The organism is Streptomyces sp. NPDC058240 (genome assembly GCF_042882135.1).
In the GTDB taxonomy this organism is placed as follows: Bacteria; Actinomycetota; Actinomycetes; order Streptomycetales; family Streptomycetaceae; genus Streptomyces.
In genome coordinates this window covers 71957-127848 of record NZ_JBHVWT010000002.1, presented here as the reverse complement: position 1 = coordinate 127848, position 55892 = coordinate 71957, and the positions used below count along the sequence as shown (strand labels likewise).

The following is a 55892-nucleotide window of genomic DNA, read 5'->3' as shown; positions in this document are numbered from 1 at the left end:
CCGCGCCTTCCGCCTCGGCGCCCCGCCGCACGGCGGCATCGCCCCGGGCGTCGACCGCATCGTGATGCTGCTGGCCGACGAGCCCAACATCCGCGAGACGATCGCCTTCCCGCTCAACGGCAACGCCCAGGACCTGATGATGGGTGCTCCGACGGAGCTGGACGAGACCCGCCTGCGCGAGCTGAACATCCAGCTCCGCAAGCCGGCCGCGTCGGTGAAGGAAAAGGCGGACGCCAAGGATTCCGTGGCGAGGGACACCGGCGCGAAGTAAGCGTCACCGGTTCCGCTTCGGTTCCACGTGAAACATCCCCCGGCCGCCCCAGGCCGGGGGATGTTTCACGTCCGGGGCCGCCTCATGTCGCGTTCAGGGCCACCGTCGGGTGGAGACGGGAGGCGCGGATCGCCGGGTAGAGGCCCGCGACCACGCCGATCAGGAGTGTGGCGGCCAGGCCGCCCGCCAGGGACCAGGGCGGGACCACCGCCGTCCACCCCTGGACCCGCGCGAAGCCGTACGTCGTCGCCGCGCCCAGCAGCGCGCCGGTCGCCCCGCCCAGCGCCGACAGCAGCAGCGACTCGGTCAGGAACTGGAGCCGGATCGCGCCCCGGGTCGCGCCCAGCGAGCGGCGCAGGCCGATCTCCTGACGGCGCTCCAGGACTGAGATGACCATGGTGTTGGCGACGCCCACCCCGCCGACCAGGAGGGCCACCGCGCCCAGGCCGAGCATCAGGGTCGTCAGGCCCTCGTCGGTGGCGGCCTTGGCGGCCAGCGCGTCCGAGGGCCGGGAGACCTTGATGCCCGTCTCCCTGCCGGGGCTGATGGTGCGGGCCAGGATCGCCCGTACGTCCGCCACCGAGGCGTCCGTGGAGCGCTCGAAGATGGTGGTGGGGTGACCGTCGAAGTGGAAGTAGCGCTCGGCGGCGGGGAATCCGACCATGGCCACCCGGTCCAGGTTGGGGAACAGTTCGAGCGGTTCGAGGATGCCGACGACGGCCACGCGGGTGTCGTTCATCATGATCGTCTCGCCGGTACGGGTGACGCCGAGACGTTCCGCGGCCACCGCGCCGAGGACCGTCGTCGGGAGGCGTTCGCCGGCCGGGTTCAGCCAGGCGCCCTTGTCGACCTCACCGCCGAGCGCGGACAGCAGGTCGGTGCGGACCGCCTGGGCGGTGACGCCCGCGGTGCGCTCCTCGGGGACCACGTCGCTGCGGCGGATGCGGGCGTCGATGTCCGCGGTGGCCGTGGCGTGCTGGACCGGGCCGACGCGCTCGACCATCGCGACCGCGTTCCTGGGGAGCTTGATCTCCTGCCCCATGGCGTCCTTGCCCGCCTCGGCGGTGAGGAGGTTGGTGCCGAGGCGGTCGAGCCGGGCCATCAGGTCCGCGCGGCTCGACTCGGACAGCCCGACGACCGCGACCATGGTCGCGATACCGATGGCGATGCCGAGCGCCGAGAGCACCACACGCGCTCGCCGCGCGCGAAGGCCGACCGCACCGACGCGCAGGACGTCGCGGGGGGAGAGGCGGGCGGGCCTGAGGTCGTTCTTCATGGACCGGCCTCTTCCGTACGCGAGTCGAAGTGCGAGCCGGACCGCGTGCCGGACCGCATGTCCGAGACGATCTCGCCGTCCCTGAAGCGGACCCGGCGCGGCAGCGAGTCCGCGATCTCGTTGTCGTGGGTGATCACGCAGATGGTGGTGCCGGACGCGTTCAGCTCGTGCAGCAGCTCCATGACGAGCTCGCCGGACGCGGTGTCCAGCGCCCCGGTCGGTTCGTCGGCCAGCAGCAGCCTGGGGTTGCCCACCAGGGCGCGGGCGATGGCCACGCGCTGCTTCTCGCCGCCGGACAGCTCGTTCGGCGTGTGCGAGCGGCGGTGGTCCAGCCGCACCTCGGCGAGCGCTTCGCGCGCACGCGTACGCCGTTCCTTCAGCGGGACGCCCGCGTACAGCAGCCCGTCGGCGACGTTGTCCACCGCGTCGCGGCCCGCCGCCAGGTGGAAGTGCTGGAACACGAAGCCGATGTGGCGGGCGCGCAGTGCGGAGAGCCGGGAGTCGGAGAGCTCGGACACGTCGTATCCGGCGATCCGGACGGTGCCCGTGGTGGGCTTGTCGAGGGTGCCCATGATGTTGAGCATCGTGGACTTGCCGGAGCCGGACGGGCCGACGACGGCGATCAGTTCGCCCTCCTCGACGGTGAGATCCACTCCGCGCAGGGCGTGGACGCCGCCGGGGTACGACTTGGTGGCGTCCCGCAGTTCGATCACCGGGGGCGGCGTCATGACTTCGCCACTCCGACCTTCAGGCCCTCGCGCACGTCCGGGCCGCTGACCTCGATCTGCCCGTCGGCGGTCATGCCCGTCTCCACCCGCACCATCCTCGACGTGGTGCCCTCGACGACCTGGAGGCCGTAGCCGCCGTTCTCGCCGCGCAGGGCGACGACCGCCTCGACGGGGACCGCGAGGACCCCCTTGTGCGCCTCGCTGACGAACTTCACGCTCGCCGACGTCCTGGTGTCCTCGCCGGACGCGGCGCCCGCCCCGCCGTCCAGGACGACCTCGACGGTGATGCCGTCCTCGGCGACCGCGTCGCCCCCGGACGCGGACGTCTCGGGGCGCACCGTCCCGGCGACCTTGCCGGCCACGGTCTTCCCGCTCGGCAGGGTGACCTCGACCCTGGTGCCCCGCGAGGTGAGCGCGCCGTCGGTCTGGTCGAGCTGCGCCCGTACGACGGGCTTGGTGGAGGCGACCGTCAGGACCGGCCCGTCCGGGCCGACCTGGTCGGCGAGCGCCGCGTCGGCGGAGACCACCTTGACCGGGCCGGGCTGGAAGACGACGTCGCCCCTGCCGACCCTGCCGGTGGCTTCGCGGTTCAGGGACTTCTGCCACTGCTCGACGGCGGCCTCGGTGTCCTTGTCGTACCGGACGTCGACGTACAGCCGCGACCCGTACCCCAGGTCACGCAGATTGCGCTCCAGCTGGAGCACGTCGCTGCCCCGGTCGCCGGCCTTCATCTCGCGGAACATCGGGACCGGCCCGTAGAGGAGGGTGACGGGCTTGTCGTTCAGTTCGTACAGCGCCTGCCCCATGGTCAGCGTCCTCCCCTCGGAGGCGGCCACCGTGACGGTGCCCTCGACGGCGGACTTGACGGCTCGGCGCTGCGCGAAGTCGAGCCTGCCGTCGACCGTCTTGGACTGCACGAGATCGGTGCGTACGACGGCCGCGGTGGCGGGCGGCAGGTCGCCGCCCTTCCCGGAGGCGCCCGCGTCGCCGTCGTCACCGAGGAACAGGACGCCCCCGGCGACGGCGGCGACGGTCACCGCGCCGAGCGCGAGGAGTGCGGTGCGGTGCTTCACTGCATGCCGTCCAGACCGTCGAGCAGCTTCGACCCGCACGCCTCGCGGGCCTTCTTGTACGTCGGCGAGGCCGTGTCGATGACCGGGGACGCCGGGTTCGGGTCGCCGCCCGGCTGGGCGTTGCCGCCGCTCATGGTCGGGTTGGTGAACCGGGAGACGCCGTTGTCCCGCATGCACTTGGCGTGCGCGAGCATCGACTCGTAGGCCTTCTGCTCGTCGCGCTCGGGCTCGGCCGCCATGGCGGCCTGCAGCTCGGCCACGCAGACACCGTTCCTGCCGCCCTTGATGCCCGCGTTGCGGTCCGGCTGGGAGCCGATCTCATTGACCTTGTCCCAGTCGAGGTAGCCGCTGAGCTTGGGGTCGGGGAAGTCCTTGTAGCCGCCCTTGACGCGCATGCACTGGACGTACTTCATCTGGGCGTCGTAGAAGTCGCTCTTGCCCGCGGGCGGGGCGCTCGGCTCGCTCGCGTCCTTCGTGGCGCCGGCCGTCGGCGTCCGCGGCACGTCGGCGATGGCGTCGTCCTTCTTCGCCGCGCCCGTGCCGTCGTCCCCGCCGCCGCAGCCGACGGAGAGGGCGAGTACGGGCAGGGCCACGAGGGCTGCCATGCGCAGCCGGGCGGTGGCGCGGGGGTTCGTGCGCGGGTTCGTCCTGAGGAAGGTCATGCGCCGCACGCTCGCCGCCGCAGATGATGGCCCGTCCATGGCCACATGATGGGAACGTAACAATGGCCCCGGCCTGCACCTTCGCCCCCGTGCACAGCAGACGGAAATGGTCCGGGCGTGCCCATAATCGGCTCCATGCCGCATGTGTTGCTCATCGAGGACGACGCGTCCGTACGGGACGGGATGGAGCTCGTGCTGCGCCGGCACGGGTACGGCGTGGACACCGCCGCCACCGGCGAGCAGGCCCTCGCCCTGCTCGCCGGGGAGCGGGGCGCCCGGATCGAACTGGCCGTGCTGGACCTGATGCTGCCCGGCATGGACGGCTTCGAGGTGTGCCGCCGCATCCGCGCCCGCTCGGCGACCCTGCCGGTCATCATGCTGACCGCGCGCGGCGACGACCAGGACATCGTGACCGGTCTGGAGGCGGGCGCCGACGACTACGTCGTCAAGCCCGTCACCGCCCCCGTCCTGGAGGCCCGGATCCGGGCCGCGCTGCGGCGCGCGGAACCGTCCGGGCAGGCGCAGGGGGCCGACGCCGACCTCGCCGGGCTGGTGATCGACCGCGCCGGACTGACCGTCACCAAGCACGGCGTCCCGGTCCCGCTGCCGCCCACCGAGCTGCGGCTGCTGCTGGAGCTGTCGGCCTCCCCCTGCCGGGTCTTCAGCCGCGAACAGCTCCTCGAATCCGTCTGGGACCACACCTTCCTGGGCGACTCCCGGCTGGTGGACGCCGCGGTCGGCCGGCTGCGGGCCAAGCTGGAGGACGTACCGGCCAAGCCCCGCTACGTCCAGACGGTGCGGGGCTTCGGCTACCGCTTCGGGCCGCTGTGAACCGTAAGGACGCCGCTGTGAACCGTAGGGACGCCGCTGTGAACCGTGCGGACAAGGACCGGCGCGCCGCCGTCCCGCGGAGGCGCTCGTGGCGCCTCGTCGGCGGGCTGCGCACCCGGCTCGTCGTCACCGTCGTCGTCGTCGCCCTCATCAGCGCGGTGACCGCGACCACCCTCGCCTACCGGGACGCCCGCACCGCCGTCCTCCAGCGCACCCAGAACGCGGCCGTGAACGACTTCCGGGAGCGGGTCGGCGCGGTGGCCGCCGACTTCGACGTACCGCCCGACCAGCGGTCGCTGTCCCGGTTCGCGGCGAAGGTGTCGGAGGGCATCGGCGGGAAGATCGTGGTCGCCCGCTACCAGGACCTGTCCGCCGTCTCCGACTCGCTCGCCGACACCACGTCCCGGATCACCGTCGAGCTGCGCACCGCCGTGATGACCGGCGACGACGCCAAGTTCCAGCGGGTGCGGTGGCGGGGCGAGCCCTATCTGGTCGTCGGCATGCCCGTGACGTACGCCGACGGGGACCGCAGCACCTCCGGTCTCGAGGTCTACGCGATCACCGATCTGCGGGCCGAGCGCGACGACACGGCCGCCCTGCTGGACTCCGTGCGGGCGGGCATCGTGCCGGTGGTGCTGCTGGCCGCCGTCCTGGCCCTGCTGGCCGCGGGGACGGTCCTGCGTCCGGTACGGAAGCTGGGCCGGGCCACCCGCGAGCTGGCGGCCGGAGACCTCGGTACCCGGGTCGCCGTCACCGGGCACGACGAACTCGCCGACCTGGCGCGGACGTTCAACGAGACCGCCGACGCGCTCCAGGCCTCCGACACGGATCTGCGCGAGCAGGAGGCGAAGGCGCGCCGCTTCGTGGCGGACGTGTCGCACGAACTGCGCACGCCCCTCGCGGCGATGACGATGGTGGCGACGGTCCTGGAGGAGGACGCCGACCAGCTGCCGCCGGACGCGGCACGGGCGGCCCGCACCGTCGGCGCGGAGACGGCACGGCTGTCCCGGCTGGTCGAGGACCTGATGGAGATCTCCCGCTTCGACGCCAAGGCGGTACGGCTGAACGCGGCCGAGACCGACCTCGCCGGCACCGTACGGGCGTCGCTGGCGCTGCGCGGCTGGACGGACCGGGTACGGACGGACCTCGACGAGGGCGTACGGGCGGTGGTCGACCGGCGCCGGATCGACGTGATCGTCGCGAATCTGGTGGGCAACGCGCTGCGGCACGGCGCCCCGCCGGTCACCGTGACCCTCACGACGGCCCTCGCGGCGGACGGCGAGTGGGTGGTCCTGTCCGTCGCCGACCACGGCCCGGGGCTGCCGCCGGAGGTGGGCGAGCGGGTCTTCGACCGGTTCTACAAGGCGGACACGGCCCGCACGCGCGGCGCGGCCGACGACAGCGGACAGGGCAGCGGCCTCGGCACGGCGATCGCACTGGAGAACGCCCGGCTGCACGGCGGCACGATCGAGGTGGCCGATGCGGCGGATGCCGCCGATGGGACGCGGCGCGGCGCGGTGTTCACACTGCGGCTGCCCCTGCGACGTACCGGAGAGGACACGGAGTGAAGTTCCGACAGGGGATCGCGGTCGCCGCACTGGGGACCGCCCTCATGGGCTGCGGCGTCCAGCCGACCGGGGTGATAGGCGCGGGCGAGCCCGCGTCCGGGCTGACGCGCGGCATGCGGCTGTACTACGCGTCCGCCGACGGGCTGCGCGCGGTGCCCCTGATCGACCAGGAGGTCGACGACCTCAACGGCGTGCTGAAGCTGCTCGGCGCGAGGCTGCCGCCCGCCGAGCAGGGCGGCGGGCTCACCTCCCTCGTCCACCTCGGCGGCTACTCGGCGACCGGTTCGGGCACCCGGGTCACGGTGCGCCTGGAGGGCCTCTACGGGGAGTCGGGACGCGACCAGGCCACGGGCCAGCTGGTGTGCACGCTGGCGCGCGCCCAGTCCGTACTCGAACCGAAGGTCAGGACCGACGACGTCGAGGTCACCCTGCGACCCTCCGAGGGCGCCGCGCTGGGTCCCTACCGGTGCGCGGAGTTCCTCGACGGGTGAGGCGGTCACCGGTTCCGCACGGGACGACGGAGGCGACGAACCGTGAGATCCGGCCGCGCAAGGGTCGGTACGCGACTGCGGCCGGCACCGTCACCGATCCCTGACCCGTGATCAGACCTTCGTTCCCCCACGGAGAGGAAGGGCCCGGAACCTACACGCAAGGAGCGGCTCCGGGCCGCTTCGGCGCGCGTGTCCGGCGGGCAGTACAGCCGTATGGCCCCGTGCGGATTCGCGCTCGCGCGGCGCGGCGTTAACTGGAGGCGGCGGTAAGAGGCGTGACGGGGAGCTCGCCAGTGCTGCCGTCACCCCACCGATGCTGAGGAGTTCCCGTGTCCGTTTCCCGCCCGTCGGCCGTCCGGCGTCCCCCGTACGCCGTCCATGCCGGTGCCTGTGCTGCTGCGCTGCTGACGCTCACCGCCTGCGGCAACACCTCCGGGACCGGCGCCCCCCGGAGCCCCACCGTCCGGGCGAGCGCCACGGTCTCCGCCGGTGTCGCGGGTCCACCGGCCGAGCGGGTAAGGAAACGGGCCGCCCCGGGGCCGTACGCCCCGGTCGTCCGGCCGCGCGAGATCCCCGCGCTGGGACCGAAGACCCGGGCCGCGATTCCGGCGGGCGCCAAACAGGTCTTCGTCGTCACCGGTGACGCCTACAACTCCAGCCTGTCCACCGCGGTCCTCTACACCCGCGACAACCCGGCCCTGGGCTGGCTGCCCGTCACGACCCGCTGGCCGGCCCACAACGCGCTGAACGGCTGGACCGACGAGCACTGGGAGGGCGACCTCCGCACCCCGGTCGGGGTCTACGGGCTGACGTACGCGGGTGGCCTGTTCAAACCTCCCGAAACGGCGTTCCCCTACGACCAGAACCCGATGTTCTCGGTGAGCGGCGAGGGCTTCGACGGGGAGCCGCTCGAAGGGTCCTTCGACTACGTCGTCGCCATCGACTACAACCGGACCCCCGGCGTCACCCCCCTGGACGGGGAACGTCCGCTCGGCCAGGAGCGCGGCGGCGGCATCTGGATCCACGTCGACCACGGCGGCCCGACCCAGGGCTGCATCTCGTTCCCCCTGGACCGGATGCGGGAACTCCTGAGCACCCTCGACCCGGCGAAGAAGCCGGTCGTCGTGATGGGGGACGCGGAGGCACTGGAGCGGTGAACGGGATACGGGCCGGGAGACGGGCCCGTACGCTGGAGGGAGCCCGTTTCCTTACCAGGAGGCAGTGGCGACCGTGACTGACGAGGGTGTGCTGACACAGGAGGTCTTCGAGGACCTTGCCCGTCACGCCATACGTGCGGAAGAAGCGCTGCGTCTGGAATTCGTGAACGGGAAACTGGGGGTCAAGGCTGTGCCGGACGGGGATCACGGGCGGATCATCGCCTGGCTCACACAGATCTGCATGCAGTCGGGTCCGGGCAATTGGCTGTTCGCCGAGACACCGACCGTCGGGACCGGGCCGAGACGCCGCGCGCGTACGCCGAGACCGGGATTCCCGTCTACCTGCTCATCGACCGCGAAACCTGCGAGGTCAAGGTGCATTCGCAGCCCGATGGAGTGCGGTACGAGCAGGTGGTGACGGTGCCGTACGGGAAGACCGTCGAACTGCCCGACCCGGTGGGCATCGAACTGGACACCGAGCCGCTGAAGAACTGGGTCCGCTGACCCGGGGCGGAGCACACGCGGCAGCACGCCGAAGGGCGGGACCGACACGCGGTCCCGTCCTTCGCCGTATGTACGTCAGCGCCGCTTACGCCGGCTTCTCCTCCAGGCGCGGGAAGAGCACCGCGCCCTTCGTCACCGTCGCGCCCGCCGGGAGCCGGCCCCAGGTGCCCGCGTCCTGCACGCGCTGGTCGGCCAGCGCGCCCAGGGACTCCTCGGCGCCCAGCGACTCCCACAGCTTCTGCGAGGTCTCCGGCATCACGGCGTTCAGCAGGACCGCGACGCCGCGCAGCGACTCGGCGGCCGTGTAGAGGATCGTCGCGAGGCGGGCCTGACCCTCGGGGGAAGTGTCCTTGGCGACCTTCCAGGGCTCCTGCTCCGTGATGTAGCCGTTGACCTGCTTCACGAAGTCGAAGATCGCCAGGATGCCGGCCTGGAAGTCCAGCTCCTCGCCGATCTTCTCGTCGGCCGTGGCGACGGCCTTCGCCAGACCCTCCTGGACCGCCGTCTCGGCGTCACCCGACTCGGTGGCCGCCGGGAGCGCTCCGCCGAAGTACTTGCCGACCATGGCCGCGACGCGCGAGGCGAGGTTGCCGTAGTCGTTGGCGAGCTCGGAGGTGTAGCGGGCGGAGAAGTCCTCCCAGGAGAACGAGCCGTCGCTGCCGAACGCGATGGCGCGCAGGAAGTACCAGCGGTACGCGTCCACGCCGAAGTGCGAGGTCAGGTCCTGCGGCTTGATGCCCGTCAGGTTCGACTTCGACATCTTCTCGCCGCCGACCATCAGCCAGCCGTTGGCCGCGACCCGGCCCGGCAGCGGCAGACCCTGCGCCATCAGCATCGCGGGCCAGATCACCGCGTGGAAGCGGAGGATGTCCTTGCCCACCAGGTGAACGTTCGCGGGGAAGGTGCCGTCGAACTTCTCCTGGTTGGCGCCGTAGCCGACCGCCGTGGCGTAGTTCAGCAGGGCGTCGACCCACACGTAGATGACGTGCTTCTCGTCCCACGGCACCGGGACGCCCCAGTCGAAGGTCGAGCGGGAGATGGAGAGGTCCTGGAGTCCCTGCTTGACGAAGTTCACGACCTCGTTGCGGGCGGACTCGGGCTGGATGAAGCCCGGGTTGTTCGCGTAGAACTCCATCAGCTTCGGGCCGTAGGCGCTCAGCTTGAAGAAGTAGTTCTCCTCCTTGAGGATCTCCACCGGCTTCTTGTGGATCGGGCACAGCCTGACGCCGTTCTCGTCCTCGATGAGGTCGCCGGGGAGCTTGTACTCCTCGCAGCCCACGCAGTAGGGGCCCTCGTAGCCGCCCTTGTAGATCTCACCCTTGTCGTACAGGTCCTGCACGAACTCCTGCACCCGGTCGGTGTGTCGCTTCTCCGTCGTACGGATGAAGTCGTCGTTCGCGATGTTCAGGTGCTCCCAGAGGGGCTTCCATGCCTCCTCGACGAGCTTGTCGCACCACTCCTGGGGCGTGACGTCGTTCGCCTCGGCAGTGCGCATGATCTTCTGACCGTGCTCGTCCGTGCCGGTGAGGTACCACACCTTCTCGCCGCGCTGGCGGTGCCAGCGCGTGAGCACGTCGCCTGCGACGGTCGTGTAGGCGTGGCCCAGGTGAGGAGCGTCGTTGACGTAGTAGATGGGGGTCGATACGTAGAAACTCTTCACGCCGTCGCCCCCTTGCTTCTCGGATCCAGTGGCCGCCATGGTCGAAATCCTAACGGCCTGCGGGAGATCAACTCACACCGTTAAACCCGGCCACGGCGGTGGAGACCTTTGCGAAACATTCCTTCCCGTAACAAAGACGCATCCTGGTAGGGAGTGGACACGCGTGTACGAGGCAGGGGACATCACGATGCGGGTACTGGTCGCCGAGGACGAGGAAATCCTGGCGGAGCTGGTCGCCACCGGACTGCGGCGGGCCGGTTTCGCCGTCGACACGGTGTACAGCGGTGACGCCGCCCTCGCCTACCTGGGGCTGCACGACTACGACGTCGTCGTCCTCGACCGCGACCTGCCGCGGGTGCACGGCGACGACGTGGCGCGCGGCCTCGTCGCCTCCGGCTCCCGGACCAGGATCCTGATGCTCACCGCCGCCGGATCCATGGAGGACCGGGTCGCCGGGCTCGACCTCGGCGCCGACGACTACCTGGGCAAACCGTTCGAGTTCCCCGAGCTGGTGTCGCGGGTACGGGCGCTGCGGCGGCGCAGTGCCCGCCCCGTACCGCCACAGCTGGAGCGGCACGGCATCCGGCTCGACACCGTACGGCGCACCGCCTCGCGGGACGGGCGGGAGCTGGACCTCTCGCCGAAGGAGTTCTCGGTGCTCCAGCTGCTGCTGGAGGCCGACGGCGGGACCGTCAGCGCCGAGGAACTGCTGGAGCGGGCCTGGGACGCCAACGCCGATCCTTCCCCGAGCTCTCAGCTTCGTTCGAGCTGGGGGAGACCCCATTCCGGCGCCGTCCGGGTCTGCATGAGCAAGCTCCGCGGGAAGCTCGGGGAACCGGTGCTGATCCGTACGGTGCAGGGCGTGGGGTACGCACTGTGAGGCGCCCGGCCCAGGTGCCGCACTCCAGGATCCGGACCCGGATCGCGCTCGTGTACGGCGGAGTGTTCCTGATCCTCGGCACGGCGCTGCTCGCCACCGTCAACCTGGCCTCCCGCGCCGGTACGGACTCCCAGGCGCGTGACATCGCCCGCACGGCCGCGGTCGTCCAGCCCGGCTACGCGGTGAACGGTCCGCTCGTCACCCGGCGCAGTCTCGGGCCGCCCACCGTCTACGACCTCACCGACCACGTCAGCGACGCGGCCGGGCATCAGATGCTCATCTGGTCCGCGGCCTCGCTGCTCGTCATGACGGCCTGCGCGGTCGCCGTGGGCTGGTGGACCGCGGGGCGGGTGCTGCGGCCCGTCCACGCCATGACCGCGAAGGCGCGCCGGCTCTCCGAGCACAATCTGCACGAGCGGATCGCGTCCAGCGGCCCCGACGACGAGCTGAAGGAGCTCGGCGACACGCTCGACGCGCTGCTGGCCCGGCTGGAGAAGGCGTTCGACAGCCAGCGGCGGTTCATCGCCAACGCCTCCCACGAGCTGCGGACCCCGCTCGCCACCCAGCGGGCCGCGATCCAGATCGGTCTGGACGACCCGACCCCGGAGGATCTCGTACGGACCCGGCAGACGCTTCTGGACAACAACCGGCGCAGCGAGCGGCTCATAGAGGGGCTGCTGGTCCTGGCGCGCAGTGAGCGCGGGCTCGCGGAGGGCGAGCGGGAGACGGTGGATCTCGCGCAGGTGGTGGCGGAGGAGGCGGCCCGGCACCCGGGCGTGCGCGCCGATACGCACTTCTGCACGGTGCGGGGGAACCGGATGCTGCTCGCGCAGCTGGTGGCGAATCTGCTGGCCAACGCCGTCACGTACAACGTGCCGGACGGGACGGTGGACGTGTCACTGGTGACGGCCGGCGGCGGGGCGCTGCTGGAGGTGCGCAACACCGGCCCCGTGGTGGACGCGGCGGACATCCCCGGGCTGTTCGAGCCGTTCCGGCGGGGCGAGGGCAAGGACCGGATGGGGCGCGGGTCGGGGCTCGGCCTCTCGATCGTGCGCTCCATCGCCGTCGCGCACGGCGGTACGGTCACGGCGGTGCCGGGCCCCGGGGGCGGGCTCGCCGTGACCGTACGTCTGCCGGTGGATCAGGCGTCGACCGCGGTGTCACGGGCCGCGATCCACGCGGGGAGCGCGGCGAGGACCTCGCGGTAGAACGTGGTGTCCGCGACCTCCCGGGGCGCGGGGCCCGCGTGGAAGAACCCGGCGTTCGGGGCGTCCAGTTTGCGGAGGAAGTCGAAGCCCTTGGCATCCTCGTCGCCGAACGCGACGAACTGGAAGAACAGCGGCAGCCGCGCCGCGTCGGCCAGCGCCTGCTTGGCGGCCTGCTTGGCGTCCGGCGGGCCGTCCGTCTGGAAGATCACCAGGGCGGGGCCGGTCGCCTCCGACTTCTCGTAGTGCGCGACGACCTCTTCGACGGCGCACTGGTAGTTCGTACGGCCGAGGCGGCCGAGGCCCGCGTTCAGCTCGTCGATCCGGCCCTCGTGGTCGGCGAGGCCGACCGTGCCGGTGCCGTCGATGTCCGTCGAGAAGAAGACGACGGGGACGGTCGCGTTCTCGTCCAGGTGCGCGGCGAGTGCCACGGTGCGGTCGCCCAGGTGCTGGGCGCTGCCGTCCTTGTAGAACGGCCGCATGGAGCCGGAGCGGTCGAGGACCAGGTAGACGGTGGCGCGCAGCCCGGTCAGCCCGTGCGCCTTCAGCCCGGCCTGGGCCGCCTTGTACGAGTCGACGAGCCCCGGGGCGCGCGACTTGACCCGGGCGAGGGTGAGCGCGGGCTTGGGGGCCGGGGCGGTTTCGGCGGGTGCCTCCGGGGAGGGTGCGGGGGTGGTTTCGGCCACCGGTTCGGGGGCGGGCTCCTGGGCGGGCTCCGCGGCGGGAGCGGGCTCCGGCTCGGGGGTGGCCTCGACGTGCGCCTCGGGCTCGGGCTCGGGCTCGGGCTGGGCCTGCGCCTCGGGCTGGGCCTGCGCCTCGGGCTCGGCGGGGGCCTTGACCTCGGCCTTTACCGGCTCCGGCTCCGGCTCGGGAGCGGGTTCGGGCGTGGGCTCGGCCTGCGCCTCCGGTTCGGCGGGGGCCTCGACCTCGGTCTTGACCGGCTCCGGCTCCGGCTCCGCGATGGCCGGCTCGGCCTCGGCGGGAGCCTCCACCTCGGCGGGAGCCTCCACTTCGGCGGGAGCCTCGACGACTTCCGCAGCCTTCGGCTCCGGCTCCGGCTCCGCAGCCTTGGCGGTCTCCGTCGACTCCGGCTTCGGGGCCGAGCCCTGCGACGGGACCGTGGAGAGGGCCGCCTTGTCGAAGGCGGCTGCCACCAGGTCCGAGGCCAGACCGCTGTCGGCGGCGGACCGGGGAGAGGCGGGGGCCGGTACCGAGGCCCTGGTGGCCGGGGCGGTTTCGAGCACTGGGGCCGGCTTGTCCGCCGTCACCGTTTCCGCCGCCGTCACCGTCTCCGCCGCCGTGACCGGCTCCGACTCCGCGGGCGCGGTGCGTTCGGTCTGGGGCGGGACCGTGGCCGTCGGCGCGTCCTGCTCCGCGCGGTCGCGGCCGAACACCTTGCGCAGCAAGCTCCGAATGCCCATGGGCGAGGCCTTTCGCGTGAGTTGGGTGCGAGAAATGTCCGACCTGTGGGAATTGATCCCTGGCCAGGACGGATACGTAAGGTTAGCGGCCGGATCCGGCCCTTCGGTGGCGCGGCCCGCCCGTGTGGGAACTGAGACCACCCGATCCCTGGACGAGTCCTGTGCGCATGCCGTGCGGGCCTGATGCGCGTCGCTCAAGTGTGACCCCTCGGTCCTGAGTTGCCTTGTTGGCGTGGGTGGCCGGATCGGGCATCAACGCGGTTCTGCCGTAGGTGGCGTGAAAGCGCGCAAATGAGGGAGCCGTCCGGTTCGGATGGCGGAGGGGTGGCCAAAGGGACCATCTGGTCACGCCGGTGGTGCGGATATGAATAACTGATGGGCAATATCCGCCAGTTCTGATCTTGCCGTACGTATGGGTGGGCGGTGGTCATCCGGTCGGATGCTTGCAGCTTCGCGGGACGGGTGCGGTACCCGGCGCGACCAGGACCGCAACGCGGGCCAGAACATCAGCGACTTCGTCTGATCCGCGCGACCCGACTCACCGGACCTGACGCACCGGACCTGACCCGGAGCGTGCACCGCACTACAGTCGGATGCATGGTTTCCGGTGAGGCGCCGCAGGCGGAGGGCAGCGTTCGGGTCGATGTCTGGATCTGGTCGGTCCGGCTGACGAAGACTCGTTCGCAGGCCGCTGCCGCCTGCCGCGCGGGTCATGTGAAGGTCGCCGGCGAGCGCGCCAAGCCCGCCCAGGCGTTGCGCGTCGGCGACGAGGTGCGGCTCCGGCACGCCGGCCGCGACCGGATCGTGGTCGTGTCGAAGATCGTCAAGAAGAGGGTCGGCCCTCCGGTGGCGGCGGAGTGCTTCATCGACAACAGTCCGCCGCCACCGCCGCGCGAGGTGGCGATCCAGGTTCCGGTACGGGACCGGGGCGCGGGGCGGCCGACGAAGCGTGACCGGCGCGAGATGGAGCGGCTGCGTGGGGCCGGCCCCACGGAGTGACGGCTACGGCTGGGGTGACGCGATGGCCCTGGCCGCCGCCACCTCCTGGCGCAGCGGGGCCAGTACGCCTTCCTCGTCGCCCGGGAGTTCGGTGCGCACCTCCACCAGGACCTCGCTGGCCCGTATCCCGTCGGCCAGCTCCCGCAGCTGCCGCCGGACCTCCGTGACCTCCGCCGGCGGAGGTTCGGGTGCTCCGTGGTTGACCCGGACCCGGGCCGCCGTCGTCGCGTCCACGATGCGTTCGACCGCGACGACCAGCGGCCACCAGGCGGCGGCCCGGGTGCCGACCGGGGGCGGCTCCGTCAGGGCGCGCTGGAATTCGGAACGTACGACCGACAGATCGCGGTAGATCCGGCGCCGGGCCCGCACCCGTTCCGCGTGGTCGCCGGCGCGGCCCGGCTCGAAGGCGTACGCCACGTAGTCGGCGATGTCCGTCACCGCGTCCGCGAGCCGGTGGCCGATCCGTACGTGCCAGCTCTCCGGCCACAGCAGGTAGCCCGCCACCAGCACGATCGCGCAGCCGATCAGGCTGTCCAGGAAGCGCGGCCAGACCAGATGGAAGCCCTGGTGGTTCAGCAGGTCGGACAGGAGCAGGATCACCGGGGTGATGGCCGCGGTCTGGAAGGCGTAGCCCTTCGCGGTGAGCGCCGGGATCAGCGCGGCGAGCACCACCATCACCGGCACGTCCCACCAGCCGATCGGCACCGCGGCGAGCACCGGTGCGGCGATCACGAGACCGGCCGCGGTGCCCACCGAGCGCAGCACGGCCCGCGAGAACACCGAGCCGAAGTCGGGCTTGAGGACGAACGTGACGGTCAGCGCGACCCAGTAGGAGCGCGGCACCGGGATCAGTGAGGTCAGTGCCTGGGCCAGGCCGATGCAGAGGGCCAGGCGCAGCCCGTACCGCCACGAGGCCCCGGAGAGCAGTACGTCGCGGGTGGCCCGCCGGATCCGTACCCCGAGGACGGCTGGGCGGCCGAGCCGGTCGTCGACGTTGTACGGGTCGGGATCGGCCTTGTGCACGACGACCGCCGCGTGCCGCAGGGCGCTGTCCACCGCCCGGGTGGCGGGCGAGTCCGGTGCGGGCAGGGTGAGTTCGGGGCGGCCGGTGCGGCTCTCCTCGACGGCGGCGGCCAGTTCGCGTACCGCCGCCGGGATCTCGTCCGGGAGCGTGAGCCGGCGCACATGGACGGCGGGCGCCGCCTCGACGAGCGGGATGACGACATTGAGCTGGGCGAGCAGCCGCACCATGGCGTTGCTGCGGCCGTGGTAGCGGGCCCGGCGGGCCAGGATCAGGTCGTAGGAGGTGTTGAGGGACTGGGTGACGGCGTGGCGCTGCTCCTCGTACGCGTCGGTGCCCGCGGCGGCGAGCAGGTCGGCGACCGCGAGGTAGGTGCCCGCGACCGCGACCCGCTCCGGAAGCTTCCGCCGCAGCGGCCAGGCCAGCAGGGTCAGGGCGAGGACGAACAGACCGCCGATCGTGAGCAGCAGCGGCGCCACCCACCAGGGTTCCGGCATCGGGAGTCCGGCGCCGACCACCGCGTTGAGCAGGAGCAGCAGCCCGGACACGGAGGCGACGGCGCCGATCGTCGACATCATTCCGGAGACCAGGCCGACCAGGGTCAGCGCGGCGACGGCCGCCCAGCCGGTGCCGTAGACCAGCGTGCCGAGCATGATGCCGAGCGCGCCGAAGAGCTGCGGTACGGCGATGTTGAGGATACGCATCCGGTACGCGTCGGCGGTGTCGCCGATGACGCCGGAGAGCGCGCCCATGGAGACGAGCGCGCCGTACGTCGGCCGGTCCAGCGCGAAGCCGACGGCGAGCGGTGCGGCCAGGGATATGGAGGCGCGGAGGACCGCCGCCCAGGCGATGGGCGTGGACCACTGCGGGCGCAGTCCGCTGAGCAGCCAGGGGGGTGGCGTCGCGCGCCGCCGTCCGGATGCGGCCTCCGTGTCGGTCAACGCGTCCCCCTGAGTCGTACGGTCAGCTGCGGTAGCCCTCGACCTCGTCGGCGGGCCGGACCTCCGCCGTGGACGGATCCTCGCCGAACTCGCTCAGTGCACGGCGCTGTCGCAGCAGGTCCCAGCACTGGTCGAGCCGTACCTCAACGGTACGCAGCCGTGACTTCTCGTCCGCGCTCAGGCCCGTCTCCCGGGTGGAGCGGTCGCGCAGGCTCCGTTCCTCGGAGATGAGCCCGCCGATGTCGTCGATGATGTCGCGTTCCCGGTCGTCCATGACGTCTCGTCTCCTTCGGGGGAGGTGGGCGGTGTACGGGCGGGGGCTCAGAGGCTGTCGGGTGACCTCCGATCGGGCAGCCACGGTCTGGCACGCACGCTTCCCGCGTTGCCGGGATGTCCTAGTAGCTCCTTCCCCGAACTCTCAACTTCGTTCGAGCAGGGGAGGCCCCATCCGAGGACATCCCGGCGCCTTGGAATCGCACGCGCCAGACCGCGTCCGCTTTCCGATCGGAGGTCACCCGACAGCCTCTCAGAGCGCGATGACGGTCTTGCCGCGTGCGCCGCCCGTCCGGTTCCGGTCGAGGGCCTGCGGGGCTTTCTCCAGCGGGAGTTCGATGTCGATGGGCACCCGCAGCACGCCTTCGGCGGCGCCCGCGGCCAGTACGTCGAGCAGGACCGGGGTGGGTTCCAGCCGGAAGTCGATGCCGGTCACGCCCGCGGGCAGGGCGGCGCCGACGGCGACGCCCCGGGTGGTGAGGGCGATGCCGCCGCCGCGTACCAGCGCGGCATGGGCGGCGAAGGAGTCCGGGGTGGTGGAGACCAGGTCGACCAGTGCGTCGACGCCGTCCGGGCAGCTCTCCCGTACCGCCGCTTCGAGCGGGCGGTCGGTGACGTCGATCGTGACGGCGGCGCCCAGCTCCGTCATCCGCCTGCGCTCGTCGCCGCGCACGGCGGCGATCACGCGTATGTCGCGGGCCGAGGCGAGCTGGGTCAGATAGCTGCCGACGCCACCCGCCGCACCGACGACCAGCAGGCTCTCGTGGCCGCGGAACACCGCGATCTCCAGGATCTGGGCGGCCGTCATCCCGGCGGAGGGCAGCGCGGCCGCGGCCCGGAGGGGGAGGCCGGGCGGGACGACGGTGATGGCGGAGTCCTGCGGCACGGACACGTAGTCGCAGTACGTGCCGCCCCCGGCCGCGTTCGGCCGGGCGACCCGGCCGAAGACCTGGTCGCCGACCCGGAAACGGTTGTCGCCGCTGCCGATCATGTCCACCCGGCCGGCGAAGTCCACGCCGATGACCATCGGGAACACGCGCGGTGCCGGTCCGTCGTCCGGGGAACCCTGTGCGGCCTGCCAGTCGGACGGATTGAGCGCGGCGTACTCGATCCTGACCCGTACCTCTCCGGCTTCCGGCTCGGGCTTGGGTATCTCCACCAGTGCGGGGTCGGCCCGGAACGCGCCGACGGCTATGGCTCGCATGCGGAAGACCTCTCAGTCGCCCCCGATCCGGCAGTCATGAGATCCACTCTTCCCCGGCCCGCCCGTCGCCGCACGTCGAGCCCGGGGCGGGCCGTCCCCGGCCCGCCCGCAGCCGGACGAGCCCCGCGCACAGCGCCACCGCCAGCCCCGCGGCGAACACGATCCACGCCGTCGTGCGCAGCGAGCCCGTCAGCGCGTCGTACACCGCCGCCGCCCCCGCCGTCTCGCTGTCCGGCACCTCGGACAGCACCCGGTCTCGGGTGTACGCGATCACCGCGCGCAGCAGGAGCGCCCCGAGCGCGAGGCCGAGCCCGGCCAGGGCGGTGGCGGAGAGCGCGGCGAGCCCGGAGCACCTGCGCCCCGGGCCGCCGCCGCGCGCCCAGGCCACGACCACGGCCAGGACGGCGACCACGAGCGTGCCCACGGCCGGCCGGACGCTGCCGGTCCGCAGCAGGCGGAAGGTCTGGCGCAGCTGGTCGGCGCGGCCGGCGGAGATGAGCGTGATGTCGGTGTGCTGGACCGGGATCCGGTCGGCGAACGGCACCCCGTTCTCCTCCAGATTCTGTTTGACCCGCTCGGTCACGGGCGCCAGATCGATGGTCACGGCCTCGCCGGTGTTGCCGTTCAGGGCGGCGGTGACGGCCTCGTGGGCGGTGCGGTTGGCGGCGTTCCACGCGTCCTGGAAGGCGTCGGTGGTGGTGAAGGACAGCACCGCCTGGCGCAGGAAGTCCCGCACGGTGTTCTGGAGCGGCCCGGCGTCGATCTGCTTCATCGCCCCGTCGGTGATGAGGTCGGTGACGGTGCTCTGCACATCGGGGTCGGAGGCGAGCGGGGCCACCGCGTCGACGTAACGGTCCGTGTTGTCGATCTCCAGATCCACCCAGGCGGACAGCGCGCCGACCGGGACGAGGACGGCGAGCAGCACCACCAGCACCACCGAGAGACCCGCCGAGAGATACGTCCGCACCCTCCCAGGGAATCCCGTGGACGGGCGGCGCGCCCCGGGTTGTGGGCCATCCGAGTTGCCGGGCGGCGCGGCCGGGTGTGCCCTGGAAGGAAACAGGGGCGACGGAAGGAGAACTCCGCCATGTCCACACACGCAGCAACGCCGACCCGCGGACGGACCGGGCCGAGGGCACACGCACGCGGGCACAGCGCGCTCTCCTGGGCGATACCCGTCACGCTGGGTGCCGCGTACGGCCTCTACGCCTCGTTCATCCTCCGCAACAACGGCGCGAGCGGTGGCCGGCAGTTCTGGTACGGCCTGATCACCGCGGTGGTGCTCGCCGTCCTGTGCTTCGCGCTGGGCCGGATCCAGCACGCCATGCTGCCCCTGGTGCGGGCGGTGGCCTACGGCGCGCTGATGGCGGCGGCGGTCGGCCTGCTGGTCGGGCTGACCGATTCGAGCGTGCTGCGGTCCTCGGCGCTGGGACTGGCGGTCGGCCTCGGCATGTTCATCACCACGTTCTACATCTTCTACACGCACGAGGACATCCGCCCCCGTGCGTGAACGCGGGCGGCACGCACCCGCACGTGCCGCCCGACGACCTGCCGCGCCCCGCTGTCAGCCGTTCGCCGGCGGCGGGGCGCACGACGTCACCACGTGCACCGTGGTGGCCCGGGTCAGGTCCGCCACCACCTGGCCCGCGTCGGTCCTGAGCGTCATCCGGCCCCCGTGGGTGCGCAGTGGTTCCCCGCAGACCGTTCCGGCGGGGGTGGTGACCGAGACGCGGGGGCCCTCCTGCGACGGCCCGTACCAGGTGATCCCCACGGCCGCGATGAGCAACGCGGCACAGCAGAGAGTGAACGGCACGCCCCGCGCGAGGGCCTGGGCGGCGCGCAGTGCCTCGGTGTGGTCCTCGGCGACGTGGTCGACCCGGAAAGCGCCGGTGTCGCCCGCGGCCGCCGGACGACCGTGGGCGGCGCGCAGCAGCGACAGGCTCCCCGCGGCGCCGCAGAGGAGCGCGAGGAGCAGCACGAGGCCGACGGCGACGGCGTACGGGGCGGCGAGGGAGCCGATGTCGCTGCGGCCCCGGAGGAGGCCGAACCCGACCAGCCCGGCCAGGAGTGCGGCGAGGCCGTTGCGCCAGGCCAGCGCCGACTCCCGGACCCGGGGAAGTTCCCGGCGCAGCAGGGCGCGGTGATGGCGGGCCGCGAGCCGGTCGGCCGGGACCCCGGCCGGTCCCGGTACGGCACGCCAGGTCATCTCCGCTCCCTCTCCAGCAGGATGTTCCAATACGCCCCGCAGCCCTCCTCGTCGCCGGGCCGGCCAGGATGCTCGGTCGTGCAGACGCAGAGCACCGGCACCGGGACGAGCCCCGTGCCGGTGCGCCGGGGCCGGCCGGTGCGCGGCGCGGCCCGGACGACAGAACGCGTCCAGGTGTAGACCGTCGCGCAGTGGCAGCGCGGGCAGGTGCCGGTCAGGACGGCTCCGTCCCCGGTGGCTTCGATGCGCAGGCCGGCGGTGTACGAGGCGGGGTAGCCGGGCTCCGTGACCTCGTCGTACGGGAGGGCGGACGCACGCCCCGTACGAGCGGGGTCCGTCGGGGGGTTTCGCGTGGGCGGGGCGGGCTCGGGCATGAGGCGTCTCCCGTGGGCGGGGCGGCGGACGTCAGTGGCTCGCGTCCGGTTTCCGATGCTGCCAGAAGGCCGGGCCCTGTTCGGGCGCGGAGGCTTCGGCGCGGTACGCCCTCGGCGGTGCGTCGGTGCCGTGCCGCCGCTCGGTGCCGGAATCACCGCTGGCCGGAGGGTTGTTGTCCGGTTTCCGGTCGATTATGGGACGTATTCCGGCGGCTGCCGCGAAACGGTCCTGGCGACCGGCGCCCGTGGGCATCATGTCCGCAACAGGGCCCCGCATCGACTCGGGGGGCGCCGTGACTGCCCGAACGGGCGGCGGGAGGAGGGGTGTTGAACGACACCGACGACGCCGGGCTGCGGGAGCGGGCGGCCGACGCGATCCGCCGGACGGAGGGAGCGCGGGCACTGCCCGCGGCGGTCGCCGCGCCGACGGGCCCGCAGGGAGCGGAACGTGACGCGCTGATGTCCGAACTGCGGTCTCTGGGCGCGGAGTTCGAACGGGACCTGCCGGGCGATCCGCTGGGGCAGGCGGTGACGGCCCGGCTCGGGGCACTGACCGGCTCGCGGTGGGCGGCCGACGGGGAGGAGTCCGACCGGCACGAGGCGATACGCCTGCTGCGTGGGGCCCGTGCGTCCGGTCTCCTCGCACCGGACGACCGCCTGGGGGCCGCGCGTGAACTCGTCGCCCTGCTGCTGGGCCCGGCGGTGCGCGTCGCTCCGGGCCGCTTCGACAGCGCGATCGGCTTGGACGGGTTCTCGCTGCTGATGCAGATGGGCAAGCCCGAGAAGCTCGGCGGTGCCGGCGTCATCGAGGCCCTTCCCGAAATCCAGCAGCTGGTGGAGGAGATCGGCGGAGCCGCGCCCCCCGTCCTTCAGGGCCTCTCGATGATGAGCGCGTACGCCGAGGCGCTGAACGGGGGCGATGCCCGGGGCCTGGCGGCCATGTGCGAGCGGATGCTCGCCGGTGACCTCGGCCCGATGATGCCCTCCGGCCCGTTGGGCTCCGTCGTGCGGACGCTGATGCCGCTGGCCAGATCCAGCGCACGGGGACTGGCCGACGAGGGTCCGGCATCGGATGCGACGGACCTGGCGGGCGAGGAACCGGCCGCGGTGCGCGGCGGCCCGGCGGAGGAGGACGGGCGTCCGTCGGCCCTGCCGGAACCGGCTCAGGCCGTCTCCGCCCTGTCGGCACCGGATTCGGGCGACAACGTGCGCGACATCGTGGCCCTGCTCGCCGAGGTGAACCGGCCGGGCGTGCTCGCACCGGACGAATTCGCCGAGCTGCTGACCAGGCTGGGCGACCCCGGGCAGGGGGCGGAGCCCGGTGACCAGGCCCTGTCCGCACTCGGCGCGATGGGGCTCGGAATACGCACCGGCCGTCCGGAGGAATTCCAGGAGGCGCTGCGGCTGATCCGCGAGGCCGCGGCGGCCGCGGGCCCGGACGACAAGATGGCCTGGATGGCGCGGAGCATGCTGCCCGGTGCCCTGGTCGGCGCCATGCTGGTCGGCGGGAGCCTCCAGGACCTGGAGGAGGCACAGGCGATTCTGGAGGACCTCCTGACCCCCGGTGAGGGGCTGCCGGCCGGTGCTCCGCCCGAACTGCCGGGTGTGAACGAAACATTGATGATCAATCAGTGTCTGCGGATCCACATGCGGACGACCGGGGCGGGCGAGGCCGGCGATACGGAGACACTCGAAGCGCTGGTGGGAGAACTTCTCGACGTTCTGGACGCCTGTGAGGACACCGAGTGGTCGTTCCTCCCTCTCTACGAGCTGGGCATGGTCCATCTCTACCTCGCTTCGCTCACCGGCAGCATCGACTCGCTGCGCAGTGCGGTGCACTACCAGGAACAGGCGCTCACGAGCCCGGACGTACCACTGTTGGCACAGCCGATGCTCGACATGAGCTGGGCGCCGCTGCTGACTTTCAGCTCCTTCCTCGAACCCTCCGTCGAGCGTATCCAGGAAGGCATCCGGCGGACCCGGGCGACCTTGCGGGGTGCGCCCGTCATGGTCGACCAGCGGGTGCGGGCACGGCAGGCGATCGGGCTGGCCCTCGACGCGGTGTACGGCATGACCGGCGATCCGTCCGTCCTGGACGAGATGATCACCGAACTGGAGTGCACCGAGGAGGAGCTGAAGGGGGTGAGCGGGGGGTCGGCCGCCGCCGTGCACTGGCAGCTGGCCGACGCGTACGGGCGGCGGGCCGCCCACGGAGGGGCCGACCTGGTCAGGGCGGTCGAGTGCGCCCGGCACTCGCTCCGCATTACAGCCGACGACGTCCTGCTCCAGCAGGGCGTCCAGCACGGTCTCCAGGTCGCCAGGACCGGCGCCAGCCGCGCGCTGGCCGCCGCCGGCTGGGCGGTCCGTGCCGGGCGGCCCGCGGACGCGGTGGCCTGTCTGGAGGAGGGACGGGCACTGGTCCTCGGGGCGGCGGCGGTCTCGGCCACGGTCGCCGAACGGCTGGCGGAGCGCGGCGAGCACGAACTGGCCGACAGGTGGCGCCGGGAAACCTCCCGGAGAACCACCGGCCCCCGCGCGGGAGGCAGCCGGTCGGAGCTGGCGGAGGTCGTGCTGGGCGCGTCGTTCGGCAGCCCGGAACTGCCGAGCGCCCTGCGTCGCCGGGCCCTGGAACTGCTGCGCCCCGCCGACGGGAAGGCCGCCCCCGGGCGGATTCCCGCCGTGTCCGAGCTGGTCGCCGCCGCCGGGCGCGCGGGGATCGACGCGTTGGTGTACCTCCTGCCGGGACAGGGAGGCGCGGACGGCTCCGCCGTGCTGCTGGTCCCGGGGCAGCCGCCCCGGTCGCTGCCCCTGCCCGGTCTGTCGGCCGAGGGCCGGACCCCGCTCGACGGCTATCTGGACGCCGCGGCCCAGCACGCCACGGCCCGGCGGGGACAGCAGCGCTGGGAGGCCGCACTGGACGCGCTGTGCGCCTGGGCGGGCGAGGCCGTGATGGCCCCCGTACTCGACGAACTCGCGCTGTGGGAAAGGGGACTCACGGAGTCGGGCCTGGCGGGCTGCCCCGCGACGCAACCCTTGCCGCAACCGGTCCGGCTGACCCTGATCGCCTGCGGGAACCTCGGTGTGGTGCCCTGGCAGGCGGCCCTGCTCACGGTCCCCCCGGCACCCGAGCAGGGACCGGCGCCGGACGGCAGGCCCGGCACGGTACGGGCGTGTGAGCTGGCCGTCCTCTCGTACGCCGCGTCCGGACGGGAGTTCGCACGGTCGGCCGGCCGGGAACGACTGCCGACCGCTCTGGGACAGGCACTGGTGTGCGTTCCCGGCTGGGACCTGGACGGTGCCGAGGACGAGATTCTGGCCCTGGCCGACACCTACTACCCGGACGCCGCCCTGTACGGAACGCTGATGACCCGCGACCTGACCCCGGAACCGCCCGAGGGCACCCCGGAGGAAGTGCTGGCGCTGCTGGGGGCGGGGCCCGGACGGGACACCGGGCGCGTCGCCCTCGTGCACCTGGCCTGCCACGGGGTGGCGGGTTCCGACCCCACCGCCTCCGCGCTGGAACTCGGCTGGCCGCAGGGCACGGAACCGGAGGCGGGCAGACTCACGGTCACCGCGCTGCTGGACACCCCGTTCGACCGTACGGAGGGGGCGGGCGGCCCCCTGGTCGTGCTCAGCGCCTGCGAGACGGACCTCAGCGCCCGCGACCACGACGAGGCGCTGACACTGACCACGGCCCTGGCGCACCGGCTGGCCGCCGACGTGGTGGGCTCCCGCTGGACCGTCCCGGACGTGGCCAGCTCGGTACTGATGACCGTCTTCCACGACCGTCTCGGCGCCGGGCTGGCCCCGCCGGACGCGCTGCGGGCCGCCCAGCGCTGGATGCTGGCGCCGCCCGGCCGACGGGACACCGTGCGCGGTCTGACGCCCGAACTCGGCCGTGCGGCCGCCGAGCTGGACCTGTCGGTGCCGTTCGCCTGGGCCGCCTTCATCCACCAGGGCAATCCGGGACCGGCCAGCCAGGACGGCGCGCCCGGCACGCCTACGTCCGCCTCGCCCGCCTCGTCCGTCCCGTCCGCCCCGCTCGCCCCGTGAAAGGAGAAGCACGGAGATGACCCCTGACGCGTTCCTTTCCCTGCTCCGCACCCACTGGCCGATGACGCTCGCCGCTCTCGACGGCGGCCGGCGCGCACGGCTGTGCGACGGTCTGAACGACCTCGCGGCGGCCGGTGACCGCAAGGCCGTCGAACGGGCCCTGCGCGGCCTGCGGCTGCAACTGCGCGCCCTGCCCCCCGACCACCCGGTGGCCCGGGAGCTGAGCGGCACGGTCCGCTACGCGGACGCCCCGCCCGCCCCGACGGTCGACCGGGCGCTGCTCGGCGAACTCCTCGACGTGTTCACCGACCCTCCGCCCGGTCCCGCGGAGTTGCTCCGGGCCGCTCACGAACGACTGTGGGAGACCCCGGCCCTGGGCCCGGCGGAACTCGCCCCGGAAACCACGGACGACCCCGCGGCCGCCGGTCTCATCAGACTGCGCCATCCCGGGGCCGGGGACCGGTATCCCCGGTTCCAGTTCGCCCCGGGCACGGCCGAACCGCTGCCGGTGGTGCGTCGTATCAACCACATCCTGATGGCCGACAAGGACCCCTGGGGCGCCGCGGACTGGTGGCTCGGCGGCAACGGCCGGCTGGCGGGAATCCCGGCCGAACTCCTCGGCGCCGTCCCCGACGAGGACCTCGCGCGGGCCGCACTCGAACTGGTGGCGGGCTGATGGACCAGATCCCGCCCACCGGCGTCTCCATGCGGCCCCTGCTGCGCGTCCTGCCCGCCGGAACCGAGCTCTGGCGCTGCCACCAGAACGACTTCGGCCCCGAGTCCTTCAACCCCAACCGTGCCCACCCGTACTTCCGTGGCAACCGGTTCGACGCCACCGAGCAGGATCCCTACCCGTTCCTCTACGCCGCGCTCGACCCGGTCACCGCGCTCTGCGAAGTCCTGCTGCGCTCGGTCGACTTCGAGGACCGCACGGCGGTGCGGCTGGTCCCGTGGGCGCAGGCGTCCCGGTACACGCTCTCGGTGCTGCGCACCACCCGCGAGCTGTCCCTCGTCGAACTGGCGACGGCCGAGGGCCTGGCCGCCGTCTGGCAGGACTCCTGGCTGGTCGACTCCGAGGCCGGGGACTACCCGAAGACCCGCTACTGGGTACGGCTGATGCGCGAGCACGACTCCGGGACGCACGGTCTGGTCTGGGAGTCGAAGCGGTGCCGGCCGAGGAGCGCCCTGCAGCTCTTCGGCGACCGTTGCGGGGAGGCACCGCTGGACACCGACCCGGACCGAAGCCTGCGGCTCGACTCCCCCGAGGGACTGGCCGAGGCGAACCGGCTGCTCAACCCGCTCCGGGCCGTGATCTCCTCGCCGTGGCCGGACTGACGCCCCGCCCAGGGCAGGGCGCCGCACCGCGGCCTCAGCAGGGCCCGTCCCCCGTGATACGGACGGTGCAGCCGACCCGGTGGCTCAGCTGGAGGCGGTCACCGTGGCGCAGCCGGTGCCGTTCACCGGGCAGGAGGTGACCGCCGTTCACCCAGGTGCCGTTCACGGTTCCGTCGGTCTCCTCGGTGACCCAGACCGTGCCGTCGGGATCGGCGCTCACACTGGCGTGCCGACGGGACACGACGGACAGGTCCTTGAAGGCACCGGCCGAGGCGGGGGCCCAGTCCGGGTCCCTGCCGAGCCTCAGCGGTTCCCCGGGGAGGACGGGCAGCGACAGGGCCAGGGTGTCGAAGTGCAGCACCACCCGGGTGCCGGGCGGCGCCGTCCCGCCGCCCTCGCCGCCGATCCGGGCCAGACAGCGTGGACAGCGCGGGGTCCCGGGCGGCACGAGAGCCGCGCAGCCGGGGCAGCGCACGCCGGCGACGGTGTCCGGGGAAGGCGGGACCGGCCCGCGCACCTCCTCGTCCGCTACGGATTCCCAGTCGTCGTCGTACCCGTCGTATCCCTCGTACCCGCCGTGCCCCCCGTACCCGTCGTCCCGGTCCCCGTCGGTGCCCCGGACCGGCGCGGTCATCGCTGACCGGGCACGAAGCCGGGCGACGTATCGATACGGATCTCCACCCGGCCGTCGTCGCGCTCGTGGACCTCCCGCACCGACACGGTCCAGCCCGCACCGATCGCCGGGTCGGCGAACAGGGCGCGGGCCAGCGGGTTGATCAGGTGCGTCTCCAGCGTCATGCCGATGCCCCGGCCGCCGTTCCACTGGTCGTGCGTGCAGTACTCGGTCAGCTGGGCCCGTGCGTGCGGGGAGAGTTCGAGGGAGATGCTGTGCTCGGCCAGCAACTGGCGCCGGATGTTGTCGATCTGGAGCTTCATGATCCGTTCGGCCACCTCGCCGGAGATGAAGTCGAAGACCACCACATTGCCACCGAGTCGGTTCATCAGCTCGGGCCGGCCGATGACGTGCTCGAAGTGACGCTTCACGTTCAGCCGCACGGTCCGGGCCAGTTCCCGGTACGGGGTTCCCGGGCGGACGATCCACTCCCGTTCCTCGGTCTGCGGGTCGGTGCGCTGCACCCCCAGATTGGAGGTGAAGATCAGTACGCACTCGCTGAAGTACGTGGTGACGCCCTGCCCGTCGGTGAGCCTGCCGTCCTCCAGCACCTGGAGGAACTTGTCGAGAACTCCCTTGTCGGCCTTCTCGATCTCGTCGAACAGGATCACCCGGAACGGATTGCCGCGCACCGCGGTCGTCAGCTCTCCGCCCGCCTCGTACCCCACGTATCCGGGCGGGGCCCCCACCAGGCGGTCCGCCGAGTGCGAGGAGGAGAACTCGCTCATGTCGAAGCGCAGATACGCCTGGTCGCTGTCGAACAGCACCGAGGCGACGGCCTTGGCCAGCTCGGTCTTGCCCGTGCCGGTGGGGCCCGCGAAGAACAGCACGCCACGCGGCCGATGGCCCGGGTTGGTGGCCTGGGAGCCCGAGAGCCCCATCGCGGCCCGCTTGAGGATGTCCAGCGTCATGGAGACGGCCGCCTCCTGACCGAGCACCCGCTCCGGCACGGTGCGTTCGCCCGCGATGATCCGCTGCCGGATCTCGTCGCGCCGCCACGGGTTCTTCTCCACCCCCAGCCGGTACATCCGTACCGCGTCGGGCATGGCGCCGAACGGAATGCCCCGGGAGAGGGCCAGGTCGAGGGATTGCCGCATGGCCCGCAGCGGCAGCCCGACGGACGCCCGTGCGAAGGCGTCCACCGGGTCCTTGCCCGTCACCCCGCCACCGGTGCGGTGCCCGTCGTCGTCCGGCCCGGTGTGCTCGTGCCACAGGAGCGCGGCCATCCGCCGGCGTTCGTCGGCGTCCGGGTCGGGCACCGCGATGGTGCGGATGCGTTCGCTCCCGGAGACCAGCCAGTTCGGCAGATCGCGTTCGCCCTCGGTGAGCCAGATGACCGGGTTGAACAGCGGTGTGGCGCCGCGGCTCGCGGACGGCGACAGCACGCCCGGCGGCAGCGGGACCGGCGCGGCCTGCTCGGCGAGCTTGAGGCAGGCCACGAAGAAGTCGCGCTCGGACTCGGTGAGCCGGGTGACATCGGTGGTCAGCCGGGCGGCGTGCTCGACGAGCAGGGCGACCCGGAGGGGTGCCGCCGACCGGCCGTTGCCGTGGCCGGCACGCCGGTGCTCGGCCCAGCCCGTGACGATGCCGTGGAGCAGCGGCTCGATCTCCATGAGGACCGGCGGGCGGTGCCGGTCCCGGCCGCCGGACTGCCGGGTGACATGCAGCAGTTCCTCGACCATCAGCTGTTCGGGGCCCGTGACGACGCGGAAGCCCCGGATCTGGTCGTAGCGGATCAGCGCCTGGTACCCCAGCCTGCGCAGGGCGTTCCACACGACCTCGACCAACGGGTGGTGGGCGTCCCGGGAACGGTGACGCACCAGGTGGAGGTCCTGGATGTTGCCGTGCAGGACGTACTGGGAGTGCACGCCCAGCGTGCTCGTCAGCTCCTCGACGAACAGCGGCACCGCACGCTCCGGCCTGCCCTCCTCCGTGCCGTCCCGGACCTCGGCGGGCGGTCCGTCGTGGCCCGGACGGTGCTTGCGGTAGTCGTAGGACCGCGTGTCCTCGGTGCTGTGGGTGTCCACACCCTTCCTCCGCATCCTCGATCGTGTTCACGTTTTCCGCGACGGCGGGGCGTCGGCCGGCCGGTGGCGTCAGCGGTCGCCGGCCGGAGCCGTGCGGTACCTGGGCCGGTCCTCGCGCCGGCGCCCTTGTCCGTCGTGCGTGTTCCCGGACGTTTCCGGCCGCGCGCCCACGGTGTCCTCGTCGAGCACGAGGACGCCTTCCTCGCCCCGTGTCCCGGGTACGGTGCCGCTCTCCTCGAAGACGAAGTCCAGGGCGACGCCGAGTTGTCGGGCGATCTCCCGCAGCCGGTCCAGGTGGTCGCCGGCCCGGTGGCACCGTTCGGCGTCCCGGGCGAGCGCGGCGCCGTCGCGCGCATCGGGCCGTTCGCGGCGCATGGTGGCCACCCGCGCGTGCTCCCCGTCCAGGACGATCCGCAGCCAGTGCTCCTCGCCCCAGCCGGGCGGCGTCCAGTCGAAGCGGACGAGCCGGTCGCGCGGGTGCGACGAATCGGCCCCCCGGCCGTCTGAGCGGTCCGTGCCGGAGATCGCGAGCCGCAGCATCCGCTCGACGTACCGGCGTTCCAGCTCCGCCAGCCGCTCCGACACCCGGTCGTCCACCTGCTGCTGCTCGTGGGGTTCCAGCCCGCGGCCCTCGTCGAGCACCCGGCGCAGCAGCGCGGTCTCGGCCGGGGCCGGCGGCAGCGGGTCCGTGCCCTGCGGGGCCGTGGTCTCCAGGAAGTGGAGCTGTGCGGCGGCCCGTTCCTCGGCGGCCCGGCGGGCCCGGACGGCACGGTTGGTGTCGGCGACGAAGCGGCGTGCCTCGCGCAGATGGGTGCGGGCCTTGAGCGGGCGGGTCGCGGCGGCGGCGAGCGCGTGCCGTACCGCGGCGGCGGCCGGTGCGGCGTCCTCGGCGGTGGCGGCCACGTCGAGCCGGGCGAGCAGTTCGGCCCCGATCCGCACGGCGTCCTCGTGCCGCAGTTCCTCGGCGGCGGGCGGCTGCGGCAGGGCCTCGTCCTCCCGGCGCGCGACGGAGGGGTCCGCGTCCCGTGCGGCGTCCGGCCGCGACCGGTGCTCGTGCAGCACCGAGGCGCGCCGGGCCCGCAGTTCACGCTGCCAGGCGTCGTCCTCCGGTCCGGTGAAGGCGTTCCGGCTCGTCCGCTGCACCCAGTCGGCGTGCGCGGCCTCGGCGTGACGCATCCGCTCGTCCAGGACGGCCAGTCGCTCGCGCAGCCGGGCCAGGGTCATGCCCACCGGGCCGAGGGGGCCGGGGAGGCCGGGGGGCGGCGGCGGGGGAGTGCCGGGCGGGGCCGCCCGCGCTGCCCGTCGTATCCGTGCGAGCAGTGCCGCCCGCCGTGCGTTCGCCCGCGCGGCGGCGAAGGCGGCGGCCTCCCACTGTCGGGCCGCGGCGGCGGTCGCCTCCTGTCGGCGTTCGAGGCACGCCTGTTCCTCGGCGGCCCGTACGGCCGCCGCCGCGAGTACCTGGGTGGTGACGAGGGCGGCCCGTCCGGCCAGCAGCGCCCCGCTGAGCGCTCCCAGGGCGACGGCCGCCGGGGCGAGGAGCTCATGCAGACCGTGGGCCGCCGCGTCGGTCAGGTGCCCGGCGGCCTGGTGGACGGCGTCCGCGGCCCCTGGCACATGGGCGACACCGGGGTGCGCGAAGGCCTGGGCGTGCGGGACGAGATCGCCGACCGACTGGCCGGCCGGTGCGTAGTCCACCGCGGGGAACACCTCGCTGATCGAGGGCAGGGCGACTCCGGTGCTCATCGGTCTCCTCCGGGCGGCGGCAGCGGATGGTGTGGCCGGTACGTGCGTGCCGGGCCCGCGGGCACGACGCCCCGCGGACGGCCGGTGCGGTCCGCGGCCCGCCCGGCGCGCAGCCGGCTCAGCTCCCGGCGCCAGGAGACCGTGCGGTGCACCGTCCAGACGGTGAGTGCCACGACGGTGCCGATCGGCCAGGCCCAGGGCGCGACGGTGACGGCGTAGATCCCCAGGGCCACCGCCGCGGCCAGCAGCGCGGCCGACGGCAGCAGGGTGCGCAGGCCGCGGGACCGGGCGAACCGGGCGGGGCGCTCCGACGTGGCGATCAGCCGCCCGGCGAGCGACCGCCGGGGGTGGTAGTGGGGCGGGCCGATGAACGCCGCGGCGGACAGCTCCAGGGCGAACACCGCGGCGGCGGCGGGCAGGGCCTGCGCCCAGGCGAGTACGACCGCCTGCTGGGAGGCCCGTCCGAGGACATCGGCGAGGCCGATCACGAACCCCCACGGCACGGTGGCCGTAGTGGCCCCGAGCAGCGCCCAGCCCAGCATCGCCGGGCGTTCCAGCCGACGCAGCCAGACAAGGGTGGCGTCCTGGTCGGCGGCCAGCAGCCGGGCGGCCTCCGCCTCGGCCAGCTCCCCGTGGCGCGCCGCGGCCTCGTCGCCGGCGACACCGGCCAGCAGCCGGGCGGCGATCAGCCGCAGGGTGTCGTCCGGATCGGCGACGAGCCGGGTGTACCAGTCGACGGGCACGGCCAGGGCGGCCCGCACCGCGGCGGCCCCCCGTGCCAGTTCCGCCGTGACCCGCCCCGGTTCGTGGGCGAGGCGCAGCAGCATCGCGTCGACGGCATCGGTGCGGCGCAGCCGGGCGCGGGCGGCGCCGCGGTCGCGGGGGCCGCCGCGCGACAGGATCTCGTCGGTCAGCGGCCGCCAGGCGGCCCGGTGCGCGGACCACCGCCGGTGCACCTCGTCGAGTCCGGCGCCGCCCGGACGTTCGGCGAGCAGGGGCAGCAGTTCGTGCCGCAGCAGATCGGTCAGTACCGCGCGGGCCTCGGCGTCGCCGTCCGTGACCGCCTCGGTCAGCTGCCGGATGCCCAGGGTGTCGAGGGGTACTCCGTGGTGGGAGACCTCCAGTCGCGGGCCCAGCCAGTTGATCAGCCGTGCGGTGGTCCGGGCGTCCGGCGGTTCGGCGAGTTCCGCGCGCAGGGCGACGAGCCGTTCGTTCTCCTCGGAGCTGCGGCCGGGGGAGTCGATGAACTGGCCCAGCCACTCGACCAGTTCGGCCCGCCGGTTCCGGCGGGCCAGCAGCCGTCCGGTGGCGAGGCGGTTGACGTCCAGCAGCCGGGCCAGTTCCTCGGCGCCGGTGACCTCCCGGCCCATGAAGGGGAAGGGGCGCAGCGTGCGCCGGGGCGGGAGGTCGTGCGGTGCCGCGCCGGACGTGCGGGGTGCCGTCGGTGGGGATTCACCCCGCAGCCAGGCCGCCACCTGATCGCCGCCCCAGCGGTGCTCCGGTGCCCGCGTGAGCAGTCCTTGACAGAGCATCAGCAGCCGAGGATCGGTCACCAGGGGCAGTTCGGGGTCGTGGGTGGCGACCTCGGTCAGCACCTCCTCGTCGCCGCGGAAGTCGATCGGGTGGCTGCCGCCGGCCAGTTCGGCGACGACCATGCCGAGGGACCACCAGTCGACGGCGGGGGTCACGGCCTGCCGGTGCGGGGCCGCCTCCGGTGCGAGGTAGAGAGGTTTGCCCACCCAGCCGCGCCGGCGCGGCCGGTCGTGCTGCGGCTCGTGCACCGCCGCGCCGAAGTCGATCAGCACCAGTTCGGGCCGGTCCTCGTTCTGGATCCGCACCATGATGTTGTCGGGCGTGACGTCACGGTGCACGATGTCCCGCGCGTGCACCGCGACCAGCGCCGCGTGGAGCTGTTCCACGACGGCCCGGACCAGGGCGGGCGGCAGCGGCCCGGGGTGGTCGGCGTGGTAGCGGGCGAGGTCGGTCTCGCCGTACGAGAGGGTCAGGTCGTAGGGGTGGCCGTCGGCGGTGCCGCTCTCCAGCAGCCCGGCGACCGGCCCGCCCGGCCCTTCGGCCAGGACGCGGCGGACGCCGGGGTCGGGGCCGAACCGGTGGTGGTACCACTTCAGTACGAGGGGGACGTCGGCGGACGCGTGCCGGGCCTCCCGGTCCTTGACCCGGAGCACCACGGCCTGGGACGGCCGGTGGACGCTGCTCAGCACCTGGGTGAGGTCGAAGCGTCCGCCCAGTGCGGCCGGCACCCGGTCCAGCCCCTTGCGGGTCTCCGCGTCGCGCGGATCGCGGTAACCGGTTCCGGCCTCGTCGACTTCCACTTCCGTGGGCGGCGGAACAGTCATGCGACATGCCTTCCGATGACGGGGCCGGGCAGGGCGGGGACGGTGGCCGTACCGCCCGGCCGGACAATGTTGTCCAGAGGCCCTCCCGCGGGCGGACGGGCGGGCATATCGTGTCGGCCATGAGCCAGGAGACCCAGCCCTCCTCGTCCGCTCCAGAACCCCTCGGGCCCGCGCCCGGAGGCCGAGTGCTTCCGCCGCTGCCCGGCGCCGAGCGGCTGGCCGCGGAGCTGCGGGCCCTGCGCCGGCCCGGTCTGGCCGGCCTGCGCACCCTGCGGCCCGAGGCCCTGATCAGAGTGGCCGTCGCCGCGGGCCTGAGCGGGGGTTTCGACGACGAGGCCGCCGGAGTGGAGACGCTGCTGAAGGCCGGAGTGCGGCATCTCGGCGGACGCACCCTGTCCGCCGACGGCACCCGGGGCGACCCGCTCGCCAGGGCGGCGGCCCACACCTTCGGGCTGCTGCCGGACTGGCGGGGCGTTTCGGGCCAGGAACGCCGCAAGGCCGCGGCAGCCGTCTACGGCGTCACGTCCGAACGCTTCCGCAAGAGCCAGGAGCAGGAGGTGATCGCGGAACTGGCGCTCGCGGTACTGGCGGTGGCGCGGGCGGCCATCGCCGGACCGCCTCCGTCCGGTCTGCCCGGCCTGCCCGGCCCGCCAGGCCCGTCCGTCCCGGACGGTGGCGGCGGCGGTCCGGTGACGCGGACACCGGAGCCGGTGCCCGACCCGCCGACCCGGCTGACCGGACCACCGCTGTCGGCCGCCGCCGTGCACCGGGTCACCGTGCACGTCGCGTCCATCGAACTGCTGCGGGACATCGACATCCTGGTGTCCTCGGAGAACATCTATCTGGAGATGTCCAAGACGTTCCGCTCCACCGTGTCCGGCTCGCTGCGCAGGGCCGCCGCGATCCGCGACGAGGCAGGCGAGACGGTCGACGACGTCCTCGCCCGTGAACTGGTCGAGTGGATGCGGGCCCACGGCCGGTCCGGGCTCCCGGTGCGCCCCGGCACCGTCGTCCCGACCTCGCCGGGAGCCCTCGCCGAGCGCGGCGTGCGCCGCATCCACCACGCGGCCGTCGCTTCCCCCACGAGCGACGGACACAGCTATCGAGTCGATCCGCACGTCCTCGCCGAGGCGGTCTCGGCCAGCTTCCGACTGGCCCGCGCGGAACGCGACAGGTACGACCCGCCGCTCTCCTCCCTCTGCTTCCCCCTGCTCGGCGCGGGGCACGGACTGCCGCCGGAGAAGGCGGCGCGCTGGCTGTGCTGGGCCGTCCACGAGGAGTTGAGCCGCGATCCGTCCTGGACGGTGCACCTGGTGGCCCAGCGCCCCGAACTGGCGAAACTCCTCACGGCCGCCAGCTCCGCCCCCTGAGTCGTAGCCCACGCTCTCTCAACTGCCTTTCGAAATAGGTGAGTTCTCCTCGCCTTGGCACCCCGAAGAGCCGTACCGAGGGAGGACCGGACGGCCCGTCGGACGCCTGCGCCGGCTCCACGACGACCTGTACCGTCGGCTCGTCCGCCTCCCGGTCCAGATGCGGCGCGTACCGGACCCGGCCGAGGCCGCTCTGCGGCGTCAGCCGCTGGTTCGCGGAGCCGCGCCACACAAGACCGGTCGGTTCGGCGATCCGGAAGCGCCCGGTCACCACGGCGTCCGCCGGTGCCAGGGCGGCCCGCCGGGCCGCGCCCAACTCGGGCTCCTCGTAGCCGGTGTAGACCAGCAGATCGGCGGGGAGGCCGTCGTCGGTCGCGCCGGGGCGGGTCCACGCGGCACGCAGCAGGGCGGCGCCCCGGAGCAGTTCCGCCAGGGCCGCGGGCTGGGCGAGCGGCTCGCCGCCGCTCACCGTCAGACCTGCGGCGCCGCGGGCGAGCGCGGCCCGCCACAGCTCCAACAGCTCCGCCACGTCCATGGATTCGCCGTTCTCCGGCTCCCAGGTGTGCCGCGACATGCAACCGGGGCACGCCAGCGGACAGCCCTGCAGCCAGATGCCCAGCCGTCGGCCCGGCCCCAGCGTCTCCACCGGGAAGTGCGTCCCGCCGACCCTGACCCGCATCCGTCCTCCCCCTTCCCGCCGGGCCGTCCGCTCCGGCAACACCGAGCGGGCACCGGAGACTTCGTCGAGAACGAGTATCGAGCGAACGGGCGGCGCGCGGCACATTTATTCCGGTGGATTTCCGGGCGTTTCCGGGTGCGGTCCGGTCGCTTTCCGGGCCGATTCCGGATGTGTTCCGGGAAATGCCCGCGGAGCCGAATGCGCGGTCGAAAGGCCGGGAATTTCCCTTACCCGGTCGGCTACGCTCCGTTCCCCGATTCAGCTTCGGGGTTCGTCCGGTGAACCGCCAGGGGCGGGCGCGGCGGGGGCGACGGACCGGATCACGCCGTGCGAAAGAAGCCGCCGGAGCGCGCTCGAACGGAGAAAAGGCGGTCGCCGGAGGGCGGCTGCACGGGGGAAGGGGATTCCGCCATGAGAATCGACACGAACCGCTTCAGAAGTCCGGCCCGGTATGCCTGGGTCGGCCGGATCATCGCATTCCACGACAGGTATCAGGGCCGGCGGGACGCGCCCGGTCTGCGGGCCAGGCTCGCTTCACTGCCGCACCCGGACACCTTGCCGCGGGGCGCCGCCGATCCGTACCCGGAACTGCTGACCCCCCATGTGCAGGGGATACGGGCGAGTGCCTCGCGCGGGGCCGACCAGCTGCGCTCGCGGCTGCTGCACGACGAACGCGAGCTGTGTGCGCGGATCCACGCCGAGTCCGTGCGGGTGGTCACCCAGTACGACGTGCGGCAGGCCCCCGCGCCGGCCGCCCTTGCCCGGTATGGCGAACTCATCGGTGTGTGGCGGGCCTCGGCGGGCGTGTGCCGGGGCCGGGCCGCTGTCCTGACCCACGAGGCGAACCAGCGGCTCGCCCGTTACTGGACAGCGGTCCTGACGGACCTTCAGCCGCACTCGGAGGAGGGGGCGTTCCCGCTGGACCACCCGCACCTGCTGCCCGGCCACATCGTTCTCGACGAGTCCTGGCAGCACACCGACGACTGGCTGCGGGTGGACGGCGGGCTGTGGGCCGCCCCGGCCCGGGGCCGGACCGATCACCCGGTGACCCGTGCACTGGCCATCCTCGACGCCCAGCCCGTGCGGGGCGCGGATCCCGCCGCCCCGCACAGGGCGGCGGCGGGCCCGGGACGGGGGCGCGGATGACCCGCCCGACACCGGTCGTGCCACCGGCGCGCGCCGCGCAGCGACCGGTCACCACCGGCGAATTCCAGGAAACCGTGAACCATCGCACGAACACGGAGAGAGCGATGAACGTGCCCCACCCGCCCGGCCGTCCGCCCGTCGCCGGGCCGCCACACCGATCCGGCCGCTTCCGGCGTGCCGCCTCGGCTCTGGTGCTCGCCGCGTCGCTCGTGGCCGTCGCCGGCTGCTCCTCGCCCTCCGGGGGCGATGAACTCCGTACGCCCTGCGGGCTGGTCATCGACGGTTCGGGTTCCGGAGCGGCCGGCAGCCGGGGCTTCGACGCCGAGGCGAAACTCAAGTCCACGCTGCTCCCCTTCCTGACCGAACGGCACTGCGGCACGCTGGCGTTCGCCCCGGTCACCCGGTCCTCGCAGACCTCCTCCTGCCGGGTCGGGGACATCGACCTCGATCCGCCGGGGGACGAGACCTCCGACCGCGACAGCATGCGCAGGTCGTCGCGGGTCCTGGCGCTCATGGGCGCGCTCACCATGCTGAAGTGCGCCCGCACACAAGGGGGTTCGGATGTGCTCGGGGGCCTGGCGCGGATCGGCGACGCCATGCCGTCCGGCAAGGGGACGCCGAGCCTGCTGGTGGTGAGCGACTTCGAGCAGGCCGACAAGGAGTTCACGCTCAGGGTGGGCGAGATCGCGACGGAGGAGAGCCGGGAGCGGGCCGTCGACACCCTGCTCGGCGACAGGGGCGTACCGGGAATCACCGGGATGGATGTCTATCCCGTCGGCTACGGCATGCGCCACGACGCCAGGCCGAGCGAGTACCGGCCGTTCGACGCGTTCTGGTCCGAGATCCTGAGCGGGAGGGCGAAGGCGCATGTCCACGACGACTACCGGAAGTGACCCCGGGGAGCCGCGCCGGCGGCGGCTCAGGATTCCGGGGCCGCTGCGCGCCGGGGCCGGAAGCCGGGGCGCGGACCGCCGGGTCGCGGAGCCGGAGGCGGGGCCCACGCGCCACCCTCTGGTCCTGACGGACCGGCAGCAGCGGCGCCTGATCAAGGATGCCCGCAAGCGTGGGGCCGGGGCGGTCACGGGCCGGAGGCGGCCCGCCGTGCGCGGCCGGGCCGCCCGGTCGGGCGCGCTCGACCCCTGGGTGCTCGACAGCGGCGGCCGGGTGCCCTACTTCGCCGAACTCGCCTCGGTGCGCGACATGTTGCAGGCGCAGTTGCGGGAGCAGGCGGCGGACATGGAGGAGGCGGCGCTCCTGCGGGACGCGCGCGCCAGGTCGGACGTGGAAGCGGCCGAGGTGGAGAGCCGGCTGCAGGACGAGCTGTTGCGGGAGGCCGACGAACAGGTCCGGTCGTCCTGGCGCCAGCTGAACCGGCTCGCGGCCCGTGCGGTGCGGTGGGAACGGTTCCGGGACGGTGTCCGGGAGCGGGTCGAACTCCGGTGGATCCAGGCCCGGTTCCCCGACGCGGAGGCCACCGGGGAGAGCGGTGCGGCGTCCCGCCCGGACGGGACGCCGCCCGGAGGCGACGACGGGGCCCCCGCCGGGCGGCGCGGCCCCGCGCCGGTGCCCGACGAGGGTTCGGCCGACGACGACTGGCAGTCGCTCGATCCTGCCGGGGACGCGGACGCCGTCCAGCCGCCCACCGGCCGTGGCCCCGCCCCGAGGGAGGAGCGGGAGGCGGAGTTCCTCGGCGACCTGGCTCCGCCGTCCGACCCGGGCTGGGAAGGCATGCCGGCCCGTCCGGGCATGCCCGCGTGGCTGACCTGGGCCATGCTGCTCGCCATCGCGGCGGTCGAGATACCGATCTACTGGATCGCCTTCCAGCCCTTCCACGGAACGGGCAGCAAGAGCGCCGACTTCCTGTCCGGCACGCTGGCGATCTCCACCGCCGTACTGATGGTGCTCCTGCCGCACCTGGCGGGGCGGACCCTGCGCAGCCGCGCGGCGACCGGATCCGTCAAGGCCGCCGCGCTTCCGGCGCTGGCCCTGCTGGGGGTCTGGGGGTTCTCCGGATGGGCCCTGGGCGATCTGCGGGCCAGGCTGGTGCTCAAGCACCCCGACCCCATCGACGTCCCGTCGGACCTCGGTGACTCCAGCGGTGCGAAGGACCTCGCCGCACCGCCGACACTGGCGGACAGCCTCCATCTGGCCCCGCACACCATCACCTGGATGTTCGTGGCCCTGCTCTTCCTGTCCGGAGGCATCGGCTTCCTGCTGGGGCTGCTCAGGGAACACCCCTACCTGGACGCGTACCGCGCGGCCCTGGAACGCCGGGCCGACAGGGTCAGGCAGCGGGAGGAGGCCCGCGCCGCCGCGGACCGGGCCGGCTCGCTCGACCGGTCGGCGCAGGACCGTTCGGCCCAGCGCCGGGAGGCGGTGGAAGCCCGGGTCCGGGCCACGGACGACCTGTACGAGGCGGCGGCCCATGCCTTTCTGGAAGGGGCGATGGAGCGGTCGAGCGATCCCGCGGTGACCGAGGCGGCGATGAAGCTCTCCGCCACCTGGCCGTTGCTGCCGCGCCGTCCCGGGCCCCCGGCCGGCCGGGGCGCGTGAGAGCCCGGCATCTCGGACCGGTACGAAAAAGGGCGGGTCCGCACATGGTCGTGCGGACCCGCCCCGTCCGTCGTCAGCCGCGTACGACCGTCACCGGGCACGGTGCGTGCTGGGTGACATGGAGGCTGACCGAGCCGAGCAGGGTCGCCTTGAGGCCGCTGTAGCCGCGCGCTCCCACGACGAGGAGGCTGGCTCCCTCGGCGCGGTCCAGCAGGGACTGGGCCGGGTTGCCGATCACCACGATCTTGCTGACCGCCGCCGCACCCTCGGCGCCCAGGGCCTCCTCCAGCGTCTCGGTGAGGGCCACGGTCGCCAGGGCCTGCGGGTCGAAGTCCTCCGGCATGCCGGGCATCATCGACGCCCAGCTCGTCGCGGGGTACTCCCAGCTGTTGACGGCCTCCACCGTGTCACCCGTCAGCTCCGCCTGGCGTACGGCCCAGTGCAACGCCTTGACCGACGACTCGGAGCCGTCAACGCCCACCACGATCCTGCCCATCACTGCCTCCAGCTCGGTTCGGCTCAGTGCGCGGACGCGTCGTACGAGGCGAACTCGTACGACGCACCTTTCAGTCCAACTCTAATCAAACCGGTACAAGGGTTCCGTCGGCGGGTCCCTCAGTCCAGGCGGAGGTCGGCGAGCTGCTGCTCGAACGGCACCACCTCGTCGTCGAGCCCGAGCGTCCTCGGTGCCCCGGAGGCAGCCCGGCCGCCCGTGATCATGGCCGCGAGCTCGCCGCCCGCCCGGCGGATGCGGGAGGGCAGGCCGTCGGTGTACTCGTCGCCTGACGAGCCCCAGTCCTCCGACGCCGCGTACACGGACGTCGGTACGACGGTGGCCCGCAGATAGGCGAAGAGCGGGCGCATCGCGTGTTCCAGGACCAGCGAGTGGCGGGCGGTGCCGCCGGTCGCCGCGATGACGACGGGCTTGCCGGTCAGTGCCGTGTTGTCGATCAGGTCGAAGAACGACTTGAACAGTCCGCTGTACGAGGCGGTGAACACGGGCGAGACGGCGATCAGCCCGTCCGCCTCCGCCACCTCCTTGATCGCCCTGTCCAGGGCGGCCGGCGGGAAGCCGGTGACCAGGTGGTTGGCGATGTCGACGGCCAGGTCGCGCAGTTCGATCACCTGGACCTCGACCGTGCGGTCCTGCTCGGCCAGCAGCCGCTCACGGGCGGCACCGGCCAGCCGCTCGGCCAGCAGCCGGGTCGAGGACGGGCTGCTCAGCCCGGCCGACACGGCGACGATGCGCACGGGCTCGGTGGCGAACACGGTGGACACGGTGGACACGGTGGTCAGACCTCCTTCGTGGCGGTGCGGGCGGCGACGGCCGGGTGGACGGGCGCGGAGTCCGGGACCCCGGCCGGGCGCAGGGCGGCGAACTCCTTGCGCAGCACCGGGACGACCTCCTCGCCGAGGATGTCGAGCTGCTCCAGGACCGTCTTCAGCGGCAGTCCCGCGTGGTCCATCAGGAACAGCTGGCGCTGGTAGTCGCCGACGGCGTCCCGGAAGGACAGGGTCCGCTCGATGACCTCCTGCGGCGAGCCGACGGTCAGCGGCGTCTGCTGCGTGAAGTCCTCCATCGAGGGCCCGTGCCCGTAGACCGGCGCGTTGTCGAAGTACGGGCGGAACTCCCGTACCGCGTCCTGCGAGTTCTTCCGCATGAACACCTGGCCGCCGAGGCCGACGATGGCCTGCTCGGCGGTGCCGTGCCCGTAGTGCGCGTACCGCTGCCGGTACAGGTCCACCATCTTCTTGGTGTGCTCGATGGGCCAGAAGATGTTGTTGTGGAAGAAGCCGTCGCCGTAGTAGGCGGCCTGCTCGGCGATCTCCGGCGAGCGGATCGAGCCGTGCCAGACGAACGGCGGGACGCCGTCCAGCGGGCGCGGGGTCGCGGTGAAGGACTGCAGCGGCGTACGGAACTTGCCCTCCCAGTCGACGACGTCCTCGCGCCACAGCTTGTGCAGCAGGGCGTAGTTCTCGATGGCGAGCGGGATGCCCTGACGGATGTCCTTGCCGAACCAGGGGTAGACCGGACCGGTGTTGCCGCGCCCCATCATCAGGTCGACGCGGCCGTCCGCGAGGTGCTGGAGCGTCGCGTAGTCCTCGGCGATCTTCACCGGGTCGTTGGTGGTGATCAGCGTCGTGGACGTGGACAGGATCAGGTTCTCGGTGCGGGCGGCGATGTAGCCGAGCGTGGTCGTCGGCGAGGACGGGACGAACGGCGGGTTGTGGTGCTCGCCGGTCGCGAAGACGTCCAGGCCGACCTCCTCGGCCTTCTGCGCGATGGCGAGGGTGGCCTTGATCCGCTCGTGCTCGCTCGGCGTCCTGCCGGTCGTCGGGTCGGTGGTGACGTCCCCGACGGTGAAGATCCCGAACTGCATGGCGCCCGCCTCCAGAAACCTAGTTTGGTTGAATGTTGAACTACGTGAACACACCCTACAACGGAGCACCCCCCTGACCTATTCCACGGGGGGGAGGAGCGGGTGGTGCGTACCCTGGACGGGATGCGCGGACCGGCCACGGACCGCACTTTTTACGGAGGCGGAGCTGTGAGCGGGAGCGGTGGCGAGAGCGAGCGCTGGAAGGAGCGCGGCGTCGCCCTGCGCGTCTTCGTCTACGTCTTCGCCACGCATCTCTTCGCGGGCTTCATCTGGATCCTGTTCTACGTCGGCGAGCACGCCAAGAAGTGAAGTGAGCGGGGGACCGGGTCCCGGGGACCAGGACCATCCGCCGATGCGCACGACCGGGCCGGCCCCCTACGCTGCGGGCCCTGGTGCGCGACCGAGCGTGCCGACGCCAGAGAGGGTGCCGCCATGCCGTTCACCGGTCAGACTCATGTCCGCATCGCCCGACCGTCCCAGGACCTCGCCGCAGCCGAGAGGTTCTGGGCGGACGGCCTCGGGCTGGACGTCCTGTTCCGCGCCGACGCGGGCCGGGAGCCCGGCACGCACGATCTGCTCATGGTGGGACACCCGGACGCGTCCTGGCACCTCGAACTCGTCCACGGCGGCGATCACCCCACCGACCCCCGCCCCACCGACGAGGACCTGCTCGTCCTCTACTTCGACGGCCCGGTACCGGAGGAGACGGTGGACCGCCTGGAGGAGCACGGCGGCAAGCGGGTCGCGTCGCCGAACCCGTACTGGAATGAGTGGGGCGTCACCGTGGAGGACCCGGACGGATACCGCCTCGTCCTGTGCCGACGTGGATGGTCCAACTCCTGACGGGGCCGCGAGACGCATCGAGCGAGAATGCTGGTTGCTGGGTATTACTGCATCATGCTGTACGAGATGCCACGCCTGAACTCGGGCGACCTTCAGGTTCTGGAGCAGACCAACGTCCTGCGCGAACGGGTGCGGCATGCGGTGCAGCAGGCTCCGATGAAATGGATCCTTGATCTGCGCAAGGCCCTGACAGCCAATGCCATCGCGGCGTCGAACGCGATTGAGGGCTACCGGGTCGATGCCGTGGACGTCGCCGACCTGATGGACGGCGAGCGCGAGGTCGAGGCCAGTGACGAGAACAAGGCGGAGACGCTGGCCTACCAACAGGCCATGACGTACATCCAGTCACTGCACGATGTGACCGACTTCCGCTACAGCAAGGAACTCCTCAACAGCCTGCACTGGATGCTCCAGGGGCATCACCACCCCCGCAAGCTCGCCGGGCAGTGGCGCAGGACCTCGATCCGCATCACCGCACCGGGGGACGAGCTCGCCACCGATTACGGAGGCCCTGACCAGGAGCGGGTTCCCGGGCTCGTGAGCGAGCTCGTGGACTGGCTCAACGAAGGCGACCTGGACAGTCATGTCCTGCTCCGTGCTGCCATGGCCCACCTGAACCTGGTGAAGATCCACCCCTGGTCCGACGGCAACGGCCGCATGTCCCGCTCGGTGCAGACCCTTCTCATCGCACGCGGCGGCGTTCTCGCCCCCGAGTTCTCCTCGATCGAGGAATGGCTGGGCATGCCGGGCAACACCTGGGAGTACTACAAGGTGCTGCGAGAGGTCGGAGGACCGGTCTGGTCGCCGGAGCGCGATACCTTGCCCTGGATCAAATTCAACCTGCTCGCCTACCACCAGCAGACTCAGCGGGTGCAACGCCGTGTCGACCGTTCCAACGACTGCTGGATGCAACTGATGGAGGGGACCGGTGCACACGGAGTCACGGAGCGGCAGGTCACCGCGCTGCACGAGGTGGCAATGGTCGGCCGGGTGCGGCGCAGCCGCTACGAGAAGGCCGAAGCGATCAACACGCAGCAGGCCACGCGGGATTTGCAGGCACTCACCAAGGCGCAGTTGCTGACGGCCGTGGGCCGGACGAAAGGCCGCCACTACGTCGCCGGGCCGCGGTTTCCGGAGCGGGTGCTGGCCACCGCACGTCGACATCACACCATCAGCAACCCGTATGCCACGTAGTCTCGCGGTGCCGCAGCGCGCACTGCCAGGGCTCGCCCGTGGACGGGTCCAGGCCGGCATCCCGACGTCGTTTTCGCTCAGGCCAGTTCTGGACGGCACCGATTCGTCGTCCTGCTCGACCGCTTGTGCGTGAGATCACGGTGCTCGGCGAGGGGGTGCTCCCTACGATGCGTGATAGATGCAGCTGTCCCGTGCATCGCCTGCCCTGTTCAAGGAGACGGATCGTCGTACATCGCGCTCGTGGACACCGCGAACGGTATCGCCGTCCAGCAGGACCCCACCGCGTGGATGTTCCCGAACCTCGACCTGACGATCCATCTGCACAGACAGCCGGAAGGACCGTGGACCGGACTGGACACCACCGCTGCCTTCGGCCCGTCGGGACAGGGACTCACCAGCAGCGTCCTGCACGACCTCCGAGGGCCCATCGGCCACGCCGAACAGATCCTCACCGTTCGCCCGCTGTCCGGTGACTGAACCGCGTCCCTCCAGCTGTCGCGCGGCGAGGTGCTTGTTCTGGCAGGCCCTGACGGCACCTCAGCACCGGGTCGCGTACCGAGGACGGGACCCGGCGTTGCCGAAATGCCGCCGGAGGGCGTATCGCCGATCAGCCGTCGCCGGCGATCTCCTCGGCCTTGGCGTACAGCGCGGCCTTCATGTCCGCCATGCGTGCCGGGTCGGGCCGTGGATGAACCCAGCGGTTCCGGTGGAAGACCGTTCGCGGCATCGGCGCGCTCCGCAGGAACTCGGTGAACGCCCCGTCCGCCCACGGTGGCACCCACGCCCCCGATCGGCAGACGAAGACGAGGTCGAACGCCACGGTAGGGGGCGTGCCGACGTCGATGGTCATGGTGACGGGAACGAGCGGGGTCTCCGGCGGCCGGGCCAGTGACTCGCGCCAGGGCGGGAAATGGACATGGAGATCGGAGCCTGCCCATGCGTGAGCGAGCAGCCAGTTCTCGCACCGGATGCCGTCGCCGGATTCCTTCCAGGCGTCGAAGCTGGCGTGGTTCGTCCGGTATCCGGCGTCGTGGTGAGCGTCGTACAGGTGGACCGAATCCCAGGCAGGCGTTTCCGCTCCGAGGTCGGACGGCCAGAGGTGGGCGGCCCATGCGTTGCTGTCGGCGTACGTGAGGGAGGTGCCGGGAGCGAAGGCGAAGCGGTCCCAGAAGCCTTGCCATCCCTCCACCTGCGGCAGATCGATTCCCGCCGCCCTGAAGTCCCGGAGTCTGGCCTCCCAGATGGTTTCCGTGTGGAACTCGTCCTCGGCCACCGGCCAGGTGAAGAGTTCATCGTGCGGGCCCCGGGGGCCACCCGAGGCCGGGGTGGGAAAGAAGAAGTCCCAGTCGACGACCAGGAGATTCATGCGCGGAGTCTCTTTCGAGAGGGTGAGGCCCCCGGCCGGAACCGGGGACCTGCTCCTACTGTTCTCGGGCCGGTGGCCGGTGATCAGTGGCCCGGGGAGCCGCTCCCCCCGTTGCCGTCGCCGTCCTCGATGTCGGTGTCGTCCGACCCGTGGCCCCCGTTGTCCCCGCCCGATACGGTTGCCCGGCGCGTCAGTGCTTCTTTGAAGGTCAACGCTGTCGCCTCCTCAAGTCACCAGGACAAGGCGCCTCCTTGCCCTGCCGTGCACTTGCATCCCGCCCCCGGTCGGTCTTGCCGGACATCCCCGGGGGCGGGGCCTCGGCCGTCCTCGCCGTTGGTGCGGGGCCTTTGGGCGAGGACGGAGCCCTGGAGGGAATTCACCCCGGGTGACCATCGCGGCAGTTGATGCAGCAACGGGGAAACCACTGGATGGTGTTGCCGAAGGCGTCGGTCTCGCGGGCGCTCAGGTTCACGGCAGTGCGTACGGACAGGGCTGCCGAGCACCACACGCAGTGCGTGCCGCGCTGCTGCTCCCGCGAGAGCGTGGCCACGGGCGGCAACTCACTGGGGTCATCGGGGCCGGTCATCCGATCGGCCCCCGGGCAGACGCTGGTCTTCATGCCGAAGGCAACTCCGAGCTCGCCGGGATGGGTCAGCCGCCCCGTACCGCCAGGCTTCTCCAGCCAGCCAAACCCGTCCACGTACCGTTCGACCGGCGGGCATCGCAGTGGCCAGTGCTCCGGGCGGACGCCCAGTCCGGGGACGCCTGCGAGGAGGACCGTCGCCCGGAGAGCTCCCACGGCGGTAAATGGATCGACGCCCACAGCGTCGTACAGCTCGGGTCTTTGGGCCATGAACGAGACGGTAGGAGTGTCCCGTTGCGGCAAGCTATGCGATGTTCTCGAATGTTCTCGAAAGCTGGTCGAATGTTCTCGTGTGGTCTCACAAAGGGGGCGGCACGGTGTAGAAGAGGGGCCGTATGAACGGTGATGCTGGTGGCGACCATCCCCGTCCCTGGGAGACGACATGGCACGACGACTGCGGTTCAACGGCACGGACAGCAAGAACGGTGGATGCCCGGCGATTCATGATGACCTCGACTCTGGAGAGATCATCGTCCAGGGAACACCCCTTACCGAGCCCGAGGACCTCACCCAGCTTCAGCACTTCGGCCCCGACGACGTGGCAGTGGTCGTTCCGCGTGAACTCCTTGTCAACCACGGACCGAAAGAGATGGACCGCGTGCCCAAGCTGATCGGCCCGGAGGAGTTCGGAAAGCTCTTCCACCACTTCGAGCATTCGGCCTGGCACCTGGAAACCCGCCGCGGCTACGCCTCCGACCGCGAAGACGAGGGATACGCAGCCTTTCTCGCGACCGGCGAGGCACCGATGGACCTGAACAGCGAGTGGTGCCAGAACATCCGGCGGCAGACGGCGGCCGGGAAGTACGTTGGCCGTGTCCGTGTCGTCGACAACCCGCCGACCGTGGGACAGCTCTTCCTGCTGAGCTACGCCCGCTGCAACGCGGCGACAGGCGAGGACGCCCGGAACTTGTGGCGAGAGGACGCCGAGGCGGTGCACCTCCCGGCTCAGGACTTCTGGATCTTCGACAGTCGACTCGTCGCCGTCCTCCACTTCGACGACGATGACGTCCTCGGCGATGTCGAGATCATCACCGAGCCGGCCACCGTGCTGCGGTACTGCCAGGCTCGGGACGCCGCCGTCCACGCGTCCATCGCGGCCGACGAGTTCGCGGCGCAGTTCGGCACGAAGGGCTGACCCAGGACCGGTGAGCACGGACTACCAGCAGGCCCGAGAATCCCTCGGTCTCCGCCTGCGAGAGCTACGGCTCATGGCGCCGGGCGGCCGGCTCACCGGTACTCAGCTCGCACAGCGGCTCGGGTGGCCGCACTCCAAGATTTACAAGCTGGAGGGCGGCCGCCAGACCGCAACAAGCGAAGATCTGCAGGCGTGGGCCGATGCGGTCGGCCAGCCGGACGTGGCTGAGGAACTGACCGCGCGCCTACGAGGGTTCGAGTCACACATCAGGTCGTGGCGTCGGCAGCTCGCCTCAGGGCACAAGCCCGTCCAAGACACGTGGAACCTCGAGGTCGAACGCTCCCACGCCATCTACGCCTGGGAAGAGTCCGTCATCCCCGGCATGCTGCAGACCGCCGACTACGCCCGCGCGATGTTCCTGCGGTACGCCGACCTGTACGGCACGTCCCGTGACACCGACGAGGCGGTCAGGGCCCGCATGCAGCGCCAAACGTGGCTGTACGAGACCAGGCGCAAATTCCGTGCCCTGGTGTGGGAGGCAGCCCTCCACGCGCTGGTCTGTCCGCCGTCCGTCCTCGCCGTGCAGCTCGACCGGCTCGCGGGCATGGTCGGTATGGACACGGTCGAGCTGGGGATCGTTCCGCTCGGGGCGACGCTGAAAGTCCCGGCCGCGAACGGGTTCTGGGTCCTCGACGACCGGCTCGTCATCACCGAGGACTGGCACGCCGAGATATGGCTCGACGACGCCGACAGTGTGGCCACCTACCTGCGGGTGTGGCACGCGCTGCGCGAGTCCGCCGTGTACGGGGCCGACGCGCAGAGCTTGATCAACCGCGCGCAACGCTCAGTGTGGCCGCGGTAGTCCCCGTACGCACGAAAGCGCCCCTGCCTGGCCGTTGGGCCGGACAGGGGCGCAGGTGTCACTGGTTCTACTCCTCGGGGCCGAAGCGGGCGACCGGTTCGCACCGGGCATCACGCGTTGGCGGAGAAGGTGTCCGCCTTCACGCCGCTCAGAAATGCCGACCATGTCGAGGGGGCGAAAGCCAGGGCCGGGCCGTGAGCCGCCTTGCTGTCGCGGACGAGGGCGGCGTCGGCCAGCAGACCGGTTTCGACGCAGTTGCTGTTGGACCCGCTGAAGCTGGACTTGTACCACTCGACATCCAACACGGAAGCGTCAGAGATGAACGTGCTCACGAATATGCATCCTTCTTGCTGGCGATGAGGGACAGCGACTGATCGAAGGGCAGAGCAGAGGCCGCAGGCCGTTCGTAGGCCTCTGCGTACCGTTCCACCTCCGGGACTTCCTCGATGTAGAGGCTGCTGTCCGAGCTGCTGACCAACGCCGGGCAGTACGCCCAGGTCTCGCCGGGGCGGGAGATCGAGACCCGGTTCCGGCCGCTGGGCGACGGGGTGCGGATCGAGGTGCACGATGCCTCGGGCGTACTGCCACGACCCCGCGAGCCGGAGCCCGGAGCGTGTGGCGGGCGGGGGCTGGTGGGTGCGTCGGCGGACCGGTGGGGGTACGGGGCGCGCCGCGGGCCCGGAAAGGTCGGGTGGGCGGAGTTCGGTTCCGTTACGCTCGGTCCATGACCTCCGTACCGTGCCGAAACTGGTGGCGCTCCTTCTAGGAGCGGCCACCTCCCCTCTGCACGGAACCAGGGCCGTTCGATATGGACGGCCCTTTTCTCTGCCCTCGTACGGGTACGGAAGCCGGTGATCACGGCGGGCCGTCCTCCACGCAACCAGCACTCGCGAGGAGAGAAACCCCATGAGCAGCACCGTCACCACTGCATCGCCCGAGCAGCACGCCGCCGAGTTGGAGGCGCGGATTCGGCAGGCGCCCGACCGGTTCCGGGTGATGACCGGGGACCGGCCCACCGGGTCGTTGCACCTCGGGCACTACTTCGGCACCCTCCACAACCGCGTCCGGCTCCAGGAGCTCGGGGTGGACGTCTTCGTGATCATCGCCGACTACCAGGTGCTCACCGACCGGGACGTCGCCGACCGGCTCGGCGAGTACATGGAGGGGATGCTGCTGGACTATCTGGCCATCGGGATCGACCCGGCACGTTCGACGGTCTTCAACCACAGCGCCGTGCCCGCGCTCAATCAGCTGATGCTGCCGTTCCTGAGCCTGGTTTCCGTCGCCGAGCTGAACCGCAATCCCACCGTCAAGGACGAGATCGCGCACTCCCGGCAGTCGGCCGTCAGCGGGCTGATGTTCACGTACCCCGTGCACCAGGCGGCCGACATCCTGTTCTGCAAGGGGAACCTCGTCCCCGTCGGGCAGGACCAGCTGCCGCACCTCGAAGTCACCCGGACCGTCGCCCGGCGCTTCAACGAGCGGTACGGGGCGGTCTTCCCGGAACCGGACGCGCTGCTCTCCGACGCGCCGCTCCTCCTCGGTACCGACGGCACCAAGATGAGCAAGAGCCGGGGCAACTCCATCGCGCTGGGCGCCGACGCGGACGAGACGTCCCGGCTGATCAAGGGCGCGAAGACGGATGCCGAGCGGTACATCACGTACGACCCCGAGAACCGGCCCGGGGTGTCCTCGCTGGTGCTGCTGGCGGCGCTCTGTCTGGACCGGGACCCGCACGCCGTCGCAGAGGAGATCGGTGGGGGTGGCGCGGCCGTGCTCAAACGGACCGTGACCGAGGCCGTCAACAGCCGGATGGCGCCGATCCGGGCCCGTCGGGCGGAGTACGCGCGGGACATGGGGTACGTGCGGTCGGTGCTCCGGGCCGGGAACGAGCGCGCCAACGAGATCGCCGGGGCGACGCTGGACGAGGTGCGGGGGGTGATGGGCGGCGGGCTCTAGGACTTCTCGCCCGTCAGGCGGTGGGTTCCGGCCAGGCGCCCCGGGCCGCCACCTCCAGGATCAGCGCCGCGATGTTCCAGGCGTCGTCCGCGCCGCTGTGGTGGCGGCCCTCCAGGGGGAGGCCCGCCACCTCCAGGGCCTGGGCCATGCCGGGGCGCTTGCGCAGGCCGTAGGAGGAGGTGAAGGGGAGCTTGGCGTTGGTGTGGCGGTGGCCGAACGGATAGCGGGTTCCGGTGGCCCGGCACTGGCGGGTGAACTGGTTGCGGTCGTAGTCGCCCCAGCTGGCCCAGGGACGTATGCCCGACGCGTGCTCGGCGGCGAGCAGGCGGCAGGCCTCGGCGAAGGAGACGCCCGTGTCCACCTCGGCCTGGGTGAGGCCGGTCAGCTCGGTGCAGAAGGCGCTGACCGCGGACCGGGCGGGCCGGACCAGGATCCGGTGGCGGGCAACCCTTCCCCGAGCTCTCAACTCCGTTCGAGCAGGGGAGACCCCATTGGCCGCGTGCAGGTCGACGACGGTCAGCCCGATCTCGATGATCTCGCTCACCGCACCGGGCGGCGGCTGCCCGTCCCAGCACGTCGCCTCGATGTCGATCACGTTCAGGAGTCCGGGGGCCGTGTCCATGGAGGGCAGGGTAGGGGGCGGGGGGAACGCCGGGCATGTGGATTTCGGCCGGACCCGTGCCCGCTCCCCGCTCCGATCCGCAGCCGCCCCGTCACGCCCTCGGGGCCACCGGGCGGCGCCTGCGCAGGAGTTCGGCCAGGCCCCGGCGGGTCGCGGCGATCACCACGCGGTCCTCGGGGCGCAGTACGTACCCTGGGTGCAGGTCCCACACCAGGCCGGACGGGCGGTCCGGGGTGGCCGAGTCGGAGAAGGCCAGGTCCGGGCGGCGGTCGCCGGGCGGGGTGGCGTCCAGGGCGAGGACCCGCCAGGAGCCCGCCCGGAACGCCTGCTCCACCGTGCGGCCCTCCAGTTGCGGATGGCCCGCCACCTCGACCGCCGCGAAGAGCATCACCTTCCGCTCGACCGGGATCGCGCCCAGGATCTGCCGGCCCATCATGGCGACCGCGAAGGCCGGGGCGGCCAGATGGGAGACGGAGCGGGAGCGGGTCACGGCCTGGGGGTGGGCGGTGCGCAGGGTGCGGTAGACGGCGGTGGCGAACTCGTCGTCGTACAGGCGCAGCGCCACCCGCAGGTCCGGCTTGACCGAGCGGGCGTAGAGGGCCGCCTCCAGGTTGGTGGTGTCGATGCTGGTCAGGGCGAGGAGGGCGCGGGAGCGCTGGATCTTCGCCGCCTCAAGGACGCCCTCCTGCGTGACGTCGCCGAGGACCACCGGTACGTGCAGCCGCCGGGCCACCGGGATGCCGCGCGCGTCCGGGTCGTTCTCTACGCACACCACGGGAATGCCGAGCTCGCGCAGCCGGACGAGGACCCGCGTACCGATCTTGCCGAGGCCGAGCAGCACCACATGGCCGGACAGGCCGCGTGGCGGGCGGCGCAGCGAGGACGCCGTGCGGAGCGAGCCGAAGGCTTCCAGGACGCCGGCCACGAGGAGGGGGAGCAGCATCAACCCGGCCACACCGGAAAGGAGTTGGATGATCTGGCGGGCCGTCGGATCGCCGATCGCCGGGTCGCCCATCGCGAACAGGTCGAGCAGGGTGAGGTAGGTGGCGTGCAGCGGATCGTCGCCGGTGGTGAGCGTGGAGGCGACGGCGAGGGCCAGGACGGCCAGGCCGACGCCCAGCGCCGACCAGCGCAGCCGCCGCGAGAAGACCTGGCCGAGCGGTGCGCCCCGGCCGCCCATCCGGGGCGTCGGACCGGGCGGGCCGGCCTGGCTGACCGCTTCCAGGACGATCGTGCCGCGCCCCGTCGCCGCCGCCACCTGTCGTTCGTCGGGCAGCAGCCGGGGCCCCTCGTCGCCGCTGCTGTCGGAGCCCTCGGTGCCCGCCGGGTCATGGGTGGTGGAGGAGAGCAGCGCGAGGGTGCACAGGCCGGGGTCGGCGATCTGGCCGCCCCCGGGCGGGGTGCGTTCGGCGGCGCGCAGCAGCAGGCCCTCCGCCTGGATGACCTTGCTGGAGCCGGTGAGGACGGTCGCCGCGAGGGCGGGGGCCGCGGTGTCGGCATCGGAGAGGACGGTGGTGGAGGCGTCCAGCGCGGCCCGGTCCAGGCCGGGAGTGGCGACCGCCGCGGCCTGGTCGAGCAGGGTCTCCAGGTGCTGGCCCAGCTTGCGGTTGTAGAGCCGGATGACCAGCCGGAGCCGGGGGTTGATGCGGCGGGCGGTCAGCGCGGCGCGGATGTTGCGCTCGTCGTCGTCGTAGACCAGCGCCAGCGCGGCGGCCGATTCGACGCCCGCCTCCTCGAACGTGTCGTCGGAGGGCTCCGGCGCCTCCAGGATGCGGACCGCCTCGACCCCGGCGTTGGTGTCGTCGCCGAGCGAGTCGGCCCCGCCCTGGCCGCCGCCGTTGCGGATCATCGCCGACGACATGCGGCCGAACAGTCCCGCCAAACCCCGTCCGGTCAGGGGCAGTTCCGGTCGGCGGGCGTCGCGTCCGGGCGGCAGGACGAGGGCGACCCGCTCCCCGTACACATAGCGCAGTTCGACGGCGAGCCGGCGGGCCAGTGCGTCGTCGCCGCAGACGACCATGTGTCCGCTGAACGGGGAGCGTTGGGGCTGCTGGGGAAGTGGGGGCACATGACCCAGCATGCCTTGTTCCTCCTCTCCGTGAGCGTGCGGTCAGTGGTCCTCCGTCGGCCCGGCGGGCGGGGGCGCCGCGTGCCGGGCCTGCGGGGTGGTGAGCAGATGGCGCGGGTCCGCGACCCGGACGATCGCCGACTCGACCGCCGCGATCCGGTCCGCGAGCAGCCCCAGCGCGGCGACGGCCCGCGTCATGGGGTCGCCGTCCGGGCCGCCCAGCGCCTGTGTGCGGACGTAGGAGGCGGTGATCGCGGCCCAGCGCGCGGACTGTTCGGGGGTGAGTCGGCCGCGCAGCGCGGCGAGCTTCAGCAGGTTCGACTCCGCGCCGCTCGTCAGCGTCTGGGCCTCGCCCGCGTAGTGGTCGTCGACGACGGCGGACAGCTCCGCGTCGTTCATCACCGGCACGATCCGCTCGGCGATCTTGTTCATGTTGCGGTACGAGCCCTGGAGCCGGAACGGCGGCTCGGTGCGCGTCGCGTCCGTCTGCGCAGCCGACGCGATGTACGCGGCGTTCACGGCGAGCACCGTGTCCCGGGCGGTCAGCAGATGGCGCAGGACCGCGACGATCCGGTCCACCTCGGCGGGGGTGTACGGGTGGTCCAGCCGGTCCGCGCCGGGCGCCGGGGCGGCGTTGGAGGCGAGGCGCACGAACCGGACGAGGTCGTCGCGGGAACGGCCGGCGAGCGGGGCCAGCACCGGGTTGGCGGTCAGCGCGTTCTCGACGAAGCTCAGCGCGAAGACGTCCTCGCGGCCGCTCAGCACCTCGCCGAGGTTCCAGACGTCGGCCCGGTTGGCGAGCATGTCGGGGATGCGGAACCGCTCGCCCGACTCCGTGTACGGATTGCCCGCCATGCACACCGCGAAGCGCTTGCCCCGCAGGTCGTGGCTGCGCGGTTCGCCGTCCCGCACGCCCTCGATGCGGCGGGTGGCGTCGCAGAGCGGGATGAACTTCTGGAGCAGCTCCGGTGAGGTGTGCTGGATGTCGTCGAGGTAGAGGAGCGTGTTGTTGCCGGACTCCAGCGCGAAGTTGATCTTCTCGATCTCCTGGCGGGCGGTCGCGGTGCGGGCCTGGGCCGGGTCGAGCGAGGTCACGTCGTGGCCGAGGTTCGGTCCGCTGATCTTGACGAGGACCAGGCCGAGCCGGTCGGCGACGTACTCCATGAGCGTCGTCTTGCCGTAGCCGGGCGGCGACACGAGCAGCAGCAGGCCCTGCGAGTCGGTGCGCCGGTCGGCGTCGGCGGTGCCGAGCTGCTTGGCGAGGCTGTCGCCGATCAGCGGCAGATACACCTCGTCCAGCAGCCGGTTGCGGACGAACGCCGACATGACGCGCGGCCGGTGGTCGTCCAGCCGCAGCCGGGCCCGCTCGGCGCTCACCAGTGCGGTGCGCCGCCGCTGGTAGGCCCGGAAGCCGGGGACGGCCACGGTGCGGAACTCCGCGGCGCGGGCAAGGAGTTCGTCGATCCGTACGGTCAGCGCGCCCCGGTCGATGCGTGGGTGGGTGCCGAGCAGGCCGTCCACCCGCGCGGTCAGCGGGGCCTCGCAGTCGTACCGGTCGAGCACCGGCTCCGGGCAGAGCTCCACGGCGACGGCCTCCGCGAGATCGCCCGCGTCGATCGCGGTGCCGCTCGCGGCGGCGTACGAGGAGAGCCAGCCCTCGACGAGCTGGCGGCGGGCCGGCAGGTCGTCGCGGAGCGCGGCGAGATCCTCGTCGTACGCCGAAGTCCCGGTCGAACGGCGGAACTTGTCCAGGAAGGTGCGGGCGGCGGCGCTGGTCACGAATCCGGCCGGGCCGCTCGTCAGCTCCTCGAAGAGGTACGCGGCGACGGCGGACGGGTCGTCGCCCGGGATGACGGCCGCCCACTCCTCCTGGAGGGCGTCGACCGCCGGGGCGAGGCCGAAGGTCTCGCGGGCGCGGGCCAGCGAGAGCGCCCGCCGGGTCCATGAGGTGCGCCGGGCCTCGTCCGTGCCGTATGCCCAGAAGAGCTGGGCCGACGCCCGTACGGCGGGCGGGCAGCGCAGCAGGCCGGCCCCGGAGTGCAGCCGCAGCAGGGCGGTGAGGATCGCGGTGGCGTCCTCGTCGTGGACGCCGCGCTGATGGCCCTCGTCGTACGCGGCGGCGGCCGACTCCCGGACCAGAGCGGCGAGTTCGGCCGGGTCGAGGGCGGCGAGGGTGTCCGCGCCCCGCTCGTCGAGGAGCCGGGCGGCCAGGTGTTCGCCCCGGTAGACCCGCGGGGACTCGGAGGGGAGGGTCTGCTCCCAGTACGGGCGGGTCGCCTCGAACTCCGGGTCGGTGACCGGGGAGCGGTAGTCCGTGCCGGTGAGGGCGAACGCGAGCCGGTCCCTGTGCGGGACGAGCGTCAGGTCGAAGGGCTGGGTGTTCACCGCGAACCGGTGCCGGCCCAGCCGGATCGTGGCGCCGCCGTCCGCGTACAGCTCGCTGCGGTCGCGCAGCGCCCGGCCGGCCTCCTGGCGGGCGGCCAGCAGCTGCCCGTCGAGCTCCTCGGCGCGCACCGGATCGCCGAGTCCGCGCAGCTCCTCCGCGGTGCGGCGGACCTTGGCGACCATCGGGTCGGAGGCGAAGTAGGTGTGGACGGCGTCCAGGTCGGGCAGGGCGGACAGCCGCCGCGAGACGGTCTCCAGGACCCGGGCCGCCGAATCCGCCAGCCGCTCGGCGCGCCGGGCGCGGGCGTCCTGCAGGGTCTGCTTGCGGGCCGAGAACGCCTCGTACACCTCCGTGCGGCGCTCGGCCAGCTCGGCGAGGAAGTCGTCGAACTCCGCGAACCGCGACTCCAGGTTCTCCAACTGGAGGAGCAGCCCGGCCAGTTGATCGTCGCAGGCGTCGGGGGTGTCCGAGGCGGCGATGGCCCCGGTGACGGCCTGCCCGAGCAGGGCGAACTCGGCGGCGAACTCGGCGCGGCCCTCGTGGTCGAGGAGTTCGCGGCGGCGTGCTTCGAGTGTGGCGCGGGCCCGGTTGACCCCGCCGAGGACCTCGGCGATCCGCTCCAGGATCGACGTACGGACCGTCGTGTCCCCGATGTCGAGACCGGCGACGACATCCGTGACGGTGCTCAGGCCCTCCGTCATCCCGTTCAGCCGCTCGCCGAGCGCCGCCGCGTCCGCGACGGTGGCGAGAGCGGACGCCTCGGCGGTGAGGCCTGTGATGTCCTCGTGGTAGCCGGTGAAGGCGTCGTCCCGGCCGAGGAAGGCGACGGCGCGCTGCGCGGCCGATTCCAGGTCGGCGGCCGTCGCGGCGGAGAGTTCGGCGATTCGCCCGGTGTCCGCGTACCGCATCTCGGAGAGGGTCGCCAAGTGGCCGTGGGCGTGGCGCAGTTCGGTCAGCCGGTCCACCCAGGCGGCGGCCGAGCGCGGGGCCTCGCCGCGGATGCGGCGGACGAGCGCGGTGATCCGTTCGGCCGTCCCGTCGAGTGCTTCGGCGGCCTGCCGGGTCAGCTCCCGCACCGTCTCGAACTCGGTCAGGACCTGCTGGGCGGTGGCCTTCAGTTCCGCCAACGGGTCTGCGAGCGCGCAGAGTTCGGATTCGGTGAGCCAGTGGTAGCGGTCGGTGGCGCGGGTGCAGTCCGTGACCAGCTGCGCGTACACGGCGGCGGTCGGGGTCGTCTCGGCGGCGCTGTGCGCCAGCGCCAGGCAGTCGGAGATCCCGCGCACCAGATCGGCGTTGCCGACCCGGGCCAGCGGGCCCGTCCCGATGGGGCGGGAGGCCGCGTGGGTGTCGGAGACGTACGGGGTCCGCCAGCGCTGCAAGGGGTGGACCCGGGCCGGTTCGTCACCGGTGGCGGTGGTGCGCAGCAGGACGAGCGTGCCGTCGTCGAGCAGGGCGTGGCCGCGGCCCTGGAGCGGGGTGGCGACCTCCTGCCGGATCAGGTTGTAGGGCAGGAGCAGGCCGCGGCCGTCGTCGGGGGAGCGGAAGACGTAGAGGACGTCCTCGCCGTTCGGGGAACGGACGGCGCCCTCGAAGACCGGGTCGGTGAGCGGCTCGGCGATGTCGAAGGTCTTGGCGGTGCCGGTGGTGAGGTAGTAGCCGCCGGGGAAGATGATCCCCTGGTCCTCCGGGAGCCGGTGGCAGGCCGGCCCGATGCCGTCCAGGCGCAGAACGGTCCCGAGCAGCGAGTTGAAG

49 protein-coding genes and 2 pseudogenes (2 of these 51 running past the window's edge) are annotated in these 55892 nt (G+C 72.5%); 24 read left to right on the top strand and 27 right to left on the bottom strand.

The genetic code is table 11. The features are described 5' to 3' along the window. A protein-coding gene (gene aspS, locus ACFVX4_RS05825; protein ID WP_389972333.1) for an aspartate--tRNA ligase crosses the window boundary here: on the top strand, positions 1-271 show its 3' end. 1547 nt of this gene lie to the left of the window's left edge; the window shows 271 of its 1818 coding nt (coding positions 1548-1818); its start codon lies beyond the left edge, outside the window; it ends in the stop codon at positions 269-271. An 82-nt stretch (positions 272-353) separates the two neighbouring features. Here aspS and ACFVX4_RS05820 read toward each other — a convergent pair whose 3' ends face one another. From ACFVX4_RS05820 to ACFVX4_RS05805, 4 genes are read right to left on the bottom strand one after another with little or no spacing between them, the layout of a single operon-like run. Further along, positions 354-1547, bottom strand: coding sequence for an ABC transporter permease (locus ACFVX4_RS05820; protein ID WP_389972331.1), 1194 nt, complete (start codon positions 1545-1547; stop codon positions 354-356). Then, positions 1544-2275 (bottom strand): ABC transporter ATP-binding protein, encoded by a 732-nt coding sequence (locus tag ACFVX4_RS05815; RefSeq protein ID WP_389972329.1) that lies wholly within the window; start codon positions 2273-2275, stop codon positions 1544-1546. The genes ACFVX4_RS05820 and ACFVX4_RS05815 overlap by 4 nt, the downstream gene beginning before the upstream one ends. Beyond that, a complete protein-coding gene (locus tag ACFVX4_RS05810; RefSeq protein ID WP_389972326.1) occupies positions 2272-3348 on the bottom strand; it encodes a peptidoglycan-binding protein in 1077 nt (358 codons plus the stop codon). Before ACFVX4_RS05810 ends, ACFVX4_RS05815 begins: the two co-directional genes overlap by 4 nt. Next, positions 3345-4010 carry a hypothetical protein gene (locus ACFVX4_RS05805; RefSeq protein ID WP_389972324.1) on the bottom strand — a complete coding sequence of 222 codons (666 nt, stop codon included), beginning with the start codon at positions 4008-4010 and terminating at the stop codon, positions 3345-3347. The genes ACFVX4_RS05810 and ACFVX4_RS05805 overlap by 4 nt, the downstream gene beginning before the upstream one ends. Before the next feature lie 135 nt (positions 4011-4145). Between ACFVX4_RS05805 and ACFVX4_RS05800 the strand changes: the two genes are divergently transcribed. The 5 genes and pseudogenes from ACFVX4_RS05800 (at position 4146) to ACFVX4_RS05780 (ending at position 8561) form a co-directional block, all read left to right on the top strand. Next, entirely contained in the window at positions 4146-4841 is a 696-nt protein-coding gene (locus ACFVX4_RS05800; protein WP_266417019.1) for a response regulator transcription factor, read from the top strand. A gap of 38 nt (positions 4842-4879) precedes the next feature. Continuing rightward, positions 4880-6409 (top strand): ATP-binding protein, encoded by a 1530-nt coding sequence (locus ACFVX4_RS05795; RefSeq protein ID WP_389972910.1) that lies wholly within the window; start codon positions 4880-4882, stop codon positions 6407-6409. Then, positions 6406-6900, top strand: coding sequence for a hypothetical protein (locus ACFVX4_RS05790; RefSeq protein ID WP_389972322.1), 495 nt, complete (start codon positions 6406-6408; stop codon positions 6898-6900). The genes ACFVX4_RS05795 and ACFVX4_RS05790 overlap by 4 nt, the downstream gene beginning before the upstream one ends. A 329-nt stretch (positions 6901-7229) precedes the next feature. Further along, positions 7230-8057, top strand: coding sequence for a L,D-transpeptidase family protein (locus ACFVX4_RS05785; RefSeq protein WP_389972320.1), 828 nt, complete (start codon positions 7230-7232; stop codon positions 8055-8057). 64 nt (positions 8058-8121) lie between these two features. Next, positions 8122-8561, top strand: a pseudogene (locus ACFVX4_RS05780) (Uma2 family endonuclease). Positions 8562-8646: 85 nt separating this feature from the next. Here the strand turns inward: ACFVX4_RS05780 and metG are convergent. Then, positions 8647-10260, bottom strand: coding sequence for a methionine--tRNA ligase (gene metG, locus ACFVX4_RS05775; protein ID WP_389972318.1), 1614 nt, complete (start codon positions 10258-10260; stop codon positions 8647-8649). Positions 10261-10408: 148 nt separating this feature from the next. On the opposite strand from metG, the gene ACFVX4_RS05770 reads away from it, so the two are divergent. After that, positions 10409-11101: a response regulator transcription factor gene (locus tag ACFVX4_RS05770; protein ID WP_389972907.1), complete on the top strand. Its 693-nt coding sequence runs from the start codon at positions 10409-10411 to the stop codon at positions 11099-11101. Next, entirely contained in the window at positions 11098-12309 is a 1212-nt protein-coding gene (locus tag ACFVX4_RS05765; protein WP_389972316.1) for a sensor histidine kinase, read from the top strand. The genes ACFVX4_RS05770 and ACFVX4_RS05765 overlap by 4 nt, the downstream gene beginning before the upstream one ends. Here ACFVX4_RS05765 and ACFVX4_RS05760 read toward each other — a convergent pair. Beyond that, positions 12243-13727, bottom strand: a complete 1485-nt coding sequence (locus ACFVX4_RS05760; protein WP_389972314.1) for a VWA domain-containing protein — start codon at positions 13725-13727, stop codon at positions 12243-12245. The genes ACFVX4_RS05765 and ACFVX4_RS05760 overlap by 67 nt on opposite strands. A 597-nt stretch (positions 13728-14324) precedes the next feature. Here ACFVX4_RS05760 and ACFVX4_RS05755 point away from each other — a divergent pair. After that, entirely contained in the window at positions 14325-14726 is a 402-nt protein-coding gene (locus tag ACFVX4_RS05755; RefSeq protein ID WP_389972312.1) for an RNA-binding S4 domain-containing protein, read from the top strand. A 3-nt stretch (positions 14727-14729) separates the two neighbouring features. Here the strand turns inward: ACFVX4_RS05755 and ACFVX4_RS05750 are convergent, their stop codons facing one another. The 4 genes from ACFVX4_RS05750 to ACFVX4_RS05735 form a co-directional block, all read right to left on the bottom strand. Continuing rightward, on the bottom strand, positions 14730-16688 hold the full coding sequence (locus tag ACFVX4_RS05750; protein ID WP_389972310.1) for an FUSC family protein: 1959 nt from the start codon (positions 16686-16688) through the stop codon (positions 14730-14732). A gap of 22 nt (positions 16689-16710) precedes the next feature. Further along, on the bottom strand, positions 16711-16962 hold the full coding sequence (locus tag ACFVX4_RS05745; protein WP_389972308.1) for a DUF2630 family protein: 252 nt from the start codon (positions 16960-16962) through the stop codon (positions 16711-16713). A gap of 252 nt (positions 16963-17214) precedes the next feature. Then, positions 17215-18165, bottom strand: coding sequence for an NADP-dependent oxidoreductase (locus ACFVX4_RS05740; RefSeq protein ID WP_389972306.1), 951 nt, complete (start codon positions 18163-18165; stop codon positions 17215-17217). A gap of 34 nt (positions 18166-18199) precedes the next feature. After that, a complete protein-coding gene (locus ACFVX4_RS05735) occupies positions 18200-19132 on the bottom strand; it encodes a hypothetical protein (RefSeq protein WP_389972304.1) in 933 nt (310 codons plus the stop codon). Between the two features lie 120 nt (positions 19133-19252). Between ACFVX4_RS05735 and ACFVX4_RS05730 the strand changes: the two genes are divergently transcribed. Beyond that, a complete protein-coding gene (locus ACFVX4_RS05730; RefSeq protein WP_389972302.1) occupies positions 19253-19675 on the top strand; it encodes a hypothetical protein in 423 nt (140 codons plus the stop codon). A gap of 54 nt (positions 19676-19729) precedes the next feature. On the opposite strand, the gene ACFVX4_RS05725 is transcribed toward ACFVX4_RS05730, so the two are convergent. Both ACFVX4_RS05725 and ACFVX4_RS05720 read right to left on the bottom strand, forming a co-directional pair. Continuing rightward, positions 19730-20371: a hypothetical protein gene (locus tag ACFVX4_RS05725; protein WP_389972300.1), complete on the bottom strand. Its 642-nt coding sequence runs from the start codon at positions 20369-20371 to the stop codon at positions 19730-19732. Then, positions 20368-20745, bottom strand: a complete 378-nt coding sequence (locus ACFVX4_RS05720) for a hypothetical protein (protein WP_389972298.1) — start codon at positions 20743-20745, stop codon at positions 20368-20370. Before ACFVX4_RS05720 ends, ACFVX4_RS05725 begins: the two co-directional genes overlap by 4 nt. Positions 20746-21072: 327 nt before the next feature. Here ACFVX4_RS05720 and ACFVX4_RS05715 point away from each other — a divergent pair, with 327 nt between their 5' ends. From ACFVX4_RS05715 to ACFVX4_RS05705, 3 genes are read left to right on the top strand one after another with little or no spacing between them, the layout of a single operon-like run. Further along, complete coding sequence (locus ACFVX4_RS05715) at positions 21073-24798, top strand: CHAT domain-containing protein (RefSeq protein ID WP_389972296.1); 3726 nt, start codon at positions 21073-21075, stop codon at positions 24796-24798. A gap of 16 nt (positions 24799-24814) precedes the next feature. Beyond that, on the top strand, positions 24815-25474 hold the full coding sequence (locus ACFVX4_RS05710; RefSeq protein ID WP_389972294.1) for a hypothetical protein: 660 nt from the start codon (positions 24815-24817) through the stop codon (positions 25472-25474). Next, complete coding sequence (locus ACFVX4_RS05705) at positions 25474-26133, top strand: RES family NAD+ phosphorylase (protein ID WP_389972292.1); 660 nt, start codon at positions 25474-25476, stop codon at positions 26131-26133. Before ACFVX4_RS05710 ends, ACFVX4_RS05705 begins: the two co-directional genes overlap by 1 nt. A gap of 34 nt (positions 26134-26167) precedes the next feature. Here the strand turns inward: ACFVX4_RS05705 and ACFVX4_RS05700 are convergent, their stop codons facing one another. The 4 genes from ACFVX4_RS05700 to ACFVX4_RS05685 form a co-directional block, all read right to left on the bottom strand. Beyond that, positions 26168-26767, bottom strand: coding sequence for an FHA domain-containing protein (locus ACFVX4_RS05700; protein ID WP_389972290.1), 600 nt, complete (start codon positions 26765-26767; stop codon positions 26168-26170). Then, positions 26764-28833, bottom strand: a complete 2070-nt coding sequence (locus ACFVX4_RS05695) for an AAA family ATPase (protein WP_389972288.1) — start codon at positions 28831-28833, stop codon at positions 26764-26766. Before ACFVX4_RS05695 ends, ACFVX4_RS05700 begins: the two co-directional genes overlap by 4 nt. 69 nt (positions 28834-28902) lie before the next feature. Beyond that, positions 28903-30576: a hypothetical protein gene (locus tag ACFVX4_RS05690; RefSeq protein WP_389972286.1), complete on the bottom strand. Its 1674-nt coding sequence runs from the start codon at positions 30574-30576 to the stop codon at positions 28903-28905. Beyond that, a complete protein-coding gene (locus ACFVX4_RS05685; protein ID WP_389972284.1) occupies positions 30573-32933 on the bottom strand; it encodes a protein kinase in 2361 nt (786 codons plus the stop codon). Before ACFVX4_RS05685 ends, ACFVX4_RS05690 begins: the two co-directional genes overlap by 4 nt. 119 nt (positions 32934-33052) lie before the next feature. Between ACFVX4_RS05685 and ACFVX4_RS05680 the strand changes: the two genes are divergently transcribed. After that, positions 33053-34303, top strand: coding sequence for a macro domain-containing protein (locus ACFVX4_RS05680; RefSeq protein ID WP_389972282.1), 1251 nt, complete (start codon positions 33053-33055; stop codon positions 34301-34303). On the opposite strand, the gene ACFVX4_RS05675 is transcribed toward ACFVX4_RS05680, so the two are convergent. Then, positions 34278-34982 carry a 4Fe-4S cluster-binding domain-containing protein gene (locus ACFVX4_RS05675; protein WP_389972280.1) on the bottom strand — a complete coding sequence of 235 codons (705 nt, stop codon included), beginning with the start codon at positions 34980-34982 and terminating at the stop codon, positions 34278-34280. The two genes, ACFVX4_RS05680 and ACFVX4_RS05675, sit on opposite strands and share 26 nt — an antisense overlap. 411 nt (positions 34983-35393) lie before the next feature. On the opposite strand from ACFVX4_RS05675, the gene ACFVX4_RS05670 reads away from it, so the two are divergent. From ACFVX4_RS05670 to ACFVX4_RS05660, 3 genes are all read left to right on the top strand, one after another. Then, complete coding sequence (locus ACFVX4_RS05670; RefSeq protein ID WP_389972278.1) at positions 35394-36128, top strand: hypothetical protein; 735 nt, start codon at positions 35394-35396, stop codon at positions 36126-36128. A 104-nt stretch (positions 36129-36232) separates the two neighbouring features. Continuing rightward, positions 36233-37021, top strand: a complete 789-nt coding sequence (locus ACFVX4_RS05665) for a hypothetical protein (RefSeq protein WP_389972276.1) — start codon at positions 36233-36235, stop codon at positions 37019-37021. Beyond that, positions 36996-38681: a hypothetical protein gene (locus ACFVX4_RS05660; protein ID WP_389972274.1), complete on the top strand. Its 1686-nt coding sequence runs from the start codon at positions 36996-36998 to the stop codon at positions 38679-38681. The genes ACFVX4_RS05665 and ACFVX4_RS05660 overlap by 26 nt, the downstream gene beginning before the upstream one ends. Before the next feature lie 73 nt (positions 38682-38754). Here the strand turns inward: ACFVX4_RS05660 and ACFVX4_RS05655 are convergent, their stop codons facing one another. From ACFVX4_RS05655 to ACFVX4_RS05645, 3 genes are all read right to left on the bottom strand, one after another. Continuing rightward, positions 38755-39177, bottom strand: a complete 423-nt coding sequence (locus ACFVX4_RS05655) for a universal stress protein (RefSeq protein ID WP_072487767.1) — start codon at positions 39175-39177, stop codon at positions 38755-38757. A gap of 119 nt (positions 39178-39296) precedes the next feature. Beyond that, complete coding sequence (locus ACFVX4_RS05650) at positions 39297-39950, bottom strand: FMN reductase (RefSeq protein ID WP_389972904.1); 654 nt, start codon at positions 39948-39950, stop codon at positions 39297-39299. 23 nt (positions 39951-39973) lie between these two features. Continuing rightward, the gene (locus ACFVX4_RS05645) at positions 39974-41062 is read right to left on the bottom strand and encodes an LLM class flavin-dependent oxidoreductase (RefSeq protein WP_389972271.1); all 1089 of its coding nucleotides are present in this window, start codon (positions 41060-41062) and stop codon (positions 39974-39976) included. A gap of 168 nt (positions 41063-41230) precedes the next feature. On the opposite strand from ACFVX4_RS05645, the gene ACFVX4_RS05640 reads away from it, so the two are divergent. The 4 genes and pseudogenes from ACFVX4_RS05640 to ACFVX4_RS05625 form a co-directional block, all read left to right on the top strand. Next, positions 41231-41371, top strand: coding sequence for a DUF6126 family protein (locus ACFVX4_RS05640; protein WP_256260242.1), 141 nt, complete (start codon positions 41231-41233; stop codon positions 41369-41371). Positions 41372-41494: 123 nt separating this feature from the next. Beyond that, a complete protein-coding gene (locus ACFVX4_RS05635) occupies positions 41495-41905 on the top strand; it encodes a VOC family protein (RefSeq protein WP_389972269.1) in 411 nt (136 codons plus the stop codon). Positions 41906-41959: 54 nt separating this feature from the next. Next, positions 41960-43099 (top strand): Fic family protein, encoded by a 1140-nt coding sequence (locus tag ACFVX4_RS05630; protein WP_389972267.1) that lies wholly within the window; start codon positions 41960-41962, stop codon positions 43097-43099. Between the two features lie 219 nt (positions 43100-43318). Then, a pseudogene (locus tag ACFVX4_RS05625) lies at positions 43319-43576 on the top strand (thioesterase family protein); the annotation flags it as partial. 130 nt (positions 43577-43706) lie between these two features. On the opposite strand, the gene ACFVX4_RS05620 reads toward ACFVX4_RS05625, so the two are convergent. The 3 genes from ACFVX4_RS05620 to ACFVX4_RS05610 all read right to left on the bottom strand — a co-directional run bounded on the left by ACFVX4_RS05620 (position 43707) and on the right by ACFVX4_RS05610 (position 45318). Then, positions 43707-44465, bottom strand: coding sequence for a hypothetical protein (locus ACFVX4_RS05620; RefSeq protein ID WP_389972265.1), 759 nt, complete (start codon positions 44463-44465; stop codon positions 43707-43709). 83 nt (positions 44466-44548) lie between these two features. Beyond that, a complete protein-coding gene (locus ACFVX4_RS05615) occupies positions 44549-44677 on the bottom strand; it encodes a hypothetical protein (protein WP_389972263.1) in 129 nt (42 codons plus the stop codon). A 164-nt stretch (positions 44678-44841) separates the two neighbouring features. Next, on the bottom strand, positions 44842-45318 hold the full coding sequence (locus ACFVX4_RS05610; protein WP_389972261.1) for a hypothetical protein: 477 nt from the start codon (positions 45316-45318) through the stop codon (positions 44842-44844). Between the two features lie 172 nt (positions 45319-45490). On the opposite strand from ACFVX4_RS05610, the gene ACFVX4_RS05605 reads away from it, so the two are divergent. Together ACFVX4_RS05605 and ACFVX4_RS05600 are read left to right on the top strand one after the other, a co-directional pair. After that, positions 45491-46243, top strand: a complete 753-nt coding sequence (locus ACFVX4_RS05605) for a DUF6879 family protein (RefSeq protein WP_389972259.1) — start codon at positions 45491-45493, stop codon at positions 46241-46243. Positions 46244-46253: 10 nt separating this feature from the next. Next, the gene (locus ACFVX4_RS05600; RefSeq protein WP_389972257.1) at positions 46254-47105 is read left to right on the top strand and encodes a helix-turn-helix domain-containing protein; all 852 of its coding nucleotides are present in this window, start codon (positions 46254-46256) and stop codon (positions 47103-47105) included. A gap of 110 nt (positions 47106-47215) precedes the next feature. On the opposite strand, the gene ACFVX4_RS05595 is transcribed toward ACFVX4_RS05600, so the two are convergent. Next, positions 47216-47437: a DUF397 domain-containing protein gene (locus ACFVX4_RS05595; RefSeq protein ID WP_389972255.1), complete on the bottom strand. Its 222-nt coding sequence runs from the start codon at positions 47435-47437 to the stop codon at positions 47216-47218. Between the two features lie 574 nt (positions 47438-48011). Between ACFVX4_RS05595 and trpS the strand changes: the two genes are divergently transcribed. Then, positions 48012-49064: a tryptophan--tRNA ligase gene (trpS, locus tag ACFVX4_RS05590; protein WP_389972253.1), complete on the top strand. Its 1053-nt coding sequence runs from the start codon at positions 48012-48014 to the stop codon at positions 49062-49064. 13 nt (positions 49065-49077) lie between these two features. Here trpS and ACFVX4_RS05585 read toward each other — a convergent pair whose 3' ends face one another. The 3 genes from ACFVX4_RS05585 to ACFVX4_RS05575 form a co-directional block, all read right to left on the bottom strand. After that, complete coding sequence (locus tag ACFVX4_RS05585) at positions 49078-49686, bottom strand: exonuclease domain-containing protein (protein ID WP_389972251.1); 609 nt, start codon at positions 49684-49686, stop codon at positions 49078-49080. Positions 49687-49777: 91 nt separating this feature from the next. Continuing rightward, positions 49778-51766 (bottom strand): NAD-binding protein, encoded by a 1989-nt coding sequence (locus ACFVX4_RS05580; RefSeq protein ID WP_389972249.1) that lies wholly within the window; start codon positions 51764-51766, stop codon positions 49778-49780. Positions 51767-51796: 30 nt separating this feature from the next. Next, positions 51797-55892, bottom strand: partial view of a DNA repair ATPase gene (locus ACFVX4_RS05575; RefSeq protein WP_389972247.1) — the 3' portion only. 863 nt of this gene lie beyond the right edge of the window; the window shows 4096 of its 4959 coding nt (coding positions 864-4959); its start codon lies beyond the right edge, outside the window — the gene reads right to left on this strand; the stop codon is at positions 51797-51799.

What these genes read in the sequence shown, in the direction of transcription:
- ACFVX4_RS05820 (WP_389972331.1), bottom strand. Translation starts at nt 1,547, where the DNA reads ATGAAGAACGACCTCAGGCCCGCCCGCCTCTCCCCCCGCGACGTCCTG.
- ACFVX4_RS05815 (WP_389972329.1), bottom strand. Translation starts at nt 2,275, where the DNA reads ATGACGCCGCCCCCGGTGATCGAACTGCGGGACGCCACCAAGTCGTAC.
- ACFVX4_RS05805 (WP_389972324.1), bottom strand. Translation starts at nt 4,010, where the DNA reads ATGACCTTCCTCAGGACGAACCCGCGCACGAACCCCCGCGCCACCGCC.
- ACFVX4_RS05800 (WP_266417019.1), top strand. Translation starts at nt 4,146, where the DNA reads ATGCCGCATGTGTTGCTCATCGAGGACGACGCGTCCGTACGGGACGGG.
- metG (WP_389972318.1), bottom strand. Translation starts at nt 10,260, where the DNA reads ATGGCGGCCACTGGATCCGAGAAGCAAGGGGGCGACGGCGTGAAGAGT.
- ACFVX4_RS05770 (WP_389972907.1), top strand. Translation starts at nt 10,409, where the DNA reads ATGCGGGTACTGGTCGCCGAGGACGAGGAAATCCTGGCGGAGCTGGTC.
- ACFVX4_RS05760 (WP_389972314.1), bottom strand. Translation starts at nt 13,727, where the DNA reads ATGGGCATTCGGAGCTTGCTGCGCAAGGTGTTCGGCCGCGACCGCGCG.
- ACFVX4_RS05755 (WP_389972312.1), top strand. Translation starts at nt 14,325, where the DNA reads ATGGTTTCCGGTGAGGCGCCGCAGGCGGAGGGCAGCGTTCGGGTCGAT.
- ACFVX4_RS05745 (WP_389972308.1), bottom strand. Translation starts at nt 16,962, where the DNA reads ATGGACGACCGGGAACGCGACATCATCGACGACATCGGCGGGCTCATC.
- ACFVX4_RS05740 (WP_389972306.1), bottom strand. Translation starts at nt 18,165, where the DNA reads ATGCGAGCCATAGCCGTCGGCGCGTTCCGGGCCGACCCCGCACTGGTG.
- ACFVX4_RS05730 (WP_389972302.1), top strand. Translation starts at nt 19,253, where the DNA reads ATGTCCACACACGCAGCAACGCCGACCCGCGGACGGACCGGGCCGAGG.
- ACFVX4_RS05725 (WP_389972300.1), bottom strand. Translation starts at nt 20,371, where the DNA reads ATGACCTGGCGTGCCGTACCGGGACCGGCCGGGGTCCCGGCCGACCGG.
- ACFVX4_RS05720 (WP_389972298.1), bottom strand. Translation starts at nt 20,745, where the DNA reads ATGCCCGAGCCCGCCCCGCCCACGCGAAACCCCCCGACGGACCCCGCT.
- ACFVX4_RS05710 (WP_389972294.1), top strand. Translation starts at nt 24,815, where the DNA reads ATGACCCCTGACGCGTTCCTTTCCCTGCTCCGCACCCACTGGCCGATG.
- ACFVX4_RS05705 (WP_389972292.1), top strand. Translation starts at nt 25,474, where the DNA reads ATGGACCAGATCCCGCCCACCGGCGTCTCCATGCGGCCCCTGCTGCGC.
- ACFVX4_RS05700 (WP_389972290.1), bottom strand. Translation starts at nt 26,767, where the DNA reads ATGACCGCGCCGGTCCGGGGCACCGACGGGGACCGGGACGACGGGTAC.
- ACFVX4_RS05690 (WP_389972286.1), bottom strand. Translation starts at nt 30,576, where the DNA reads ATGAGCACCGGAGTCGCCCTGCCCTCGATCAGCGAGGTGTTCCCCGCG.
- ACFVX4_RS05685 (WP_389972284.1), bottom strand. Translation starts at nt 32,933, where the DNA reads ATGACTGTTCCGCCGCCCACGGAAGTGGAAGTCGACGAGGCCGGAACC.
- ACFVX4_RS05680 (WP_389972282.1), top strand. Translation starts at nt 33,053, where the DNA reads ATGAGCCAGGAGACCCAGCCCTCCTCGTCCGCTCCAGAACCCCTCGGG.
- ACFVX4_RS05675 (WP_389972280.1), bottom strand. Translation starts at nt 34,982, where the DNA reads ATGCGGGTCAGGGTCGGCGGGACGCACTTCCCGGTGGAGACGCTGGGG.
- ACFVX4_RS05670 (WP_389972278.1), top strand. Translation starts at nt 35,394, where the DNA reads ATGAGAATCGACACGAACCGCTTCAGAAGTCCGGCCCGGTATGCCTGG.
- ACFVX4_RS05665 (WP_389972276.1), top strand. Translation starts at nt 36,233, where the DNA reads ATGAACGTGCCCCACCCGCCCGGCCGTCCGCCCGTCGCCGGGCCGCCA.
- ACFVX4_RS05660 (WP_389972274.1), top strand. Translation starts at nt 36,996, where the DNA reads ATGTCCACGACGACTACCGGAAGTGACCCCGGGGAGCCGCGCCGGCGG.
- ACFVX4_RS05655 (WP_072487767.1), bottom strand. Translation starts at nt 39,177, where the DNA reads ATGGGCAGGATCGTGGTGGGCGTTGACGGCTCCGAGTCGTCGGTCAAG.
- ACFVX4_RS05645 (WP_389972271.1), bottom strand. Translation starts at nt 41,062, where the DNA reads ATGCAGTTCGGGATCTTCACCGTCGGGGACGTCACCACCGACCCGACG.
- ACFVX4_RS05635 (WP_389972269.1), top strand. Translation starts at nt 41,495, where the DNA reads ATGCCGTTCACCGGTCAGACTCATGTCCGCATCGCCCGACCGTCCCAG.
- ACFVX4_RS05630 (WP_389972267.1), top strand. Translation starts at nt 41,960, where the DNA reads ATGCTGTACGAGATGCCACGCCTGAACTCGGGCGACCTTCAGGTTCTG.
- ACFVX4_RS05620 (WP_389972265.1), bottom strand. Translation starts at nt 44,465, where the DNA reads ATGAATCTCCTGGTCGTCGACTGGGACTTCTTCTTTCCCACCCCGGCC.
- ACFVX4_RS05610 (WP_389972261.1), bottom strand. Translation starts at nt 45,318, where the DNA reads ATGGCCCAAAGACCCGAGCTGTACGACGCTGTGGGCGTCGATCCATTT.
- ACFVX4_RS05605 (WP_389972259.1), top strand. Translation starts at nt 45,491, where the DNA reads ATGGCACGACGACTGCGGTTCAACGGCACGGACAGCAAGAACGGTGGA.
- trpS (WP_389972253.1), top strand. Translation starts at nt 48,012, where the DNA reads ATGAGCAGCACCGTCACCACTGCATCGCCCGAGCAGCACGCCGCCGAG.
- ACFVX4_RS05585 (WP_389972251.1), bottom strand. Translation starts at nt 49,686, where the DNA reads ATGGACACGGCCCCCGGACTCCTGAACGTGATCGACATCGAGGCGACG.
- ACFVX4_RS05580 (WP_389972249.1), bottom strand. Translation starts at nt 51,766, where the DNA reads ATGCTGGGTCATGTGCCCCCACTTCCCCAGCAGCCCCAACGCTCCCCG.